The 57,671-nt window shown below is 46.8% G+C and carries 50 protein-coding genes and 1 tRNA gene (2 of these 51 running past the window's edge); 26 read left to right on the top strand and 25 right to left on the bottom strand.

Annotated elements, in window-relative coordinates:
* Window positions 1-150 carry the beginning of a YebC/PmpR family DNA-binding transcriptional regulator gene (locus CWI84_RS03020; RefSeq protein WP_126841094.1) on the bottom strand. 573 nt of this gene lie to the left of the window's left edge, so 150 of the gene's 723 nt are visible here — the first part of the coding sequence; its start codon is at window positions 148-150; the stop codon falls past the left edge of the window.
* Window positions 151-339: 189 nt separating this feature from the next.
* Here CWI84_RS03020 and CWI84_RS03015 point away from each other — a divergent pair, with 189 nt between their 5' ends.
* The gene (locus CWI84_RS03015) at window positions 340-972 is read left to right on the top strand and encodes a peroxiredoxin (RefSeq protein WP_126841093.1); all 633 of its coding nucleotides are present in this window, start codon (window positions 340-342) and stop codon (window positions 970-972) included.
* 71 nt (window positions 973-1,043) lie between these two features.
* On the opposite strand, the gene CWI84_RS03010 is transcribed toward CWI84_RS03015, so the two are convergent.
* The gene (locus tag CWI84_RS03010) at window positions 1,044-2,771 is read right to left on the bottom strand and encodes a DUF5666 domain-containing protein (RefSeq protein WP_126841092.1); all 1,728 of its coding nucleotides are present in this window, start codon (window positions 2,769-2,771) and stop codon (window positions 1,044-1,046) included.
* Between the two features lie 151 nt (window positions 2,772-2,922).
* On the bottom strand, window positions 2,923-4,560 hold the full coding sequence (locus CWI84_RS03005; protein WP_126841091.1) for a ShlB/FhaC/HecB family protein: 1,638 nt from the start codon (window positions 4,558-4,560) through the stop codon (window positions 2,923-2,925).
* Window positions 4,561-4,734: 174 nt separating this feature from the next.
* Between CWI84_RS03005 and recC the strand changes: the two genes are divergently transcribed.
* The 9 genes from recC (at window position 4,735) to CWI84_RS02960 (ending at window position 23,161) form a co-directional block, all read left to right on the top strand.
* A complete protein-coding gene (recC, locus tag CWI84_RS03000) occupies window positions 4,735-8,211 on the top strand; it encodes an exodeoxyribonuclease V subunit gamma (RefSeq protein ID WP_126841090.1) in 3,477 nt (1,158 codons plus the stop codon).
* Entirely contained in the window at window positions 8,208-11,882 is a 3,675-nt protein-coding gene (recB, locus tag CWI84_RS02995) for an exodeoxyribonuclease V subunit beta (protein ID WP_126841089.1), read from the top strand. Before recC ends, recB begins: the two co-directional genes overlap by 4 nt.
* Window positions 11,872-13,782, top strand: coding sequence for an exodeoxyribonuclease V subunit alpha (gene recD, locus CWI84_RS02990; RefSeq protein ID WP_126841088.1), 1,911 nt, complete (start codon window positions 11,872-11,874; stop codon window positions 13,780-13,782). Before recB ends, recD begins: the two co-directional genes overlap by 11 nt.
* A 323-nt stretch (window positions 13,783-14,105) precedes the next feature.
* Window positions 14,106-15,200 (top strand): threonine aldolase family protein, encoded by a 1,095-nt coding sequence (locus CWI84_RS02985; protein ID WP_126841087.1) that lies wholly within the window; start codon window positions 14,106-14,108, stop codon window positions 15,198-15,200.
* Between the two features lie 137 nt (window positions 15,201-15,337).
* Window positions 15,338-15,580 (top strand): helix-turn-helix domain-containing protein, encoded by a 243-nt coding sequence (locus CWI84_RS02980; RefSeq protein WP_157980988.1) that lies wholly within the window; start codon window positions 15,338-15,340, stop codon window positions 15,578-15,580.
* A complete protein-coding gene (locus CWI84_RS02975) occupies window positions 15,580-16,884 on the top strand; it encodes a type II toxin-antitoxin system HipA family toxin (RefSeq protein ID WP_126841085.1) in 1,305 nt (434 codons plus the stop codon). The genes CWI84_RS02980 and CWI84_RS02975 overlap by 1 nt, the downstream gene beginning before the upstream one ends.
* A 263-nt stretch (window positions 16,885-17,147) precedes the next feature.
* Entirely contained in the window at window positions 17,148-17,612 is a 465-nt protein-coding gene (locus tag CWI84_RS02970; RefSeq protein ID WP_126841084.1) for a hypothetical protein, read from the top strand.
* Between the two features lie 141 nt (window positions 17,613-17,753).
* On the top strand, window positions 17,754-20,021 hold the full coding sequence (locus CWI84_RS02965) for a hypothetical protein (protein WP_126841083.1): 2,268 nt from the start codon (window positions 17,754-17,756) through the stop codon (window positions 20,019-20,021).
* Entirely contained in the window at window positions 20,018-23,161 is a 3,144-nt protein-coding gene (locus CWI84_RS02960) for a site-specific integrase (protein WP_126841082.1), read from the top strand. Before CWI84_RS02965 ends, CWI84_RS02960 begins: the two co-directional genes overlap by 4 nt.
* Window positions 23,162-23,578: 417 nt before the next feature.
* Here CWI84_RS02960 and CWI84_RS11725 read toward each other — a convergent pair whose 3' ends face one another.
* The gene (locus CWI84_RS11725) at window positions 23,579-23,749 is read right to left on the bottom strand and encodes a hypothetical protein (protein ID WP_157980987.1); all 171 of its coding nucleotides are present in this window, start codon (window positions 23,747-23,749) and stop codon (window positions 23,579-23,581) included.
* Between the two features lie 215 nt (window positions 23,750-23,964).
* On the opposite strand from CWI84_RS11725, the gene CWI84_RS02955 reads away from it, so the two are divergent.
* Window positions 23,965-26,469 carry a Calx-beta domain-containing protein gene (locus CWI84_RS02955; RefSeq protein ID WP_126841081.1) on the top strand — a complete coding sequence of 835 codons (2,505 nt, stop codon included), beginning with the start codon at window positions 23,965-23,967 and terminating at the stop codon, window positions 26,467-26,469.
* Between the two features lie 236 nt (window positions 26,470-26,705).
* On the opposite strand, the gene CWI84_RS02950 is transcribed toward CWI84_RS02955, so the two are convergent.
* Window positions 26,706-27,098 carry a hypothetical protein gene (locus tag CWI84_RS02950; RefSeq protein ID WP_126841080.1) on the bottom strand — a complete coding sequence of 131 codons (393 nt, stop codon included), beginning with the start codon at window positions 27,096-27,098 and terminating at the stop codon, window positions 26,706-26,708.
* Window positions 27,099-27,205: 107 nt separating this feature from the next.
* Between CWI84_RS02950 and CWI84_RS02945 the strand changes: the two genes are divergently transcribed.
* Window positions 27,206-27,415 carry a hypothetical protein gene (locus CWI84_RS02945; RefSeq protein WP_126841079.1) on the top strand — a complete coding sequence of 70 codons (210 nt, stop codon included), beginning with the start codon at window positions 27,206-27,208 and terminating at the stop codon, window positions 27,413-27,415.
* Window positions 27,416-27,806: 391 nt separating this feature from the next.
* On the top strand, window positions 27,807-28,151 hold the full coding sequence (locus CWI84_RS02940) for a hypothetical protein (protein ID WP_126841078.1): 345 nt from the start codon (window positions 27,807-27,809) through the stop codon (window positions 28,149-28,151).
* Window positions 28,152-28,387: 236 nt separating this feature from the next.
* Here CWI84_RS02940 and CWI84_RS02935 read toward each other — a convergent pair whose 3' ends face one another.
* The 5 genes from CWI84_RS02935 to CWI84_RS02915 all read right to left on the bottom strand — a co-directional run bounded on the left by CWI84_RS02935 (window position 28,388) and on the right by CWI84_RS02915 (window position 30,962).
* The gene (locus tag CWI84_RS02935; RefSeq protein ID WP_126841077.1) at window positions 28,388-28,726 is read right to left on the bottom strand and encodes a LytR/AlgR family response regulator transcription factor; all 339 of its coding nucleotides are present in this window, start codon (window positions 28,724-28,726) and stop codon (window positions 28,388-28,390) included.
* A gap of 150 nt (window positions 28,727-28,876) precedes the next feature.
* Window positions 28,877-29,233 carry a helix-turn-helix domain-containing protein gene (locus CWI84_RS02930; RefSeq protein WP_126841076.1) on the bottom strand — a complete coding sequence of 119 codons (357 nt, stop codon included), beginning with the start codon at window positions 29,231-29,233 and terminating at the stop codon, window positions 28,877-28,879.
* A gap of 16 nt (window positions 29,234-29,249) precedes the next feature.
* Window positions 29,250-29,564 (bottom strand): hypothetical protein, encoded by a 315-nt coding sequence (locus CWI84_RS02925; RefSeq protein ID WP_126841075.1) that lies wholly within the window; start codon window positions 29,562-29,564, stop codon window positions 29,250-29,252.
* 11 nt (window positions 29,565-29,575) lie between these two features.
* A complete protein-coding gene (locus CWI84_RS02920) occupies window positions 29,576-30,736 on the bottom strand; it encodes an Arm DNA-binding domain-containing protein (protein ID WP_126841074.1) in 1,161 nt (386 codons plus the stop codon).
* Window positions 30,729-30,962 (bottom strand): hypothetical protein, encoded by a 234-nt coding sequence (locus CWI84_RS02915; RefSeq protein ID WP_126841073.1) that lies wholly within the window; start codon window positions 30,960-30,962, stop codon window positions 30,729-30,731. The genes CWI84_RS02920 and CWI84_RS02915 overlap by 8 nt, the downstream gene beginning before the upstream one ends.
* A 116-nt stretch (window positions 30,963-31,078) precedes the next feature.
* On the opposite strand from CWI84_RS02915, the gene CWI84_RS02910 reads away from it, so the two are divergent.
* Both CWI84_RS02910 and CWI84_RS02905 read left to right on the top strand, forming a co-directional pair.
* Window positions 31,079-31,282 (top strand): helix-turn-helix domain-containing protein, encoded by a 204-nt coding sequence (locus tag CWI84_RS02910; protein ID WP_126841072.1) that lies wholly within the window; start codon window positions 31,079-31,081, stop codon window positions 31,280-31,282.
* A gap of 36 nt (window positions 31,283-31,318) precedes the next feature.
* The gene (locus CWI84_RS02905; protein ID WP_126841071.1) at window positions 31,319-32,443 is read left to right on the top strand and encodes a cysteine desulfurase family protein; all 1,125 of its coding nucleotides are present in this window, start codon (window positions 31,319-31,321) and stop codon (window positions 32,441-32,443) included.
* A gap of 41 nt (window positions 32,444-32,484) precedes the next feature.
* On the opposite strand, the gene CWI84_RS02900 is transcribed toward CWI84_RS02905, so the two are convergent.
* From CWI84_RS02900 to CWI84_RS02890, 3 genes are read right to left on the bottom strand one after another with little or no spacing between them, the layout of a single operon-like run.
* Window positions 32,485-33,378 (bottom strand): phosphoadenosine phosphosulfate reductase family protein, encoded by an 894-nt coding sequence (locus CWI84_RS02900; protein WP_126841070.1) that lies wholly within the window; start codon window positions 33,376-33,378, stop codon window positions 32,485-32,487.
* A complete protein-coding gene (locus tag CWI84_RS02895; RefSeq protein ID WP_126841069.1) occupies window positions 33,371-36,757 on the bottom strand; it encodes a hypothetical protein in 3,387 nt (1,128 codons plus the stop codon). Before CWI84_RS02895 ends, CWI84_RS02900 begins: the two co-directional genes overlap by 8 nt.
* A complete protein-coding gene (locus CWI84_RS02890) occupies window positions 36,747-37,691 on the bottom strand; it encodes a DUF4007 family protein (protein ID WP_126841068.1) in 945 nt (314 codons plus the stop codon). The genes CWI84_RS02895 and CWI84_RS02890 overlap by 11 nt, the downstream gene beginning before the upstream one ends.
* Window positions 37,692-37,916: 225 nt before the next feature.
* On the opposite strand from CWI84_RS02890, the gene CWI84_RS02885 reads away from it, so the two are divergent.
* Genes CWI84_RS02885 through CWI84_RS02870 form a run of 4 tightly spaced genes read left to right on the top strand, consistent with a single transcriptional unit; the run spans window position 37,917 to window position 42,773 of the window.
* Window positions 37,917-40,064 (top strand): DEAD/DEAH box helicase family protein, encoded by a 2,148-nt coding sequence (locus CWI84_RS02885; protein WP_126841067.1) that lies wholly within the window; start codon window positions 37,917-37,919, stop codon window positions 40,062-40,064.
* Window positions 40,048-40,263, top strand: coding sequence for a hypothetical protein (locus tag CWI84_RS02880; RefSeq protein ID WP_126841066.1), 216 nt, complete (start codon window positions 40,048-40,050; stop codon window positions 40,261-40,263). Before CWI84_RS02885 ends, CWI84_RS02880 begins: the two co-directional genes overlap by 17 nt.
* Window positions 40,253-42,289, top strand: a complete 2,037-nt coding sequence (locus CWI84_RS02875) for an AAA family ATPase (RefSeq protein ID WP_157980986.1) — start codon at window positions 40,253-40,255, stop codon at window positions 42,287-42,289. Before CWI84_RS02880 ends, CWI84_RS02875 begins: the two co-directional genes overlap by 11 nt.
* Window positions 42,282-42,773: a hypothetical protein gene (locus tag CWI84_RS02870; protein ID WP_126841064.1), complete on the top strand. Its 492-nt coding sequence runs from the start codon at window positions 42,282-42,284 to the stop codon at window positions 42,771-42,773. Before CWI84_RS02875 ends, CWI84_RS02870 begins: the two co-directional genes overlap by 8 nt.
* A gap of 288 nt (window positions 42,774-43,061) precedes the next feature.
* On the opposite strand, the gene CWI84_RS02865 is transcribed toward CWI84_RS02870, so the two are convergent.
* Window positions 43,062-43,138, bottom strand: a tRNA-Arg gene (locus CWI84_RS02865).
* A 175-nt stretch (window positions 43,139-43,313) separates the two neighbouring features.
* Here CWI84_RS02865 and CWI84_RS02860 point away from each other — a divergent pair.
* Complete coding sequence (locus CWI84_RS02860) at window positions 43,314-43,928, top strand: hypothetical protein (RefSeq protein WP_126841063.1); 615 nt, start codon at window positions 43,314-43,316, stop codon at window positions 43,926-43,928.
* Window positions 43,929-43,993: 65 nt separating this feature from the next.
* Window positions 43,994-44,662 (top strand): alpha/beta hydrolase, encoded by a 669-nt coding sequence (locus tag CWI84_RS02855; protein ID WP_126841062.1) that lies wholly within the window; start codon window positions 43,994-43,996, stop codon window positions 44,660-44,662.
* A gap of 10 nt (window positions 44,663-44,672) precedes the next feature.
* On the opposite strand, the gene CWI84_RS02850 is transcribed toward CWI84_RS02855, so the two are convergent.
* Entirely contained in the window at window positions 44,673-46,253 is a 1,581-nt protein-coding gene (locus tag CWI84_RS02850; protein ID WP_126841061.1) for a serine hydrolase, read from the bottom strand.
* Window positions 46,254-46,330: 77 nt separating this feature from the next.
* On the opposite strand from CWI84_RS02850, the gene CWI84_RS02845 reads away from it, so the two are divergent.
* Window positions 46,331-47,242 carry an arginine deiminase-related protein gene (locus CWI84_RS02845; protein WP_126841060.1) on the top strand — a complete coding sequence of 304 codons (912 nt, stop codon included), beginning with the start codon at window positions 46,331-46,333 and terminating at the stop codon, window positions 47,240-47,242.
* Between the two features lie 2 nt (window positions 47,243-47,244).
* On the opposite strand, the gene CWI84_RS02840 is transcribed toward CWI84_RS02845, so the two are convergent.
* From CWI84_RS02840 to CWI84_RS02830, 3 genes are all read right to left on the bottom strand, one after another.
* Entirely contained in the window at window positions 47,245-48,333 is a 1,089-nt protein-coding gene (locus tag CWI84_RS02840; RefSeq protein WP_126841059.1) for an ATP-grasp domain-containing protein, read from the bottom strand.
* Complete coding sequence (gene purE, locus CWI84_RS02835) at window positions 48,330-48,821, bottom strand: 5-(carboxyamino)imidazole ribonucleotide mutase (protein WP_126841058.1); 492 nt, start codon at window positions 48,819-48,821, stop codon at window positions 48,330-48,332. The genes CWI84_RS02840 and purE overlap by 4 nt, the downstream gene beginning before the upstream one ends.
* Window positions 48,822-48,891: 70 nt before the next feature.
* Window positions 48,892-49,374, bottom strand: coding sequence for a GNAT family N-acetyltransferase (locus CWI84_RS02830; RefSeq protein WP_126841057.1), 483 nt, complete (start codon window positions 49,372-49,374; stop codon window positions 48,892-48,894).
* A 111-nt stretch (window positions 49,375-49,485) separates the two neighbouring features.
* Here CWI84_RS02830 and CWI84_RS02825 point away from each other — a divergent pair, with 111 nt between their 5' ends.
* Together CWI84_RS02825 and CWI84_RS02820 are read left to right on the top strand one after the other, a co-directional pair.
* The gene (locus CWI84_RS02825; protein ID WP_126841056.1) at window positions 49,486-50,031 is read left to right on the top strand and encodes a hydrolase; all 546 of its coding nucleotides are present in this window, start codon (window positions 49,486-49,488) and stop codon (window positions 50,029-50,031) included.
* Between the two features lie 173 nt (window positions 50,032-50,204).
* Window positions 50,205-50,411 (top strand): cold-shock protein, encoded by a 207-nt coding sequence (locus CWI84_RS02820; RefSeq protein ID WP_126841055.1) that lies wholly within the window; start codon window positions 50,205-50,207, stop codon window positions 50,409-50,411.
* 80 nt (window positions 50,412-50,491) lie between these two features.
* Here CWI84_RS02820 and CWI84_RS02815 read toward each other — a convergent pair whose 3' ends face one another.
* Window positions 50,492-50,803 carry an ArsR/SmtB family transcription factor gene (locus CWI84_RS02815; protein ID WP_126841054.1) on the bottom strand — a complete coding sequence of 104 codons (312 nt, stop codon included), beginning with the start codon at window positions 50,801-50,803 and terminating at the stop codon, window positions 50,492-50,494.
* Window positions 50,804-50,836: 33 nt separating this feature from the next.
* A complete protein-coding gene (locus CWI84_RS02810; RefSeq protein ID WP_126841053.1) occupies window positions 50,837-51,760 on the bottom strand; it encodes a cation diffusion facilitator family transporter in 924 nt (307 codons plus the stop codon).
* A gap of 179 nt (window positions 51,761-51,939) precedes the next feature.
* Here CWI84_RS02810 and CWI84_RS02805 point away from each other — a divergent pair, with 179 nt between their 5' ends.
* Complete coding sequence (locus CWI84_RS02805; protein WP_126841052.1) at window positions 51,940-53,514, top strand: methyl-accepting chemotaxis protein; 1,575 nt, start codon at window positions 51,940-51,942, stop codon at window positions 53,512-53,514.
* A 1-nt stretch (window position 53,515) separates the two neighbouring features.
* On the opposite strand, the gene cysE is transcribed toward CWI84_RS02805, so the two are convergent.
* The 5 genes from cysE to CWI84_RS02780 form a co-directional block, all read right to left on the bottom strand.
* Window positions 53,516-54,313, bottom strand: coding sequence for a serine O-acetyltransferase (gene cysE, locus CWI84_RS02800; RefSeq protein WP_126841051.1), 798 nt, complete (start codon window positions 54,311-54,313; stop codon window positions 53,516-53,518).
* Between the two features lie 9 nt (window positions 54,314-54,322).
* Window positions 54,323-54,781 carry a DUF2489 domain-containing protein gene (locus tag CWI84_RS02795; RefSeq protein ID WP_126841050.1) on the bottom strand — a complete coding sequence of 153 codons (459 nt, stop codon included), beginning with the start codon at window positions 54,779-54,781 and terminating at the stop codon, window positions 54,323-54,325.
* Between the two features lie 2 nt (window positions 54,782-54,783).
* A complete protein-coding gene (yihI, locus tag CWI84_RS02790) occupies window positions 54,784-55,224 on the bottom strand; it encodes a Der GTPase-activating protein YihI (protein WP_126841049.1) in 441 nt (146 codons plus the stop codon).
* A gap of 58 nt (window positions 55,225-55,282) precedes the next feature.
* Window positions 55,283-55,957, bottom strand: coding sequence for a class I SAM-dependent methyltransferase (locus tag CWI84_RS02785; RefSeq protein ID WP_126841048.1), 675 nt, complete (start codon window positions 55,955-55,957; stop codon window positions 55,283-55,285).
* 576 nt (window positions 55,958-56,533) lie between these two features.
* Complete coding sequence (locus tag CWI84_RS02780; RefSeq protein ID WP_126841047.1) at window positions 56,534-57,166, bottom strand: c-type cytochrome; 633 nt, start codon at window positions 57,164-57,166, stop codon at window positions 56,534-56,536.
* A 185-nt stretch (window positions 57,167-57,351) separates the two neighbouring features.
* On the opposite strand from CWI84_RS02780, the gene yihA reads away from it, so the two are divergent.
* Window positions 57,352-57,671: the 5' portion of a ribosome biogenesis GTP-binding protein YihA/YsxC gene (gene yihA, locus CWI84_RS02775; RefSeq protein ID WP_198674478.1), read on the top strand. Its footprint extends 298 nt past the window's final position; 320 of the gene's 618 nt are visible here — the first part of the coding sequence; it begins with the start codon at window positions 57,352-57,354; its stop codon lies off the right edge, out of view.

Below are 57,671 nucleotides of genomic sequence, written 5' to 3'. Positions count from 1 at the left end.
CAAGCTGCGTAACGCCAAGTTGGCATCAGGTTCTGCCCCACCTTGCTTGGCACAAACGTAAATTTCTCGGCCATAACGGCTATAGACACGGCTTTTTGCTGCCGCGGTTTTGGCAATGGATTCTTTTCGGTTTTGGTAAGCGCGACCCATAACAGACCTTTTGCTGCGGATAAAACTGCGCAAAATTCTACACAGAGGTTCGGGGCAAGTCTATTTTTCCTCTCAGTAACGTATTAACGATCAAGCTTTTGGCTATAAGTCATACGCAAATAATCTTGTTGGGTTGCTATTTAGCACTACATTAATCAATGTCGACAATCATTTTTTGGAGGTTAGATCATGAGTTTACGTATCGGAGACACTGCACCAAACTTCACCATTGCTACCACCGACGGGGAAATCGATTTCCACCAATGGAGCAAGGGATCTTGGGTATTCTTTTTCAGTCATCCGGCAGATTACACTCCGGTTTGCACAACAGAAATGGGGCGCACAGCGCAATTAGCGGATGAATTTGCGAAACGCGGCGTTAAGCCACTGGGCCTTTCCACCGACACTGTTGACGAACACAACGGCTGGATAAAAGACGTGAATCGAACCCAATCGACTGACGTTAAATTCCCTATTGTTGCCGATAAAGAACGCCACGTTGCGGAGCTCTACGGCATGATTCATCCGAATGAAAGCGCCACTGCGACCGTTCGAACGGTGTTTATTATTGATCCTGAGCATAAAATTCGTTTAACCATGACCTACCCAATGACAGTGGGCCGTAATTTCAACGAAATTTTACGCGTTATCGATGCCTTGCAAGCCACTGACCGTGATCCGATTGCTTGCCCAGCAGATTGGGAGCCGGGTAAAGAGGTTATCATTCGCCCAACGGTTAGCGATGAGGAAGCTAAGCAACATTTCCCACAAGGTTGGACCGCGCATACGAGCTATCTGCGCACCACTAAATTGAAAGACTGAAGACTAAGTTGGTAATAACAAACGGGCCGCATATGAATGCGGCCCGTTAATTTTCTCAGCGAATGCGCTGACTATTCAGTATCGTCACCACCCTCACTTTCGCTAGCGGTTTTGATTTCAGCCGAATGAACAATCACGTAGCCCGCGTCTTGCCATTCTCCCTCGACTTCAACGGTAACGCCGACTTCTAGGGCATCAACAAATGCTTGCAGATCTACACTCTGGTCGTCGATTTCAAGCTCAGCTTCAGTCACCAAGTGGAACTCATAGTCACCCACAACAAAGGCTTCGCCGTTTACTTCTGCGACTGAACCTTTAACCTCTACCTCGCCATGGTGTTGCTCACCATCATCATCACCTTCGGTTTTGACCTCAACTTTGCTCGCGACTAAGGTGTCGCCGTCGTAATCACCTTTTACCTCAACTCGAGGTTCCTCCATCGAGGCTAAAAGGGCTAACAAGCGCATAGGGTCATCCGTACCCTCGGCTTCAACTTCGGTGGATTCGTTAACGATGACTACAACACCTTGAACAGTAAAGCGGTCGTCACCAATGTCGGTGGCAACGCCCTCTAATTCACCGTCTTTATCTTCATCGTTCAAGCGTTTGATTTTCAAAGCAATATGGTTGCCTTCTGCGTCATTTTTGGCGATAACTTTCAACACATCATTGACCATGATGTCATCAAACGTGAAGGTCCGTAATTCGGCATCAGATTCGTCTTTAAAACGTGTGGTATCGGTGACTTGAAACTCGGTATCGTGAATTACGATGGTTTGTGTATCGGCGTCCACGGCGGTCACTGTGCCTTCCGTTTTTCCAGTGACGCGCTCGTGCAGGAACTCAACACTGTCGACTACCCAGGCGCTATCAACACGCTCGGCTTCAATCTTAATTCGAGCACCGTTGGCCAAGTCAGCCATCGCACCATCTTCGAATTCAACAGTATCGGCTAAAGTTACCGAATAACCAGCAATCACAAAGCTTCCCGCTTCGGCATCGTAGTTGCCTACAACGCCAGCGACCTCAAGTTCATCAACCTCTTCATCAACGGATTTTTCGGTTGATTTCACTTCGCTTGCTACTAGCGTGTTGGTTGTACTGTCAAAACTATCGCCCTCCACCCGAACGCCGCTACCATTGGCTAAATCGGCTTCGCTCATCTGTTCGAAGGTTGCTTGGCTGTAATCAACGGTTAAGTCATTAATGGTGAAGGTCTTCGCAGTGGTATCGAGGGCTGCAACATCACCATCAACTTTATACACCTGCTCATCGGTTTCTAAAGCGATGCGTGTGGCATAAAAACCACTGTCTGTTTCATAACCACTGACTTCGACCAAATCACCAATCGCCAGCGTGTCGATGGTCACATCGTCAAATTCGGTAACCTCGTCGTAGCTGACCTGTTGGCCCATAATTTCAAGCGTCTGCGCAGTCGTCGAGATAAGTGTTACAGCACCTTGCAGCGTCTCTTCGTAATCGATTTCGGAGGCTTCAGGGTCGTCACCTTCAGCGGTTTGCGCGCGCACAGAAACCACCATACCGATTGCCAAATCCGAATCGGTGGCATTACCCGCTTCATCCGTTTTGATTTCCGCATTTTCCGAACGGTAACGTTTGCCGTTTACATAAACACTGCCAAACCCTGTGATCACCCCTTGGGTCACCACGGAAGTTGAAGTTTGTTGCGTACCACCCGATCCATCGGCGCTTGAATTATTCCCTGAGTCACTGCCGCCACAGCTTGCCAAAACGGAAGCAATCGCGATTGCGGTAGTGGATTTTAATAGTGTTTTCATAACAGCCCCCCAACGACTGGTAATGGGTAGATTCACAACATTTGTAACAACTTATGTCAGTTGACGTCAAAACATTTACTTGCTGTTTACTTTTCCACCGTTCGTAATGGTGGCTTTTTTCTGGGTTTTGCCATTCGCAACCTCTATGTCGTTAGAAGGTTTGCTTAACCTGCAATCCCCACTGCCAACTGTCAACACTTGGCGCATTTGCGAGTGGCTTAGAAAAGTTCATGTGTACCACGTTGCGGTGACTCGAACGATTAGAGTATATACGCAAGCCAATGCCGACACTGGAGAGCACACCATCATACTCATTAAACTGCGATTCGAACCCTGACCATGCGCGACCAGCATCAACAAAGCCGACAAAGCCTACATCGAATAACTTGTAGACGTTGATGTTGGGGTAGAAACGCGCTTCTGCGGATGCAGAAATACGGTGTTTACCATGTTGGTATTGCAACGGATAACCGCGGACGCCGCTTTCCCCACCTAGTGCAACTGGATCGTCGGCAAACTGATTTGACCCCTCTGTTGCTGTCAAGCGGCCATAATAGCCAATCCCTTCACTGGCACGCTGGAAGTACTCAAGTTGTGCCGAGACCAGATTGCGATCGACTTCAGCAACATTAATATCGCTTTTAATATCCGCACTAAACAGCAGCAACGAGTGATTCCACTCGGTGCCTTTACTGGCGTGCCAACGTAGGTGATAGCCTAACCCAGATATCGACGCGGGTTGCTGCGTTTCGATACCCACCCGGAGGCGTTGTAACCAACCTAAATTGATATCTTCAATCTGGTTGATCAAATAGATATCTTCCATCTCTTGGTAGTTGAACTGGCGATACTCATATTCGAGCCAGGGATAGACAAAGTCACGATCGCGTGGCAGAAACACTGAATTTTCCAGCGGTTCACCGTTAGGTAAACTGAAATTTGCAGTATCTTCAGTAACACCCACGCGCCAGCGGTGCGAGGTATGGTTTTGCAGGCTGCCTAGGAAGCCGTAAGATACCTCGTAGTTATGACCATCGAACAAGTAGCGGTTGCGAGTATCGTCATTTTGAAACACCTCTTCCACCCGACGATCATCAACGTAATTGAGGAATAACGCGGTATCCGTCGACTCTTCGTAAAACGGTTTATCGAAGGTCAACTGAGTGCGTTGACCATCGTCATTGTCCTCAAGTTCGGTATAGATGGTGGCGTGCTCCATCCAAGTGACTGGTGCTCCGACGGCAAAATGATAACCCGTGCGTTGTTCATCGCGTTTATAACGCAAGTTGGTGGCAATCCCTAAGCCGAGGAAATTGTCCTCTTTCATACCGACAGAGAATTTATTTTTGCCACCTTTACGGCCGAAACTGATAGTTGGCATTAATGACCAGTTATCCCAGGTGTTCACCGACACCGCGACAGGCTCTCCGGTTTCCGCATTCTCGCAACCGTTAATTAAGCTTATTCGAGCATCGCGCAAGTAGGGTTCCGCGCGCACCAAGCGTTCTGCTTCGGCGAGGTCTTGCAGGGTAACTTGGTCGCCTTCCTTAAAGGTTAAGCGATGCGCAATAACATGTGGTCGGGTATTAATGTGGGCCCAGTTGGCGAAGCGATGAATGGCCAGTGTGTCCGGATCAGATTCATCAAAAATCGGATTCGGTATAATCTCGACCTTGCCCACCGTAAACTGTTTTTCAGTCGTTTGCTGGGGCTTACAGTCTGAAACGGTTGTGGCGTAACTACTGCTACTACAAACCAGCAACCCTAAAGCTATCCATTTTTGCGCCATGCATGCCTCTCAAGAGTAACGAACAATGCTGCTGGTGCAAACAGCATCGCTTTATACTGGTTAAGTGTCAGTGTTAAACCTTAACTAAAACTTAGCGAACCATGATTTTTTCAAATTGTAAATTGTTTGCTTTGGCTTTACCGTAACAACGGTAGTAGAAAGGAGTCGCCAACTATGTCATTAACCCCAGGGTTTATCGTTGCCCACAGTCACCGCCTAGAGGATCTTACCGAGGTGGCAGTGACCTTTACTCGGCGTTTTCCGTTGCAGCCTTTGCAGCAGGAAACGGTGTTGGTACAAAGCAACGGGATTGCCCAGTGGTTAAAAGTGAACTTGGCGCAGGCTAATGGCATAGCGGCGATGTTAGATATCACCTTGCCAGCACGATTTCAGTGGCAGGCGTACCGGGCGGTATTAGGTGATGATATTCCGAAAATTTCGCCGTTCGATAAAGATCGGTTGACTTGGCGGCTACTGAGAATTGTTCCCGAGTTGGTAGCAACAGACGATCGTTTTACGCCGTTACAACATTATTTGGCGACCGATAACGACGGCCGTAAAGCTCACCAATTAGCCGCAAAGCTGGCAGACTTATTCGATCAATACGCCGTTTACCGAGCCGACTGGCTGGCACAATGGCTGAATAACAACGACACCTTAAATAATGGCCAAGCCATTGACTCTGAACAATTGTGGCAACCGGCATTGTGGCGTGCAGTAAGCGCTGACGTTGGCTTAGATCAATACTGGAATAATCGGGCCGCATTGCATCAGGCGTTTTTAGAAAAAGCTAGAGGGTTAAGCGCCGCGCCCGCGGGCATTCCACCGCGAATTATTGTGTTTGGTATCTCATCGTTACCGCAACAAGTGTTGGAAGTGCTTGATGCGTTGAAAGGCTGCACCCAAATTTTGCTTTGTGTGCATAACCCATCGCAATACCACTGGGCCGATATCGTCGACGGTAAAGAGGCACTGAAAAAGCAAGTTAAAGCCGAAGCGCGAAGACCGCGCAAGCAAGACTATCCCGAGCAAATCGCCGAGCAAGACCTGCACCAGTTTGCCCAACCGCTATTGGCCTCTTGGGGGAAACAAGGACGCGACTATATTCGCTTGTTGGACAATTACGATGAGACGGTAACCAAACAAGAGGCGTTGAACCAATTACGTTTAGACATTTTTGATCCACACCCCACCGAACATTTGCTGGGACAATTGCAGGACGATATTTTGCAATTGCGCTCATTGGCCGAAACGCAAGCACAGTGGCCAGCGCCGACGTCTGCAGACTCATCTATACAGTTTCACCGTTGCCATAGCCCATTGCGGGAATTAGAAGTCTTGCACGACCATTTGCTCGACGCCTTCGCTGAGGATCCAACGCTTGCACCACGCGATATTATGGTGATGCTACCGGATGTAAATACCTATGCGCCTTATATTGATGCGGTATTTGGTAAATACCACACCGGTAATGACCCACGAGCCATCCCTTACACTATTGCTGACCAAGGTCAGCGCCACCAACAACCGTTAATGATTGGCTTAGAGCTGTTATTACAAGCGGAGCAGATACGGTTTAACCAGAGCGAGTTACTGACCCTGCTCAATGTACCTGCGATTCAACAGCGTTTTGATATACGCGCCGACCAGATACCAACGTTGGCGCGTTGGATCGAAGGTGCCGGCGCTCGCTGGGGCTTGTCCGCAAAGCAACGGCAAAGTTTCTTTATGCCCGTTACTGATGAAACCAATAGCTGGTGGTTTGCATTAAAGCGTATGCTCAGCGGTTACGCGATTGGTGAGAGTGAAAATGCAGAAGGTTGCTGGCAAGACATAGCCCCCTTCACCGACATAAGCGGCTTAGAAGCGGCAATGGTTGGGCAGCTTGCCGAGTTGATTAGCGCACTTGAAGCATGGTGGCAACAGGTACAAACGCCATGTTCCATGCAACAATGGCGGCAGCGCAGTGAATGGTTACTGGATACCTTCTTTAGTGCAGCCGACGAGCAAGATACGTTGTTGTTAAATCGTCTACTGGACGAATCTATTGCATTAGACAACATAGCCACTGAAGCTGGACACTCTCAGACCATTGCACTGGCTGTATTCCGTGACGCATGGCTTGAGCGGATAGACCAAGCCTCTTTACAACAACGCTTTTTGGCTGGACGTGTTAACTTTGCCACCCTCATGCCAATGCGCGCAATACCGTTTCGGCATGTGTGTGTTTTGGGTATGAACGAGAGCGAGTACCCTCGTGACACCCAACGGGTCGATTTTGACTTGATGCAAGACGACTATCGTCCCGGCGACCGCTCGCGCCGAGACGACGACCGCTATTTGTTCTTGGAGGCATTACTTTCAGCGCGGGATGTGTTTTACCTGAGTTGGGTTGGCTTTAGCAGCAAAGATAATAGTGAACGCACCGCTTCCGTACTGGTATCGCAACTGCTCGACCATCTGCAGCAGGGATGGCAGTTACCGCAGCAGGCGCTGATCACCGACCATAAATTGCAAGCTTACGACGCTGTTTATTTTACTGATAGCGATGCACGCTATTTTAGCTACGCTGAGGAATGGGCAAAAGCCTATGACGTCAAACAGCACGCAGAGCCTAATGACCTCGAAACAGAGCAAACGACGGAACCACGTAATGTTCGCCTGAGCGATATCAAGCGTTTTATTCGAGAGCCCTCACAGCTGTTTTTTCAATGGCAATTGGAAACGTATTTTCAGTACCAAAGCCAAGACATTCAAGACGCGGAAACTTTCACCCTGAGTAGTCTCAATCAATGGCAATTGACTTCAGAGCTGGTGAGCAGCGGCCGCCAAGCAATTGCTCAAGGTAGCGCAGACGTAGAGCAGCAGCTAAATCAGCAGGTGTTGTCGATGAAACGCCGCGGCTTGTTAGGTGTTGGGGTAATCGCCGAGCATTCAGCTCAACAACTATCACAACAAGCCGCAGACATTATTACTACCTATCAACATTGGCTGGCAGGTGGTGCTCAGGTTATTGACGCCGCTCATGAACTGCACTTTCGCTACCAACAACGCTCCCAGCAATGGCAAATAAGCGACGCCATCCGCGGACTACATCAACAACCGGGTGGACCGCGTATTTGGGTAGCTACCTCAGTCAGTAATATCGCCGCAAAAAACGGCAAAGGGGTAAATAGCGGAGGCTGGAAGCACCTTGGCGACTACTACTTGGGCTATTTGCTGCTGAACCGCGAGCAGGCGACAGAATTTCTGCTGATCTCGAAAGGCGGTTGCCAGATTCATTTGCCATCGCTGGACAGCACCCGTGCGGAACAATTATTAACAGCGCTGATGGATGCCCTACTCACCACCTTAATGCATGCGGTACCAATGCATGTCGAGTTAGCAATGGTCTGGCTAGATGCATTTGAGAAGGCTGAACAGCGCAACCAAGACAACCCGCAGCAGGTTGCCGACCAGCACGCACAACACTGCTACGAAATCGCGCACGATGCGCAAAAACCCGCGTTACTGGAAACCAGCGATTATTGTGGTCGCTTAGCAAAAGACTATTCGCAACTTCGCGAACACCCACATTTTATGACACTCATTAATAATGTTTATCGCCCCATGCGGGACGTTTTTGCACAAGCGACGAGGGACCAACAATGAGTCAGGCGCTCACCGATCCCAGTCGCTTTCCGTTACATGGCAGCCGTTTAATTGAGGCCAGTGCCGGTACAGGTAAAACCTATACCATTGCCGCGTTGTATGTACGCTTAGTACTCGCACATGGCGATGCCGAAACACGCTTCTTAGCGCCGCTGCTGACCAAGCAAATCTTGGTGATGACCTTTACTAAAGCGGCAACAGAAGAGCTCAGCGACCGTATTCGCCAGCGTTTAGCCGATGCGGCTCGGCATTTTCGCGATCCACAAATCCATGCCGATGATCCGTTCCTTAACCAGCTGCGCCAGCAATCGCTGGAGCAGCACCAGAGTTTGGCAGTACTGGCACGACGACTCGAACTTGCCGCTCAGTCGATGGACGAGGCGGCGATAAAAACCATCCATGGTTGGTGCCAGAGCATGTTAAACGAACATGCTTTTGCCAGCGGTAGTTTATTTAGCCAACATGTTGAAACTGACGATGAGACCTTGCGTCAGCAAGCCGCAGAGGATTATTTCCGACGCTTTATCTATTCTGCCGATGCAACGCTAGCGGGCTTGTTACTCGATACCTTTGCTTCACCCGCGAATATGCTGAGCCTGACCTACGGCGATTTATCGAGCTCCACGGATGAAGATGATGATGCCCCAAAACAGCTTGTCAGTGCGCAACAGCAAGCGCGGCAACAAGCTGCAGAAATAAAAGCACAGCTTGCGCCTATTTTCCGCGAAGTTATTACATTAGCTGAGCAAACCTCAGGCACCGCACAAAAAGTAAAACAGTTGCAGAAATTTGCCGATTGGTGCGCCTCGGAAGAGCTAATGCCGAATGTTACTCCAGCTAATTGGAATACCATTAGCCTCGAAAGCTTTACCGATTGGGCGACAAAAAAGTTGGGAGGTATGCAACCACAGTGGCAACCCCTCACGACTTTGCAGCAGCAATTGCAACAGATCCAGCAGCAACAACAACAAGCGCTGCTGGCGGTAAAGCGACATGCAGCGCAATGGGTACTGCAGCGCTTTAGCCAGTTACAACAGCAACGTGCGCAAATGAGCCACAACGATATGCTCACTCGGCTTCGAGACGCGCTGCGCGGCTCACAGGGTGAACGTTTGGCGCGAACCATTCGCCGCCAATTTCCCGTTGCATTAGTGGATGAGTTCCAAGATACCGATCCGATTCAATACGAAATTTTAGACCGTATTTATCGCGTTGCCGATCCTCACCCCAATACCGGCATCTTTCTGATAGGTGACCCGAAGCAGGCTATTTATAGCTTCCGCGATGCCGATATTTTTACCTATTTGAAGGCGCGCGAAGCTACACAAGGACGACATTACAACTTACTGGTTAACTATCGCTCCTCAGAAGATATGGTCGCGGCCGTTAACCACCTATTTGGCACAGCCGAAGATTATCCCAAAGGGGCGTTCTTATTTAAACGAGCTGACGACAACCGACTACCGTTTCAAGCGGTCTCGGCAAAAGGACGTGATACTCACCTACGCCATACCTTAGCCGGGACTAATCAAGCCTCAGCAGCATTGAATTGGGCGGTGGTAGATGAGCCTTTTACTAATAAGACGGAAATGTTTGAACAGCTCGCCAGCCACCATGCCAATATCATTGCAAAATTACTGAATGATCCACAGGCAGGCTTTTACGATGCCAATCAGGAACGCAAGCGCAACGTTAATAGTGAAGATATTGCCATACTGGTAAACAACTTTACCGAAGCAGATGCCATCCAGCTGGCACTTCGCCAGCGCGGGGTTCGCAGTGTTTATTTGTCTGACCGAAATTCGGTGTTCGCGCAACGTATTGCAAAAGAAGTGCTGCTTTTATTAAGCGCCTGCGAAGACCCGCGTAATCCCGGAAAAATCAGTAGCGCGGTGGCCTGCCGTTTGCTTGACCTTTCGACGTCAAAGCTAGCACAAATCCATAGCCAAGAGAGCGTATGGGAAGATTACGTTGAAGCTTTTATCGGCTATCAAGAGCGTTGGAATAAGCAAGGTTTACTCGCCATGTTCCAGCAGCTATTACACGATTTTTCAATACCTACAATGCTGCTTCGCCAAAGCGAAAGTGGTGAACGCCAGCTTGCTGACTTGCTGCATATTGCCGAACTATTGCAGCAACATAGCCAAGTTGTGGAAAGTCCGATTGAGGTGGTGAATTACCTTGCCGAACACATCAACGCCCACCAAGGAATAGATGGCAGCGCTCGCACCCAAGCCGATGAACAGCAGATGCGTCTGGAAAGTGACCAAGCGCTAGTCAAAATCATTACGATTCATAAGTCGAAAGGCTTGCAGTATCCGATAGTATTTTTGCCTTTCGCCTGTTACGGCAAAACGGAACGTTTTCGCCTCAACTTTCCTGCAAGTTACCATGACGATAACGACCAATTGCAGTGGGTATGGTCGAAAGATGATGAAAACACGGCTCGCGTGTTAGCCGAACAAAATGCCGAAGAACTGCGCAAGATCTATGTGGCTGTAACCCGGGCTCAACACGCAACTTTCGTTAACTTAGCGAGCACCAAGCAACAAGGGGATAATCCCCTATTCTATCTGCTGCATGGCGATGACAAGGCACAACTGCCGCTCACCCAGCTGGCAACAGAACGTTGGCAGCAGCTGCCGCACACAGAAGTACTACCGCTAATAAACGAACCTGCAGTAAGCGCAAAAATAGCCGTGGAAACATCGCGTGCATCGTTGTCAGCGCGTCATATGCCTCACAGCCAGCATCTGCGCCCGTGGTGGATTGCCAGTTATAGCGCTCTGGCGCAACATAGCGCGGCGGAGCTGGCCGCAGAACCACAAAGCGCAGAAGAGATGAATTTGTTGGAAGCTGACGAGACTCTGACTGCTGAAACACCGCAACGGTCAGCGCCGGTAGTCGCGCACCAGCTCCATGACTTCCCTCGCGGAGCAGAACCCGGAACGTTATTGCACAACCTGTTGGAAGAAGCGGCAAATCAGGGTTTTGCTAACGTAGCAGCGCATTCGGCGACTTGCCAGCAATTGGTTGCCGAGCAGTGTCAAAGAGGAGATTGGCAACCCTATGCCGACCCACTCAGCGAGTGGTTACAGCAATACCTACAACAGCCATTGCCGCTGGCAGCAAATGCTGCGGAGATATCGTTGGCAGAGTTGGTCCATTACCAAGCCGAACCCGAGTTTTGGTTCCCAGCACATCAACTACAAACCGCTGAGTTAGACCATTGGGTTAGACACTATATTCAACCTGGTGTAGCCCGACCGCAACTGCGGGACATTCACGTTAACGGCATGCTAAAAGGGTTTATCGATTTAGTGTTTGAACATAATGGCCGTTATTTTGTAGTGGACTACAAATCCAATTGGCTGGGTGAAAATGATGCCAGCTATCACTCACAAGCGCTGACCGAAGCGATGCTTCACAGCCGCTATGACTTGCAGTACGTGATTTACACCTTAGCGTTACATAAGTTGCTGCAAAGCCGGTTAGGTGCCGAGTACGATTACGACACCCACATCGGCGGTATTGCTTACTTATTCTTGCGTGGCCAACACAGTGACTCGGCTGGGTGCTACCGCGACCGACCACCACGTGAATTGATCGAAAGGCTGGCCGAGCTTTTTGCGGAAGATAGGCGCACAACTGGGGGTGAACATGCCGGTTAATCAGTTATTCGAATGCCTAAAGCAATGGCAACAACACGGTTGGATCCGCGCGCTTGACAAGGTTTTTGCTGAGTTCTTATACAATCAAGGGGAACAGTCGCCTTGGGTATTATTCAGCGCGTTTGTTTGTTCTCACCAAGTGGGTCGCGGTTACACCGAGGTTTCGGTAAAGGATTTACTCGAACAGCCTAACGCATTGCTCAACCTTCCGCCTGAGTATCAACCCCATGACGGATTATTAACGCCAGCAGACATTGTTGCACAACTCAATCCTGCCGAGCTTGAACGAGCACTTACGGCTAGCGTGAATGTTAGCCACAACGGTACATCCGCAGCGCCGCTGGTATTTTACCTCAATCGACACGACCAATCTGGTATCGCCTTATACCGATTCTGGCGCTATGAGGCGATTATCAGCGACAGTCTGCAGCAACGAATGGCCGTTGTCCCAAGTGTTGATGAATCTCTGCTAAAGCAAACACTGGAAACATTATTCGGCGCAGAGAAAGCGCTTAATTGGCAACGCCTTGCCTGTGCCAACAGCGTATTGCATAACTTTAGTGTGATCACCGGCGGGCCTGGCACGGGAAAAACTCATACCGTGGTGCGCTTGCTCGCAGCATTACAGCGCCAAGCGCTTGAGCATGCAGACCAGCCATTACGTGTCGCCTTAGCCGCGCCAACGGGGAAAGCCGCGGCTAGACTTAGAGAGTCTATTATTAAGGCTCGCGGCGAGCTTACCCAACAGGTGACTGATAGCGCTATCCAACGTGCACTTGAGCAGGTTCCTAGTGATAGTCAGACACTGCACCGACTTTTAGCAGTCAATCCGCAATCAAGACGACCGAATTATCACAGTGAAAATCCATTGCGATACGACGTCATCGTGGTCGATGAAGCCTCAATGGTAGACAGCGAAATGATGCAGGCACTGCTGCAAGCCACAGCCATTAGCGCGCGCGTTATTCTGCTTGGTGATAAAGACCAATTAGCCTCGGTTGAGGCTGGCGCAGTACTCGGCAACCTGTGCGAGCAGGCTGAAGACGGCCACTACCAACCAGAGCATGCCGCTCGACTCGCCGCTGTAGCTGATAGCACAGCTATTCCATTAGCCTACCAAGATAACCACGGTCCGCAGCGGCTGCAGCACGTGGCGATGCTGCGCAAGAGTTATCGGTCGGAAAAGGATATTTTGGCTTTAGCGAAGGCGGTCAATCAAGGAGACTTAGCCAATTGGCGTTCCCTTGTTGGCTCGGCTGAAAAGGCAACTGCCGATGCGCAAGTACAAACGTTAATCGTGAAAACCTTACAGGATCACGCATTTCAGCAATTCGTGAAGCAGGGTTTTAGTCCTTTTTGGACGGCACTAAATCAGATGGATGGCGCTACCGACACAGATGCCGCCGTAAAAGAAGTGTTAGAGCGCTTTAGCGATTTCCAACTGCTTACCGCCTTACGCAAAGGTGAATGGGGTGTGGCCGCGGTAAATCAGCGGATAACGGAAATCATTGGCGCCAGCCGGCAAAGCTGGTATCACGGACGGCCGATAATGGTCACCCAGAACGACTATGGACTGAAACTTAGTAACGGAGATATTGGCATAGCAATTCGCGACCACAAGAGCGGACGGCTAAGGGTGGCTTTCGCTAGCATCGATAAGCACATTAAATGGGTATTACCCAGTCGCTTAGTGCATGTAGAAACCGCTTACGCAATGACGGTACATAAGTCACAGGGGTCGGAGTTTGCGCACGCGGCATTAATATTACCGGACTATCCCAGCCCAGTGCTTAATAGGGAGCTAATATACACTGGCATCACTCGCGCCAAGCAGCGGGTCAGCTTAGTCGGTAGAAACCTGCGTATCGTCGAGCCATTGCTGCAAAGCCGCAACAGGTAAAAGCATTACTCAGTAAAAGCCGAATTTGGCGTTTTGAGGCCGATATTCTATCAAAGGTAGCAGCGTCGCGGCGAGCTTCAAGTGTCTGTTAGCTCGGTAACAACATGCTCGCAAACTCGGCTAGGTCACTGACGCTTGCATCTACCGGCAAACCCAACGGGTATTGGCTTTTCCCGGGCGTTCGCTAGTAGCGTTTCGTTCGCATCAAAATACAGTACTTTCGGTGTTCGCATACCATCCTCGTTTTCTCAACCGCTTTTTATTACCATAGCTGAAAGCATGGCTTGTGTAGAGCCTCTATTTATAAGCGCTAAGGGCGCCAAATGGACCAATTAAAAAACCAATACCAATATGCTGCGAGTAGCGCAGAGCATTCTATTCTGCGCCACCCAGCACGTTCGATGGCCGAGGTGCTGCGTCTTTGCGCAGAGCGCGCGGAAGCATTTGATGGCGCAGATGAGTATGGCAAAGGCGAACTGATTGAACAATTTGAAGCACGCATGGCTAAAATGCTTGGCAAACCCGCGGCACTGTTCCTACCCAGCGGCACGCTGGCGCAGCCGATGGCGTTGCGTATTCACGCCGACCAACGAGGACGTAGTGGCGTGGCTTTGCACCCTAGTTCACATCCGGTGCTGCACGAACAAGATGGCTATGAAAAATTATGGGGATTACAGGGCTATCAGGTCGGTGATCACTCACGGGTTATTGCAGCGGCCGATTTTGCCGAGATTTCTGCACCAGAAAAGCTTTCTTCCATCTTCATTGAGCTACCCATGCGCGAAATTGGTGGTCAGTTACCGAGCTGGGAAGATCTGCAACAGCAAGTTAATTGGGCTCGCCAACACGGTTTAGCCGTGCACCTAGATGGTGCGCGGTTGTGGCAATGCGAAAGCTATTATCAACGCAGCTTCGCTGAAATCTGCGAATTATTCGACAGCGTTTATGTGAGTTTGTACAAAGACTTAGCTGGCATTGCTGGTGCAGTATTGGCGGGAACCGAAGCGTTTATTGCCAAAGCGCGCATTTGGACACGCCGCGCGGGTGGCAACCTCATCTCAATGTACCCATACGTGCTTGCCGCAGAGCAAGGTCTCGCTGATAACTTAGCGGTGATGCCAAAGGTTGCCTCTTTCGCCCAACAGCTTGCGCCATTGCTGGCGAGCATACCTGGGGTAACAGTGAACCCGGAGCAACCGCAAGCCGGCATGTTTCACTTACACATCAAAGCCGATGAATCGGCGCTGATCAGCGCCGTCACAACGTACGCTGAAAAACACCGAATTCTGCTGTTACCGTTACCTCGGGCGAAACAAAACGGCCGCTGCATTTGCGAAATCCCGCTCGGCCGCAACGCCCTGCAGCACCCTGCCAGCTTCTGGCACGAGCATTTAGCAGCGTGCTTGGCGGGGCTGTAGGTGGGTAGCGGTCACCCTTGCTATGTATTTCAATGTAGAAATGCTTATTTATGATGTTTGCTTCATTTCTTAATATTTATGTACTAAACTTCATTTAAGTGCATTTATGAACCGAACTACATCTCTGGAATATGCCCATGATTATTCAACGACCAACCGACTTAGCGGCACTGATTAAATCACAACGCAAGAAGCACGGTTATACACAAAAAGAGCTCGCTAAGCTTACCGATCTATCCCAGAGAAGTGTCTCAGTCATTGAGAACTCCGGCGAAATGCACATATCGACGTTGCTGCGGATTTTTGCCGCACTGAATATTCAATTCGATGCCGCTACTGATCAATTAAAGCACCCAGATAGCACCGAGGCCATTTGGTAATGAGTCAGCGCAAAGTAGAAAGCACACTCTTTTGCCACATGAACGACCAGTTTGTTGGCACCTTAACATCGCGCTTGAATAACCTGAGCTTTCGTTATTCCGAGCACTGGTTAAATTCCGAGTTTGGCCGTGCCATTTCCGTGTCTTTACCACTAACGGATCAAGCGTATTCAGGCGATGCAGTCAATGCGTATTTCGATAACCTGTTACCTGATAGCACAGAGGTACGTAAACACATTGTCGATCGGTTGGGGGCAAAAAGTACCAAGCCTTTTGATTTACTTGCGGCAGTGGGTAAAGACTGTATTGGTGCCCTAACCTTCACCAATAGCCCTGAGTCAACGCCGGTTCCTAACACTGAAGTGGTGCCATTAAATGACGCGCAAATAGGCAAGCTCGTGGCGGATTCGCGAACAGGAAAAACGTTAGGCATGCAACCTAACGAGGGTTTCCGATTTTCGCTTGCTGGTGCACAAGAAAAAACCGCATTGACCTTTTGGAAGGGTCAGTGGGGTGTCCCTGTCGGCCGTACACCCACAACCCATATTCTAAAACCACGGATACTCACCCGGCCGGGTGAACCTGACTTATCGAGTAGCGTCGAAAATGAATGGTTTTGCATGCGCGTGATTCAATTACTCGGTTTACCCGTAGCGCATACAACCATTGATAGCTTTAACGGTGAAGATGTCTTGGTTGTCGAGCGTTTTGACCGAAAAATCGTTGGAGAAAAAATTTATCGGTTACCGCAAGAAGATTTCTGCCAGGCACTGGGTATAGCTGGCGGCTCGAAGTACGAAGAACATGGCGGACCTAGCGCGAAAGACATTATGCAGGTTCTCTCGACATCCATTGCAGCGGTGAGTGACCGAGACACTTTCATGTCGGCACAATTATTGTACTGGCTTTTTGCCGCAATCGACGGGCATGCCAAAAACTTCAGCTTAGCATTAACCCCTAACGGATATCGGCTAACACCGCTGTACGACGTGCTATCTGCGCACGGCTTTGCGCAAATCGGTAACCTACATCCAAAGAAAATAAAAATGGCGATGGCGGTCAATAGTAAGAATCGGCACTACCATTGGCATACGATTTTCCCTCGCCACTGGGCAACGCACGCGAAGAGCTTGGGTTACAACCCAGAACGGATGGACTCTGTCATTGCAGACATTACCGGAAAGCTTGGAAACTGCCTTGATATTGCATCAGAGGAGGCAGCGTCGATAAGCGCTCGGGCAGAGCAGACAGCTGAGGCCATTCGAGCCGGCACATTAAAAGCGCTTCAGCGGTTTAGCGTTTGACGCGTTGCGAGATAAGGCGGAATTACTGCAGGCTGAGGAAATGGCGCACCCTGCAGGAGTCGAACCTGCGACCTCTGCCTCCGGAGGGTAATACTAAAAGATCGTCTAAATCGTAAAACCGAGTAATAATAAGGGGTTATCTGGTATCTTAAAGGGTAAAACAACTTTGCTCATAACCATTTTAAGCCATTTCATATCAAAAGTTGTCACATAGTTCCGATCTAGATATTATCAATTTTGACATTTGCCCTTAATCAATCTTGATGAATAAAGACGAACAGATCACGTTAAAGCTCTCAGAAATTTCCGGTTATCATCCAAAGGTAGCGCAGCTTGTCGCTAAGCTTGCAGATAGAAGTTTCACCGCCTCCATTGCAGACTTAAGTGAGCAAGCGGCAGAGCATTTTCTACGTATTCATCCAATTTGTATTTCTCGATATCGTGGCAAATTTTTCGTCGTGGCGGGTTTTAGAGCGTTTCAGGTAGCCGAATTGCTGCTCAACCAAACAACGATACTCAGGTTCTCGCTCATCAATTCGAAAAGTGACATTCTCGATATTGCTCGAACAGACATTCTGTTTTCACCTTTAATATTTTCGTTATCAACTAAAGTTGCGCAGCAGACAGGGAGACTCATCGAAATTGTCGGAACTGACTTTACTAACGAGCATCACTCCGATTTAGCATCTGAACGCTCACGCACCCGTTTTCATACCCAAGGCCAGTGAGCTACGAGCATATGACCGATGTTGAGTTGCTTGCTTCAAGAGCAAACATTGATGAAAGTGAATTATTAAACTATTTGAGATTTATAAAGGCCCCCCCCAGACTTTAAAAACGGTCAGGCTGCTATACATGGCCTCAAACGGATGTTGAGTGTTCCCTGGATATCCGATCTAAAAGATTCAAACCTTGGTCATCTACTTGCAATCAATTCGCGTCTTGAACGCGTCCTCGCCACCTATCCGGATTTAGATAAATTAACCGTTTCGGAAAAGTCGAATGCGAAACAGCTAACACGTGGAATGTTAACTGACTTTCCTATATACACTGTGTTGTTCTTCCGCTCAAAAAGCCATCACAGGTTACTTGAGCAAATGAAACAATTAATTTGGTTGGAAAGCCCGTTGGCAACAGATAACGACATTTCCGATTACTGTCGCTTTATTCGCGTGCTATCTGAAAAGAATATTCCGCAGTTTATTGTTGAAAGATTCCCAAAGCACGAGCCGTCCGCAAGTGAAATCTATGAATTTTTGGACTACTTCTCAGAAAATGAAGCCCAGAGCGTTACCGATGATAGTGACTACAATAACAACCTAAAAGAAAACACCAAAGCTGCAATTAGGTATCTCAAAGTCCTAACCGGACGAACCGTGAATCGACGAACATACAGAGGCAAGAGTAAGTCTAGTAAGAAGCGTCAGTCGCTGGGCATACGAGGGTTTACCGAACTCGATGGTCACTCAGTTGTAAAATATTTAACCATTCCAGATGAGGATGAGTTATTTGACACAGGTTTTGTAAGGGCTCTTGAGAGTCTTGAACTAGACCAAGACGAACTTGACGATATCGGTGCTCAAGGAGTTGAGCCAGCTGAGTTTGAGAAACGTTACCGACTAGCCTGGTACATTGATATTTCTTCGCCGTTGTATGCTCAAAACTTTAGAGCCAAGGTGAAACAGAAGGGGCAAATAGCAAAGATAGAAAGACATAACCAGTACCTACCGTCGACTGTCCACCTAATGAATGAAGTTGAAGCGACTGCACTTTTCGAACGACTTGAAAATTATCCCGTTCAAAGCAAAAACGAAGCAGCGGTCGTGTTAACGCTTTACATAATGCTTCTGACGAGCTCATCATTTGAACGCGCGAAATCCTTCAGTTTGCTGTTTACTCAAGACCAAGGCGCTTCGAGGATAGCTGATAGCATCGGATATGACTTATCTTTAAATGTGTGGCTTGTGCCCCGCCTTCGATTGCCGTTTACAACAGCTGAAGCCAACTTACCCGATGCTTTGATTCCTCAAGAAACCATAGAGCTTCCCACCTATACGGATCGCGTAAAGGAACTTATAACTCAGTTTTTCAAGTCCCAAAAAGCACCGGCGAAGCCTCTACTGAAAATGCGCACGAAGATTTCACAAGTAACCAATTTCTTGAAGTCAATCAGTGAGCGCCTAACACCGGCCAAGGTATCGAATTACCTCATTTTGAATCTATCATCTTCTACCAGTATATCGGTGGCCGGCTACCTGTTTAATAGAGCACTCCCGGGTTCGATGGCACGTTACTACTACTCCTCGCATACAGAATATGAGTACCAGAGAATTTACGACGACCTTGTAAAGAATACGCTTCCGATATGCAATTTTCATCGAAGTAGCGGCCTCTACCTCGGTAATCCAGTATCAAATTTTAAATATAGCTTTGGTGCGCGGTACGTGCCCAGTGTAGATAGCATACGAAAAACCCTCGCTTTAATGAAAGCTAGCTTGCACGAAGAACGGCATAAGACAAAGAGCCTCTCTTTTATTGATTTTCACAACTGTTACACGGTCTACTGTATCTTTGCGCAGTCATTGCTAACAGGTATTAGGGCCGTTGTAGACCCGTTTATTGGAAGCCGGCAGGTTATAGAGCAAACGGGCCTTGCGATTTTTAGAGATAAGGACACAAAAGATCAGTTTCATACCCGAGTTTTACCGTTCCATTCTCTGGCATTAAAGCTTTCGCAAGAGTATGAGCGGCACAGTAAAATCATTTTGGAAAAAATGTTGCTAATTAATCCACTATTCTGCCGAAGTAAAATTTTTGAATCTGATACGACGTTTTTTATAGAGCCTGAAACTACTCAAGCACTTACCGCGCGCCCTCGGGAAATCAAACGATTTCTCAGTCCGTTTAGCGAATTACCAATTAACTCAAACCGAAAGTTTCTTCGCTCCTATTTGGAGAAACAGAGACTATCGCCTGAAACGGTCGATGCAACCCTCGGTCATGCTTCTTTGGGTGAGCCTATCGGCGACAGCATGTCGACGTTTAGCTTCCTCGATTTGAGGGAAGAGCTTTTCCCAGCGTTGGATAGTTTGATAGAAGAAGTAGAGTTAGTATTGTTAAAAGGAATTGCTGAGTGAGCTTTGAAGGGCTTTCAGAAGATTTAAAGGGGCTGCTTAGCGATGTGTTCAATATCGACGAGTCGAGTCATGACATTCCCTTTTTCGACAGAGAGAGTGTTGAAAGAATTTTTTGGGCGCTAACAAGCTTCGACGCAGATTCTGCAAAACAGCTTGCAGAAGAATTATCTGTCTTTGTATCTAGTCTGAGAAGGCCAGAAGACCAAATATTAGTAACCACTGAAATACGACGGCCTCCTGCAAGGTTGACTGAAACCGACGTCTCTCTCATCGCGCAGCTCGATAGATCGGAACGTGATTTCCACACTACTCTTGAACAGGAACAACGAAGCTTAAAAATAGACATGGGCTTGGTGCTATTCAGCGCTATACGCTACGGCGGGCTGCTTAATCAGCACAATATAATGCAATTCTTTCATAAGTTGAGACGAGATGAGCCACCTAATGTCATTGGCAAAACAGCTTGGTATACGTTCGAACACGATATTGGTGGAAAAGCTATCTGGTTGCCAGACCCTTTATCCCTGGGTCTCATCACGCGTTGGTGTAGTCAGAAAAAATCAGAAGCCATGAGAGAGCGATCGGCAAAGCGATATGGGTGGCACTATTATCTGAACCAAGTAACGAGTGTAGGAATTAAAAAAAGGACAACTTGGAGTCAAACGTTATTTTTAAAAGCCTGCAGTTTGCGTTTAGCTATGGATATTGCACCCGCTCTAGTCGACATTGCAAACGGTAAAACTCCAGTGTGTGCCTTTCATCAGGAGACTTGGCTAAGGTTGTTGACCCAAAAATCTCCATCATTATCTCCTGAATTTAAACAGCTAGCGACTGCCAGCGACGCTTCGAATATGAATCATCTCAGTCATGTGCGATCATCATTCGATACAGAACTCCTCAGACGAGCTAGGCGGATAAGTGAAAGGTTGAAAGGTAGGCCTGTTCAGCAACTTGTCGACGCGATAACTGAAGAGCATTGTGTGTTTTTCGCGAGGCTTTCTCCAAACTTAAACCTGTTATTTGAGTGGATGCTTTTTAGAGTATTAAACGCAGGCTCATGGTCAGGCCCACTTAAGATATCCTCTGCCCTGAGTCGCTTAGAGCTAATGCATCGAGCATTTAGCTCTCAAAAGCAACTTAACGATGTTTTTTTGCTTGACACTCAGGAACTCAATGAGTTTTACAAAACCGTCATCGAGTCTTATAAAACTGTCCGACAACTAACAATTGCAAGAGCTTTACGCGATTTTCATGATTTTCTCATTCGAGTATATGGCGTTGAACCCAATTACACGCCAGACAGATATATACTTAAGGACGGCAAAAAGAACGAAGCGTTGTCTGTTGATGCAGAAGTCCTGATGCCGTGGGAGTACATGCAATTAAAAAAATATTTAACGCATGCAAAGAAATCATCAAAGCACCAGGAAATTGCCAAGTTTATCTATGCTGCTCTCATATTGGGTTATCGAGCAGGATGTAGACGATCTGAAGTTCATTATCTTAGGGTGAAAGATTTCTGCATTTTGGACAAAAAACCTGAAGCCACAGAAATCATCGTAAAAGAGCACCAGCTGCGGTCTCTAAAATCCCCTGCTGCTTATCGTCGAATAAAAATCGGTGTTTTACTCACTCCACCAGAGCGTCGATTTCTGCTCAAATTAGTTATCGAACGAAAATTGCAAGATGGAAACGAAGCATATCTGTTCCGCAATATAGGCTGCGATAGTCCCTACATGTCCTCTAAGGTACTCTTTGAGCCTCTAGTGCAATTATTAAAGCAAGTCACTGGTAATCCAGCTATGCGTTTTCACCATTTACGTCATAGCGTTGCCACTTGGAACTTTTGGCGATGGATGGCACCGTCAAGCACTAGCCATTCAGCGATACCCGCGCTGACTAAGATGGTCAGCTTTAAGCAAGTTGCAGCTGAGCGTCGGGCGATTCTCGGTGTTCGTGAAGGACTAAAGCCAAGTCGAAAAACGCTCCACGCGTTATCGATGATGATTGGACATGCACATCCAAGAACCACATTACGCCACTATATTCATAGCTCTCATGTAATACTTCATGATCAATTATGCACGGTACAGCCTCGTCTTAAAAAGAAAGTATTAGCAGAGATATCCGGCCTCACGCCTCGTGGATTGCTAAAAGCTGTGACGAAAAAGAGAAGCGATGATGATGGGCCGATGATTGATGAATGGCGCGCGAGCGGTGTTCGCGATAAATGCTTAGCCACTATAACTAGACTCAGGGGTAAGAGCCCAGTAACAGCTGCTTGGCGAAGAAAAACCGCCCTAAATCTTACGTGGCATGATCGCGAACCTAGCGGAGAGCGGTCTGATTTATTTGACTATTACTTGGCAGCGAAAGACTTTTTCGACGGTTTTGAAAATATTGAATGGCTCGAAAACCGATATGCCATATTTGGTACAACATTGAATCACGTGGTCGATCAAGCAAATTTACTTTTCGAGCTACAAATGGAGGTTCGCAAGGGCAATAGTGCTGTTCAACGCCCACGACACTGGGAGCGGATTGCTGTCGACCGGCTGGATTATTCAACCGGCGAACTCTATAAAGAGCATGAGTACGTTAAGCAGCTTCCGAGTTTACCAAGACAAATACGTGAACGCATTACGGTCGAGAAAATGCTAATTGCAGCGCAGAGTTTAAATAAAACTCAAAAAGCTAAGCTGGCAAAAGCACTGGAATACTTCGTCAATAACTCTAATCGACGCGATAGCGGTATCGCTTTTAAAACAAGACGCTCTTTGGATGCATTCGTTTCTGCCATCCGCCTGCTCAACCTTACGACTGCAGGTCGAGATGGTCAGCCCCATGAGCGAATGAGGATTACTATCAGTTCGCCGGACCTAGATCCCGCAGCTGCTAGGCAGATTGCTTTGACAGACTATTGGAATAAGAGGATTGGCTTTAAACGCTACCAAGTAAAATATAGAGAACGCAGCCTTGGCAGTAACTATAAACATGGTCTTGCACATTTGGATCTCATGGCTGTAGAAGCAAAAACCTCAAACTCGAGACCGAGCAAGCGGCGAGTTGCTGATGCTGGATTTCGGGTTGGTCTTTATATTTTGTACGTCACGCGAGTGGTTTGGTTAAGACGCGTTTGAATATAGTCCAGGGACTATAGTTAGCATAGACAAGTCAATCGAGTTACCCATCCCTAGTCATCAATGTATGCATGATGAAGCTTCAAGGATGCGCCTAACGATTCGACATCGTGGGTATATTTGACCAAGCACGAACTTGTCGAAGCCCAGAAATTCGACAACGCGTTTCGCTCCATCTACTCTTGCGCGCCGCGAAAGTGCTTGTAACCGCTTAATGGCTATGCAAAAAAAAGCCGGAGCTCTTCGCTCCGGCCCATGTAATAACGCAGGTGATAAAACTACGCTATTCACTTAGCTTACATCAGACGACTTTGATTAAAGCATTTCTGTGTCCGGCAAACAAGGTATTCTAACTGGAACAACCAAACGGCAGCAGCCAATTCCTTAGAGATAAGACGTTATACGCTTATTACCTGGTTAATCAGTTTTTTCGATCAAAGGTCCACTCAGCCACTGTTTATCTTCCGTCGTTAAAGAGAAAGCGCCTTTGGGATTGACTCTCAGTAACTTGTCAAGGCAATAGATCTTAACTACCTCTTCCTCGTCACCACTAGTTTCTACCTCTGTCTTTTGCACTTGGGCCTTCATTGAGTAACTCCTGCACGTTTTTGATCAATAGTGCGCCCCTAAACAGCATTTGAGACGACCAGTATAGTACTAAAACAAGGTGATTGTTATCGGCAGTATAAAAGTGCCCCCCTCAAGTAAACTAGCGTTTTTAACACAAATGGCATTTATATCTCTTTCTCATCCATGTAAGGTAAGTTTCTATAATTAGGATGCTCTGAATAAAGGGAATTATTATGAAACGCTCACTGTTAGTTACGAGTCTTGCGCTGTGCTTCGCTGGCTCAATTCACGCACAGGACGGTACCGCCAAGCAACAGTTGGTACCAACCGACAACGTCGACTACTCTCACCAAACTATTAAAGCGGCGCATAATGCCAGCAAAGATGTGTCGTTCGTCATGACGCGAGAATCGACAGCAAGCAGCGTTGCCGACGCGGAAGCTAATGGCATCGCAACAATTGATGTGGCCGTGTATTACTCCCCGCTTTACCGCGACTACATGACGCGCTCACAAGTAGTGGCTCGTATTGAGGAATACTTTGAGCAGGTGAACGCGAACGCTCTTGAGTCGAAGGCTTACATTCGCTTCAACCCGGTATTTGTTCGTGAAATTAATGAAGATTTCTCACGCTTTTGCGGAAACGTAAATTTCAGTCCTAGCTGTACTGCCGATGAAGTAGAAAAATTCAATCTTAAAACCTATTACCCACTAGGTCGTAGCGGTTGGATTAACGCACTCATGAGCAATATCGATGCTTGGGAGAATCTTCCAGAAATCGCTGACTACGCAGAGGCGTCTGAGCAGTATGGCGCTGACTTGCACGTTTGGTTTCAGCCTGCTACCGACAAAGAGCTTCGTGAAGGCCCGTTAGGCGTGGGCTCATATCTTGGTCAGAGCGCACTAATGGCAGATACGCCATTAGCCAGTATGGATAGCTTTTCTGAAGAATTCCGTCCCGACCCACAAGAGTTAAAAGACGTGCAAATGGCAAACACGCTGATGCACGAACTTGGGCATAACCTTGGTCTATCGCATGAAATTGAAGACTACGACGACCCAACAAGCTTTGGCGGTGAGCCTGACCAATTCGCTTGGACGTGCGGTGTAGGTATGCGTCCAGGTAACGCGCAAACAGCGATGTGGGCATATACCGATTTACTGCGCCCTGCTTACCCGCTTTATTCAAACCCGGACATTATCCGTAACGAGCGCGTTTGCGGTGATAACGCTGTAGCCAACCAAGCACGAGTGCTAAATGAGTACGGCCCAACGGCAGCGGCAATGGCTGAACGTCCAGCGGTTGTGGGTACGGTCAGTTTTTCTCAAGCAGAATATACTGCCGCGGCCGGTCAAGATGCTATTTTGATTGAAGTGACTCGTACCGGCGATATTAATACTGATGCCGAGGTTGCTGTATTAACGAAGAACGGTGGCGCTATCGAGGGCGAGGATTATACCGTTGACACGCGGTTGGTGAAGTTCCAACCCGGACAATCAACCAATACCGCTCGCATTGAACTGTCAAATACTGACGGCAAAGCAAAAACCTTTGATGTAGTGTTGAAACATCCGCTAGCACTCGACATTACCGGCAATGACCGTGCTTTAGTGAAAATGGACGGTACAGGTAGCGCATTCAGCGGCACAGTTTCAGTCAGCACTGACCAATTATCATTTGGCGAGACTCAGACCCATACGGTAACACTGACGCGTGACAATAACCTTGATTCAGAATTGGTGGTAACAGTACAAACTCAAGGTGGTAACGCGGTACCGAATGTGAACTATCAACCCATTGATACAAACATTCACTTTTTACCTGGAGAGTCTGAGGCAAGTTTCGATGTCACTTCTGGCTCGGCCACCGAGGTGAAAACGTTTAACATTGCACTAAGCTCACCAATGAGTGCAACGTTCAGCGCAGATACCATTAGCGCGACCGTTAACCCCGGCAACCCTGGTTACATCGTCTTTGACAAAACAGTTGGTGAGATCTACTTCTCACGCGATGAGGACTTCACAGAAGTTTGTGAGGACCAAAAAAACGCGAACCCAGAAACACACTTTGTAAATGATGAATACTGTCACTACCTGCGCGTGTACGGAAAAGACTCGCAAACATTAACAATGAATCTACGTCGCAAAGGTGGTACCAGCGGCACCATTACCAACACCGTGGCCTTGGCCACATTAAAGGAAATTCTTGAGCAAAATCGATTCATTTCAATTGAGTGGGATTCTAAGCTTTCACAATATTACGAGGCGATAGGCGAAGACCGTCCGAGTGATGATACAACAGCCGATGTGGAGCAGTATTATATCGAGCCAGAATTTTATAACACTCAAAAACAAACCGTAACATTTGAAGATGGACAAGAAACGGCTACGGTCACTTTCATTGTCAAAGAAATCCCTAATGTGGATTATATCGACGCGCACGGCTACAACACGCTGGCCTACCTTGAAACGCCGGAAGGTAATGATGCGTTCTACTATACAGAGCCAGGCGGCATGTTAGCTACCGTAGAGGACTGGTCACCACAAACTGACAACGGCGGCTCTGGTGATGGTGGCTCGGATAATGGCGGGTCAACAGGCGGCGACACCGGCTCTACTGGCGGGTCAACCAGCGGAAGCGGTAATGACTCTAGCGCCAGTTCGAACACACAGGGCGCGGCGAGTGGATGGTTGTTCTTGCTCTTGACATTGCCGCTGGCGTATAGACGCAAGAAATAGACCCCCTCCATAACAAAAAAGCCGGCTCTCTGAAGCCGGCCTTTTTGCAGCTCGGTATCGGAAAGAGGGGCTATTAATCTAGTAATGCTTCGTAAGTAGTGGTCACGAAAGGTTGGGGGCTATTTTTAAAAGGGAAGCCGCATAGTGGCTTAAGCCGCAAATATCTGGAGAGCCTAACAACTCAAACGCTTAACCCCTAAATCACTTCCAAAGTCGGCGCGGCGATCAGGTTTCGGCTACCACGCAAGGCTCTTAGCACGAGCTCTTAATGAGAGCATTTTATCGTAATCGTCAGATGACAATACCTCTAAAGGTGTCTCACCATTAGAGAGCGGTCTTTTTAACCAATTTGACATCAGCTCATTGGATGAGGTGGCGGCTCTTAAATCCCCCTTTAAGCCAATGATTATAGATAATCGGAACTGGAGCTCCGTACTAGCTGAGCTTGCTATATCGGAAACATTGATTGCGGTGCTGCTCTGAGTAAGTCCGAGAATTTTGTGCTTTTCATCATCACTCAATGACCATTTATCTAAAATATTTAGAGCAACATTTAACGCCCCTTCAGTTTTCTTAGGCGTGAATTCAGTGTCATTCATATAGTCGCTAATGATATTAGTGTTGTTCATATCGGTCCCTTGTCGTCAATGTCGTACGTAGCCGTCATCCTTTAACTCAATGAGTGTCGTGCCTTTTAGGACTAGACTCTTTCTATTACCTAACGACGGAGATGACTATGCCTATGCTAACACTACTATCTAATGATAACGCGATACGCCATCTTGTATTAACACGTATCCCAGCGGTCGGTGAATATATTTTTCATGAGCATCAAACGCTTTTTGTTGAGCGTATCGTTCACATCACACAGAGCGCTGACTCTCACGCCTTAGTCTCGGTTTGCACCGTGGATGCGCGTCCGCAAACACTGAACAACCTCTCTTAACTCTTATTGTGTGTTGTGAGGTGTAGCGGCAAACTAAATTTTGAATCGCCACTAGTTCACTAGACTCTTACTAGCCTCATTCTGAGGCATCAGGGTGTCAATGATACTGGGGGCATTCCAGAAATGTCAGCGACAGATTTCATCATTAAGTTGTTTCTTCCTTATTCTTCGGTTCGCGCTTTCCGTAAGACCGCGAAGTTTTTCGTTACCACCGCTACAGTTCTTGCAATACGTGACACCCATCATCAATAGCCCTGACTTTTCAGCCCCATTCCTATGCAATAGCGCCAATATTCACTTCGTATAACGTGGCTATCGACAACTGTGCGAAGCCAAGCGTGATCGGTCTCGTAAAGTGTCATTACTTTCCATATTTAAATGAGGACGATATATGAAATATGATGATGAAAAAAATGCCCCTCGCAGCCGATTCTTGAACGATGGCTCGTTGAAGCGACTGATAATGGTCAATGTGCTGCTATTACTCTTATTTAGTATCCAAATTCCCGAAGAGTGTAACTTCTGTGCCATCCTAGTGCATGTCGCTATGCTGCTGCTAGCGATCTATGCCTCTATTATGAGTGCTAGAAGTATTAAAGCCCTAGATCAAGTAACGGGTGGTTGGAACAGAGGGGATGGACTGACGTCGGTTGTGATACTGATTTTGCTTTGGTCTGGGTTTACTGCGCTTATCGCGCTAGATCACAGCATCCCGGCTCTGTGGCGATTGGGATAACCTTCCAATGCCACTAACCTATGTAACGCATAACGCGTCACATAGGACTAGAGGATTATTTTTTGACTGGCTTGGCTTTACTCGCATCGAGTTTTTCTTCCAGTTGCTGGTGGCGGCGTTTCGCCTTTGCGGGCATGACGTAATAGTGGTCGCACACTCCAGTAAAATAACCACAAAGTTGATTAGTGAAAATCGAAGGAGCCGTTCAGGCTCCCGTTTTATGGTCTTTCAGTTTGTCAAATAAGGACTTCCGCTAAATAGCGTTCAAGCGATTGTCTATAGCGTCGGGGGGATATGCGCAATTCCTTGCCACATGAAAGTCGAGCAATACTATAACGCCCCAGTTCACTATTAAGCTCCAGCAGACAGTCGGTATTGATAATGTAGCTGTGTGCAACTCGAATAAAGTTCTCCGATAAACGAGCGCTGAGCGCTTTTACAGTGATTCGTGGCATAAATCTTTTTCCGTCTTTAGTATAAATTTGACAGTAATTTCCGGCTCCTTCGACATAGCTAATATCGTCAGTGGTAATGAAGCTGATTGTCCCAATATTGCGGACGGCTAGTTTATCCATTTTTAATCCTCGCTTTTAGTGGGTTGCTATTAGCGGTCATGTCATTATCCAACTCTTTTTCACTGCGTTTATAAGCGAAGCTCTGCGTGCAGCTAATATAATTCTTGTTCATCACGTTTCTCCAAGACAGGTCTATTTTCGACATACCTATCAATCACTTGGCTTGTGTTCACGTATCAGTAGTTCACGCTTGCGGCCAAGATCTTGTAATGCATTAGGCTGATAAAGCTCAATTGCTCCGAGTAAAAGTCGCTCAAGGTTAGCAAGTCGGTTCTCAATCGATAAAAGCGTCCCTGCCTTGCTAGATTTCTGATTGAGGTAGTTTCTCAGCGACTGGCTAACGATAAGACGACGCCCCTTAACCTTTCGAGACGTCAGTGTTTTTCTCACTATCAACCGAGCAACGGTTCGTTCAGTTACTCCCAGCATTACCGCTGCCTCGGCAACACTGAGCATATCCGACTGCTTTTCCTGACAGCGTCCGGACGCTGTCTCAGACTCGGTCATGTCACCGTCAATCGACTCAATCACGACAGAAAATATTCAAATTTTCTTGTTCGCAAATGCAACCAATGACATCCGCCAAAATACAGGTCAGCATTTCCTGTTGCGATGAATGAAATGGCAGTTTCATATCTGTGCACATCTGATAGACCCAGGTTTCTATAGCCTCAAGATTCGATTGCTCGTAACCAAAACCAATATAGGGAACCAGCTCTCGGCCGTTTTTAATGCGAAGTTCATTACAAAGATTTCGTGCAAGCAGGCCGACGAACTCGCGGCGCTCGTGCTGAATAACACGCAAATGATAAAGAATGTCTTGTGTTGATTGAGGCATAATAGCCCTCCTTATGCAGAGAAATGTTGAGCTAGAAGACGTTCGAAAGCAGAGCCGTCCTGACGGGTCAAGTTAGGGACATAACGCGAGTAGACCCGAAACAACATTTCGGTCGTTGAGTGCCCCATCTGCCGGGCAATCCACTCAGGGCTCTCCCCCGCTGCCAGCCACAGAGTGGCAGCGGTGTGACGCGTTTGATATGGACGGCGTTTACGCAGTCCGAGGTGCCGAAGCAGCGGATACCAGACACGTTTGGTGACGTTGTTATGCGACAACGGCGAGCCGTTGCGCGCACAAAATACGTACTGTTGGTCACCTGTTGCTTCGTACTGATGTTTCAACGCATCGAAGACCAACTCGCTCATATCGATGGCGCGGAACGACCCATCGTTTTTGGTACTTTGGATTTCGCCGTTAACGATGGTGCTGCGTACCATGATTTGCCGGCGATCGAAATCCACTGCATCCCACTGGAGACCATCGATTTCTGCTGTCCGCATGCCGGTAAAGAATCGAACGGTGTAGTAGTCCCGAAAGTCGGGACGGACCTTTTCAGTAATGAGGCGAACCTCATCAATGGTGAATGGCTCAACATCCGTGCGCGGCACCTTAAGCGATTTAATTCCCTGGTAAGGTGAGCTAAAATTGTAGCGGTTGGCTGCTTCATTCAAAATCATGCGCAAAGGCGTCATGATGTGGTTTATCCGCGACGGAGATAACGACTTTTTGCTTCGGGACGTAACTTTGGCGAGTGAGGCCCGAAACTCAAGTACTTCCGCTTTGGTGATGCGGCCAACTTCCCTTTCTCCAAAGGCCGGTACGAGATACTTATCCACCGTATTTCGTACCGTATCAGCGTGTGATGTTCGCCACTGAATACGCATTTCAGCAAACCACGTATTGGCAAAGTCGCTGAACAAGGGCGTATCAAGGTACTGACTACGCACCTGCATCTCCTTAAACTGCTGCGCCTTGGCGCTGCCGGGGAAGTGCTTACCATAATCAAAGGTGCCGAGAGTGATTTCCGCTTCAATCCGATCGAGTAACTTCTGTACTCGTTTCCGGTTTTCTCGCGTGTCCTCAAGAGAGGTTTGTTCACGACACCGTTTGCCACGATAACTAAAATCAATAACCAAACGGTTATTCTCCTTACGAGCGTATATTCTAGCCATGAGCGACACCTCCTCGCGCCATTGGGATCGATAATGAGTCATCAGAGCCGCTCATCATGTCGTTCTGAATAGTTTCCCAAATAAAAAGAAGCTTGCGCCCTCCGAAAGGACGAATGTAATGAATCCCCTCCAACAAGACCGAGTCTTTAAACTGCTCCCTAATTGTTCTAGGGTCATATTTGATGCGCTCAGATAATTCTTCAGTGGTAAGGTATGTTCTATTCATGCTATTCTCCTAGTATCTTGAGAGAGCAAAAATGATGCTCTAAAGACACACTATATGCCTATTTAAAACTTGTCAAGCATTTTTGAGTCTCTAGAGAATTAAAATGGGTCGCCAAAATGATAAAATGCAACTTTGCGGAACTTTTAGGGGCGCGGAAATTGAAGATAGCGGATGTAGTCAGAGATACGGGAATTAACCGCAGTACTCTGACCCGCCTATATCATGAAACAACGTCACGAATTGACTTCGATACGCTGGAGACGCTTTGTAGGTATCTGGAGTGTGATGTTGGTCAGTTGCTCGAGGTAACTGATGAGTAGCGTTTCGTTACTAAAGTTGGGGCGAGGAAAAACCTGATGATTTACTTTGATAGTTTGGCATCGTATCCAATGCTCCCAGAGGTAAGCGAAGAGCTTCGGTTAACGATGCAGGCTCATTTCGCAAATCCTTCCGCTTCTCACATGCTTGGAGAGCAGGGAAAGGAGTTGATTGAGGATACGCGGGAGGCGCTAGCGGAGTCGATAGGAGCCTTCGCGAGCGAAATTATTTTTACTAGCGGCGCAACTGAAACTAATAATCTAATAATTAAGGGGGTGGTTTTACCTTTACTTTTAAAGGGTAAGAAACCGCATTTAATAACCTCTGTACTAGAGCACAAGTGTGTATTATCGATAAGCAATTATCTTGAATCATTAGGCTGTGAAGTTACATACCTGAGACCTAACTTTAGGGGTGAAATTAAGCCAGAACAGGTAAAAAATGCTTTAAGAGAAAATACCGTCCTAGTGTCGCTAATGCATGTAAATAATGAGCTAGGCACAATCAACCCTATTAGCGAAATTGGGTACATTTGCACGACAGCAAGGGTCCCTTTACATACTGATGCAGCTCAAAGTTATATGAAAATTGAAACAGATGTCGACGACCTCAACGTAGACTTTATGTCCCTATCTGCTCACAAGATAGGTGGACCTAAAGGCGTGGGTGCTGCCTATATAAGAGACCTCAAGGGTTTAGATATTAGTCCTATCATACATGGAGCAGGTCAAGAGTTTGGTGTGAGAGGCGGTACTTTACCAACACCATTAATTGCTGCTTTTGGCACAGCTATTGGTGTATTCAGCAATTACTATTCGTTACAGCAAAATATGGAGCTAAAACAGCAACTGCTCATCGGGCTTCAAAAACTTGGAGTAAAATACAGAGTGAACGGTGGGGAAGAGGTTTTACCATCTTGTATTAGCCTTACGTTACCATGCAGTAATATAGAGGGGCTGCTCCGTGGAAGCCATCAATCGTTAGCGCTATCACAAGGTTCAGCATGTTCAGCAGGCTCAATCGAACCTTCACACGTTCTAACATCACTACATTTTAATAGGGACGAGGCATCTAAAACGCTAAGAATCAGCTTCAGCCATATAAATACGGCTGAAGATATACAAGCATTACTAAATGAAATAGCCAAGTATACGAAATGCTGAAAAGACCTAATAGTGCTCTTGTGTAATGCTTATTAGAACGACTATTTATAGCAAGTTATACAAGCGCCGCCGCCCTCGACATCGTCATAAATTTCATCAATATCGCTAGACTCATACACCCCTTCGATATCACCTAGAAGCGCGTTCCGCCTTTTCTTCTTCTTGAATCGTTCGACTTTCTTTTCATGATTCTCAATAATCTGAGCACGTCTCTCAGGGTCTTCGAGGGTCTCTAACGGTTCACCTTTTCCCATCCAGTAAAATCTTTCACCAGTGACGTTATTATCCTCTCCTTTCTCAAATTCTTTCGCTTGCTCAAACAGATCGGGGTGATTTTCTTTCAAACGGATCCACTCTATCTTTTTTTGATAGAAGCAAAACGAGCAACCTGAACGAGAGCGCCAACTGTAGTAATCGGGTAAGTCTAATCCATTTCGTTGGAGAATATTTTCAATATCCGACTTTACTATACCGTCCTCTCTAAACGGCATAACGGTAGTAATCGGTTTATCAATAGTTAAGAGCCCTGTTCTGCTTGGTTCATCAGCTCGAATACCAACATAATTTACAATGCGATACCCTTCTTTGATGAAGTTGTCAGCCCACTGCTCAAAAGGTTTTAATTTAAGCTGAACAGTACACCAACGATCTCGCTGAGACGGAAGAAAATTCTGATGCTTCTTAAGCAATGATTTAAAGTCTAGCTCCCCTCGTCCATCTATGTCATTTAGTGAACGAGCATTCAGCCTGTGAATAAATCCTAAACGCTCCTCGAGCTTGTCAATGAAATCATTAGTTTCGGGAAGTTCATACCCGGTGTCAGTAAAGAAATAGTCGATATCTAAGTCAGGGCGAGTTTCTTTCATGTAAAGAGCCAGAGCACTGCTATCTTTTCCCCCTGAGAGCCCAAGAACATGTTTTATTTTTTCACTCATTAGTTCCCTCCAAAGCTTCGACAGGATGCATAAGCTCACTAAGTAACTTAACTAAAACCTCTCTTTTTAGATCGTTAGAAAGTGGTGTAAGTTCCTTGCTCAAAGATTTCAGAAGCCCCTCTATTTCAGGAGCGTTTTCTGAAGTCTTAGATATGTGACCCTCAAGCTCAACCAAAGCACCAGTTTCATCAGTTGTAATTAGTCCAACAGGTTTCGCTGAGGTTTTCGACGTCAGTTTTGTGAAGGTCTCCTCTCGCCTAAACTGACGACACAAGTTATAAATTTCATGCAACCCGTTATTGATATGTTTATCAGTCCAGCTCCGCTCAGCCGCTCCAAGTGCTGTTGATACAACCCATTCGAATGAGTTTTTGTTGTTTATATATCCAGCCAAGCGACTTGCGAATTCCTTTATCGACGGCCTATGGGCGGCCTTTGCTACACGCTCACTTCTTTTAGCGAGTTCCTGGTCAAAGTTTCCACTCAGCTCTTGCCTGACAATCTGTTTAAATGCATCAACCAGAAGTGTGTGCTGTGATGTTAATTCGTCTATTGCTGACTTTAAGCGTACAGACAATTCATCAATAGATTCTTCAGATCCCTGGCCCTTCTTGGGAATGTTGAAAATTTCAGGAATATCTTCAAGCACAAGCTTGTATGGGTCATTTGCTCTCAGCACACTATTTCGGAGGGCCTTAGCCTCTTTAGATAGTTCGACGCTCTTTTCTTCACCGTCAAAAAGATGGCCTGAGGTTTTCTTCACCCAAGGCGGCAAAGTATGGATTAGCTTCACAATATGCTTTGCTAGCTCTAGAAGGTTCGAGTCTTCCTTTGACTGCAACTCCGCAGCTGTTGCAATGCTGCGAACCACGGTGGTTTGGATCGAATCAATCTCAAAATACCTTACTGCAACCTCGTGAGAATGCTTATGTAACTTCTCAACAATAACTTCATCGAGCTGAGGTATGAATATAAAGCTTTGAGTTGAATCCTTGTCGTAAAAAGCTACCTTTCCCTCTAGAGATTTTAGTAGAGCTAAGGCATAAATACGGCAAAGGCCAGCTGTCAAACCGAAAGGCGGACGCATCCACATTTCATAAAGCTCTGACAAAGTAACCATTTTGTCTGCCGATTTGATAAAGTTAAAGCCACTTTCCCATAGTCTATAAGCATCTTCGAATTCTGCTTTTAATTCAGGACTCCAGTCAGATACGAACGCATACCCACACGGAGTCTTCTGGTGCCAACCTTTGCTTTTCAATACGGATAGATAAACACCTTTTTCCGGCGGGAAAGTGTTCTCATCAAAACCAAGATCAGATTCATGCTCGCTATTCAGCATTGCGAGCATCAACTTGTTCGTAGCTGAATTGGCGTTACCGGATGGCTTTGAACGATTTACCAGTTCGTTAATAACTGTAGGAGAGCGGTTGTACATTGAGTCAGCAGCTAGAGAGGCCAACTGTGACAACGGAGCAATGCCTTTCGACTCTCCCTTATAAAACCATTTCGCACTGGAAAACAACGCTTCAAGCTCGTTGGAAAGGCGATGACGAGCATCTGATAAGCGATTGTTTAATTCCTTTTTTGCTACGTGGTCGTGCGCTAACCTATCTTCTCGTTTAAATACGTTATTAATAGCAATTGACTCAATCGCTGATGCTTTTAGCTTACTTGTACTCTTCGGAGAGCCTAATAGTAAATAAGGGTATTCCTTAGATAACTTTTTCAATTCATTGTGGTTTAGTGACTCGCCGATTAGAACAAAGGTACTAAACGGCTCTCCTGCCTTCGGTTGCTCTTTCGAATCAACCTGTGAGATCGCTTCTGCGTACTCCACAAAGGTAGTCTCTGTCCACCTCATGGCACCAGTTCTGTGGTAGTGTGAGGATGCTAGTATGTGAGTTGCAGAGTAGCATTCATTCGCCCAATTTACCCCGTCCTTAATCGACTCAACTTCGCTAGCAATAAGCTCATTTACATCAACGTCACTTCCTTGGAAAACAAATAGAGCATTATGTTTTTTTCTAAAAATAAGAACCGACGATTTTTCTAGTTCATCTATTACGCCTTCAACCTCTGGCCTTTCAAAGCCGTAACCTTCGTAATATTTAACTAACAGCTCGCGAGTTGCATATAAGTGGAAAGATTGACCAAAAACTGTTAGTAAAGCAACCAGAGAAGTGAGTTTACGGTACAGCTCTCCATCTTTAGCTCCAGCTCTATAAATTGCATCGTTTGCTTCGAGCCAAGCCTTTCCATCTGGTGAGCTATTAATGAGATGTCCTAAATTAGTCTCTAAATAGTCCCACAGAAGATCCGGCCCATAGAGGTGTAATGAGTCCGGCGACCATTCATTTTCCAGAAACCAACGGAAGCCATACCTTTCACTTGAAGCTAAAAAACCAAAAATACTCCGCTCATTTTGTGAAAATCGCCGCCTAGAAATTGGCCCCAATAGTAGGCTGACTAGTGGGTCGATGGGTAAAGCGTTGAGCAACGGAGTAGTTGCAGATATTGCGGGCGGTAACTCAGTCGAAATCGAGTCAACTAACCCTGTGTATTTATTCAGTAGCTGTTTTTCTACCTCAGGCTCGACCCTTATAGAGTCTGCTATCAGAATAAGAGACTCATCCACTGTTGGGTTATAGCTCAAATCGCGATAGCGACCTTGAACTTTTGCCCATTCTTGCTGAGTAAGTGCAGCTTTGCCTTTTGCATATTGATTAAATGCTTGGTGTAGAAAACCAATGATGATAACTGGCTTTTCGGACTTTTGTGCCAAGTCAGCGAGTTCTTGAAAGAAGTACAAATCTCCATCATGACTCGACTGATAATCCAATGCCTTTCCGAGTTCATCGAGTAGAATGACCACTCCATCTAAGTTCTTCAAGGCTTCTTGAATCGAATTACTAATCGCCTTTAAACAATCGGTATCAGACATAGGAGCGTTGATACGACTAATCTCACAGTCCAACTGACTGCAAACTGATTCTGCTATAGAGTGTGCAGGGTTATTTAAACCGCACACATGTTTTATAACGCCCCAGCCATTTTTGTAAGGAAACGCTCTTTCAATAGTTTCATTTAATGAGTCTGCATTTTTAAATTTATCTAGAGTAGATTGTCTGTGGTTGCTATTACGCCCTACCGCACCCGATATCAGAGCCGCAAGAGTTGACTTACCCGAACCGTAAGGCCCCGTAACAGTGAATGCTCTTTGTGAACTTCCTTGAATCTCGCGCGCTACAGTAGATATTGTTGATTTCAACGTCCCATGAATGATAACTGCGTTTAAAAACTCATCGAAATTATCAGCAACCGCATCGATTCGAACCGAACTCTTGTACTTATCATTAATATAGACACTAGTAGACATAGCCGTCACCGTAATAATCATCTAAAAATTGGGCAGGGTACTTCTTCAGAAACGGGGCGACCATAATTTGTCTCAGCCCAAGAGAATCGGTCCAAGATACTTTTCCGTTTGAAATGGAAGCTAGATCATCTAGCTTATTCGATAACCCTTGCTCAGATAGGCGAAAAATTCTACCAGGGGAACACGGTTTAGAGAGCAAGGAGTCAAAATCAATGGTGTTAACACCTGACTCAGCCGTCTCATTACCAACAAAACGACAAAGAGCATAGGCGAAAATCTCTGTAGGCAAAGATGGTCGCTCTGTGAACTCGCTAACGCAAAACCCGCCAGAAACCTCCGTAATGAGCCCCAGTTCAGAAAGTGGTGATGCAAAATGGTCTTCATCAACGGCTTTTGATTGCCGTGTTTTTTTACTATAGGTATGCAAAAAGCAATCTACGTCTTTCTTCACAGTAGATTTCTTTCCTGCTTCCATATTTGTCAAACTAATAGTGCTCGACATAATTTCGTCGACCAACTTAGGTTTTTCAAAGCTTTGAAAATTACAATAGTTGAAAAAGTAGCGATATGAAGTTAATAGATCCGTAGAAGCATTCAAGCGGTAGTGAAGCAACCAAATAGAACCGGTCTTTTCGAGATAAGGATCAGCATTACCATAACTAGCATCTTCCTTAAAAAGAAAGCTACCTAAATCCGTCACTGCTAACTGACTTCGTGAATTAACCAAAGAGGACGAAATGACATCAGTCATCTCAGCCCAATAGCGAATTGCGTTCACCATATTTTTACCGACGCCTAATGAAACAATGGCATCGCGCACAAAATCATCCGATGACTTTGCATTTTTACTATTATTTATCAGTAGGTTAACAGCTTTATATAGCCACCCATACCGTAGGGGAAACGTATCGTGACCTGAAAATTTCGGTTTCATACCAATATCCTTTTTGGAGAACCTCTCCAAAATATCATAAGAGATACATTGAGTCAGCCGTAACCGGAAAAGGGGTTGTACCTTTTATCGTTTACTGTTTACTGTTTACTGTTTACTGTTTACTGTAATATATCATTTGTGATAATTGATAGTTAGCCATTCTAAGTTTAGTCAATTTGATCTACAGTGAATGGGCTTTATCTCTGGGATGAGTAGGATGTTTATATGGAAAGTTCTTCACTAAAAGAGCTTCAACTGAAAAGAGTTTATAGAACCGATGACGATGATCTCTACCGAGACTTTTACACTAAATGCCTCTCAGTTTCATTGAGGTACGATCGAGCGGTAGGTTTTTTTTCGTCAAAACTAATCTCTAAAAGTGTTGCGGGTATTGCAAACCTAGTGAGGTCAGGCGGGTACATGCGCCTTATAATCGGGCACCCTTTAACTGATGAAGAGTTCGTAGCAGTTACCCACGGTAATAAAATCCAGCAAATTTTGACCGATTACGAAGATAAGCTGCTAGAAATAATTACCTCAGAGAGTGCGGACGCCAACCGGCTTAAAATCCTGTCATGGCTGGTGGCAAGCAACCGCTTGGAAATAAAATTTGCCCTCCGTCGTTCGGGCATGTACCACGAAAAAATTGGAGTCTTTCAAGATAAAGAGGGTGATATAGTTGTTTTTCAAGGTTCCGCAAATGAAACGGTAAATGGTTTTGAAAGCAATTTAAATGCTGAAGCGCTTAGCGTTTATCCAAGTTGGGACGATCAAACTTTTCAAAATTATGGGAATGAATACCTAAAAGGGTTTGAGCGCCTTTGGAATAACGAAGGCACTAATACTGTGACTGTCGGAGTAAACTCATCTACTTATGAAAAAATAGCTAAGAAAGCAAAAGAGATCTTAGCAAATCCCGACTTAAGTTTGTTTGACCTTCTGGATGAGTCGACCGAAGGGCAATACGATTTAAGTAATACTGGTCCTCATATCCCTAAAACACTTGCAGGTTCTCCTTTCAAACTACACGCACATCAAACTGACGCTTTAAACTCCTGGAAAGCAGCTGAATACAATGGCTTGATGAAACTAGCAACCGGCAGCGGAAAAACTATTACCTCAATATATGCAGCCGTGAAAATATATGAAGCAATCAAGCGAAAGAACGGTTCTTTATTTCTTCTTATAGCGGTCCCATATAAAGAGCTTGCTTATCAATGGATAGATAACCTCAGGCTGTTTGGTATAGCCCCCGTCAAATGCTTCGAGTCGAAAGCATCTTGGTATCATAGGCTAACAAATGAAGTCGCAGGCGTTTTGACGGGTGCAACCTCCTTCGCCGCTGCTGTAGTGGTTAATAAAACACTAGCTACTCCGACTTTTCAAGATGTGATTAAAAAGCTAGAAAAGTATCACTTGATGTTTATTGGGGACGAGTGCCATAACCATGGCGCCAAATCCATAAATGAAGCTCTACCTGCAGCATCTTTCAAAATAGGTCTTTCTGCTACTCCCTTCCGCAGCGATGAGGACGAAGTAGACTCTCCATTTCCGAATGAGTCAAAACAAAGAATTATTAATTACTACGGCGATATAGTGTCTGAGTACACTTTGCGCGATGCCATAAACGATAGTGTTTTAACACCTTATGACTATCACATTATTCCAGTATATTTAACGATTGAAGAACAAGACGAGTATGACTCGTTGTCCAACCAATTAATGAGTATCTTGCAAAAATCCCCTATATCTAGGGCTGATAAAGAACGTATCACTCAAATTTGCGGCAAAAGAAGCAGGTTGTTGGGTTCAGCTAGCAATAAAATCTCAGAACTCGAAAAAGTTATCAAATCAATACCTCGAGATTATCGCAGTCATACACTCGTCTATGCTGGAGAAGGAAAGAGTACTAACTCTCAAAACGAAGAGGTAAAAGTCATTAACGAGTTGACTACAGTTTTAAATGAATCTGGCTGGCGCGTTGCTAAGTTTACGGGCGATGTTGGTACTAAAGAGAGAAGGCGACTAATGGAAGCCTTTAAAGAGGAAACGTTCGATGCACTGGTAGCAATGAAGGTCTTAGATGAAGGTATCGACGTCCCTATCTGTTCTCGAGCGATTATCACCGCAAGTACCCGAAATCCTAGACAGTATGTTCAGCGCCGCGGACGGATTTTGAGGAGAGCTCCTGGAAAACATTCAGCTACAATTTATGACTTCGTTATATTACCGATCAATGAAGGTAAAGCGTCCCGCACCTTAAAAGAGGCTGAATTAGAAAGAGTAAGAGACTTCACTGAGCTCGCCTTAAACAAAGCTGAGATTGAAAACAAACTAACAAATTATGGATTAGTTTATGACTACGATAGATGAATTTAAAAAAAGCCTTTTAGAGGCGGCACAAAACTCTTCAGATGAAGAACATCCCTTAGAAGATTTGGCAAGACGGCTCATAAATGTAGAGCGTAAATGTATTTACGGAGATGAACCCTCACATACTCGTTTGAAAAAATTCAGGGAACTAATTGCGGAGGAGGTCGCGAACCTCAAGGATGACGAAAATGAAGCTTAAAAAACTTGAACTAAAAAATTTCAGACAATTCTATGGTGAGCAAACGGTTGAGTTTTCGACAAGCAAAACAAAAAACGTGACGTTAATTCATGCGGAAAACGGTGTAGGAAAAACGGCATTCCTTAACGCCATTTTGTGGTGCCTTTTCGAGACGTTTACTGAAAATTTCAAAGATCAGCATAAACTATTAAACGATAGTGCGAAAGACGAAGGGCTCACTACCTACTTCGTGGCGATAGATTTCATTGACGAAGATGAAAGGCACTACTATGCAAAAAGAATCTATTCGGGCTCCACTAGTAAGTTTATGGTTTATGAGATAAAAAATGGGCAACATACCTCCGAGATATCGAATCCGAATTCTTTTATTAACTCGATTATCCCCAAAGATATGGCACGCTACTTCTTCTTTCAAGGAGAAGGTCTAAATAGTACGTCGGGCAAACAAGGTAATTCAATTGTTCGCGAAGCAATCAGAAAGATATTAGGATTCACGGTGGCCGAAGAGGCGCTAAAAGATCTTAAGAAAATTAAACAAGAATTTCGTAATAAAGCAAACTCTGCAGATAAAACTGGCGATATACGTAGGCTTCAAACACAAATACAAGCTATCGAAGAAGAAGTTTCCTCAAGCAACTCATCTTTAGAGAAAAGCCAACAAGCCGTTGAGGAGTTCGAAGAAAAAGTTAAGAAAATCGATTCAATACTGATGAGCTCTAATAGCGAAACAGTAAAATCTTTACACCGTGAGAGAACGACACTCGAAAATAATTTAGTAACTGAGAAGCAAAGGTTGAAAGATGAACTTACCGATCGAAGGAAACTAATTGCTAAACATTCAACGGTAAGTTTCAGTCAAAGGTTAAGCAAAGAAGCCTTAGATTTCATCAAGGAAGAGGAATATAAAGGCTCAATCCCTGCCCCATTCAACCAACAGTTAGTTAAGGACATAATTGATCAAGCTAAGTGTATATGTGGCCGAGAAGTCCATCCAAATAGTTCAGAATTCAACACAATTCAAAATTTGCTTAAACAGGCCTCAAATCCGGAGCTCGAACAAAGGGTTATGAGAGCTAGAGCTCAATTGATCAATCTCTCAGGTTCGGTGAATGAATCCGCCAGAGAATTTAAACTAAATATTGAAAGAGTTGGCAGTTCGGAAAGAAGAGTTGAAGAGATCAAAGATAAATTACAGGAAGTCTCTACTAAAATTTCTGGTACAAAGGATATTACGGCTATAAAACGGTTCGAAGAGGACAGGCTTAGATTAAAAAGCTATTTAGATCAGTCACACTCTGATATAGGAAAATATAAACAGCTACTCGAAAGCGCTAAGAAGAGGCTTTATGCTACGAAGGAAGAGTTGAAACGGCTAGATACGGCCTCAGGCGACTTAGCATACTACCGAAAAACGATAGACTATATAGAGAATATTGAGAATTATATTTCCCAAAAGTTATATGACTCCGAAAAAAGCGTGGAGCAGAATATAATACTGTTAGTTAATAATTACCTCAAAAAATTTGTCACGAAAGATTATAAAGCAAAATTAAATCAATCTACATACGATATTCGATTGGTTGACCGCGTTGGAAATACTGTTCCAGAAAGTGATGGTGAGAACCTTCTTTTAGGCTTAACTTTCATTTCTGCATTAATTGAACTATCTAAACAAAGAAAAAATGCTTCGGGCCAAATTTTTACTCCGGGAGCTATTGCTCCCTTTGTCATAGATGCGCCGTTTGGAGTGCTCGACAATAAATACAAAGGAAATATTTCTAAAGCGATCCCTGAAGCAGTCGACCAAGTCATTTTTTTACTTTCATCGAGTCATTGGGAAGGCTCTGTCGAAGATAATATAAGAGATAAAGTAGGAAGGGAATTTAATATGGTCGCTGAGGTAAGTTCTCCAGCAGAGTCGAAACAAGATATTAAGTTAAAAATACGAGGTGAAGAATTTGATCGGGTTAGGTATAGCTGTGCTGTTGATCGTACAATTATAGAGGAGGTGACTGTAAATGATTAATATCGATGACAATGAATGGAGAAATATTCCAATCAGGCGAGAACGAAAATTTGAGTCATTGGTTGAAAAATTTTGCACAGATAAATATAACTCAAGAATTTTTAGGTTTAATAAGGACTTAATGCTTTTTGCAGCAATGGTTGGCTTTTCAGAGGGTAAATCAAAGCCCGTTTCTGCTAATGGTATCCAGATAGTTCTCGGCACTTACGCCTCAGATCAGAAAGATGGTTATATTTACCTTCTAGCCTTATTAGATAAAAAAGATATTACTTCACTAAAAAACGAAAACCTTTCTGAAGCAGTAAAAAGCTTCGAAGGCTACTGCAACGCCGGTTTAGAAATCATTCAGAACTGGATTGACGAAAACCCCGGTGACCCAGAAGGTGTTGATACAATTATGAATAAGGTTTTTGAAAGAATTCAGCTAAACGAAATAGATAATCAAAAGTCTGGGGATTACTCGGGCTTGGATCCTGAATTCTAGGAAATTTTGATAGGCTAGAGTTACTAAGCCATTCAGGCTTTACTTTAAATCAAAAAGCGCGTTATAGGCTCGGCAGCTTTTACTGAGGGTCAAATATGCAAGTCTATACCGCTAGCTAACCGCGACGTTTAAAATCAGTATTTTTTTGTGTTTATACGATTTTGTAGCTAAAGGTCAAATTTGGAGACTAGGCTTTCACTAGCAAATCTTTTTGTCACAGATTTGTCACAAGAACGTCACAGAATCTTCGATGTTAGTGTTTACTATCACTTAGAAGTCTTGCAGTAATGGCGCACCCTATAGGAGTCGAACCTATGACCTCTGCCTCCGGAGGGCAGCGCTCTATCCAGCTGAGCTAAGGGTGCGTATTGCGTTGAAGCGTGGGCATTATAGGGATACTGCGCTGCGCTGTCCATAGTGGGGGTGATGTCGGGCGTTTTTTTATGCATTTTCCCTTAAGCGGTTTCCGTCTTTTTGCCGCCGGCCCATTGGCTGGTGCCATTATGCTTGCTCGGTCTTTTTCGCAACGGAGCATTCACTATGCGCTACTGGCTTATTACTTTACTGGTCGCATTCACCAGCCATCAGCTTCTGGCTGCAGAACAATACCATCTGAATAACCAACAGCTTGATCAAATCCTGCAAGCGACACGGGCAATCAGGGATCATATGATCACTCATCCGCATGCTATGCCCGAAGCGGATGGCAATGAGGACGACAGTGACGACAGTGACGACATTTATACGGCGGAAAACTTCAGTCCTGACGAGCTTCGCCAGCGTATGGAAGACTCAGCGGATGAAGGCCTTGATGAATTAGTCGCCATTCTAGCAGACCGTAAAGACCACAAAAGCATCGTAGAAATTGCTCGTGCTATCTGTATTGAATCATTCGGCAATTCCATGGGATGGCATTTTCTCACTACCAAGGTAGCGCTCAGCGCGTTTTCTAACCACGAAGACTTTTGTACCGCTGCGGGCACTTTTATGGTGACTGTGGGTACACTGAAATTGGAACAATCTGATCAGCCCAATTTTTTTGGCGACGCCATCGTTTCCGACGCACGGAAAAATATCAGTGCCGATACCTTTGCTGCCGTGCAAAACCGTTTCACAGAAATCGACCAGCTCCTGCAATCATTTCCCGGCGATTAAGCCGCGTTGCATACCACCCGCAAAGCCGCCACAATATGGCGGTATTTTTTTCGTTGAGAGCTTGTATGACCAACACACTTCGTTTGCAAACCCAAGTGAAAGAACCGAAAAACCCCGCCGACGCGGTCATTATTTGGTTACATGGGCTGGGCGCGTCGTCCAGTGATTTCGCCGATATGCCGCAGCACCTAGCGTTAGGCGAAAAAGCCAATATTCGTTATATCTTGCCCGATGCACCACGCTTACCGGTAACGGTCAATGGCGGGATGGTGATGCCCGCTTGGTACGATATTAAAGCGATGTCGGTAGAACGTGAAATCGATACGCCGCAATTGGAACAGTCCGCAGCAGCGGTCCAGCAACTGGTCGATGAGCAAATAGCACAGGGCATCGATAGTCGGCGCATTATCATTGCGGGGTTTTCGCAAGGTGGAGCGGTGGGCTACCAAGCGGCGCTAAGCTACCCCAAACCACTGGCTGGTTTGCTCGCACATTCAACCTATTTTGCCACGCAGAATACGGTTAAAGCACACCCTGCCAACGCGCAGTTGCCGATTCTGATTCAACACGGAACCCAGGACCCAGTGGTACCGGAAATGTTGGGCCAGCAGGCGCGCGATGCGTTAACCGCACGGGGTTATGAGGTGACGTATCAAACCTACCCCATGCCGCACTCACTCTGCTTGGAGCAAGTGCAAGACATGGAGCAATGGTTACTCAAGCGCTTTGCTTAAGCGCAGTGCCTTAGTGCGCAGCAGTTATATCCTGCTGCAACTTCTGTAACTGCAGGTCTTGGAAATCAAAACTGAAATCCGTGAACGGTGCTGCCGCCTCTACGGTAGCACCCTGCACTTGGCTGTCTTTATCGACACTGAAGTGTAAGAACGCGTCGGCTTCTAGTAGCGGCTCATCCCAGCGAATAATAAAGGTATCACCGTTGTAGTGCTCAAGCGTGCCCTTCAACATGGGTGTATGGGTAAAGCTCACGCGCAATTTACCATCTTGCAGGGTTAACGATACATCACCATACCAAGCGTCATGGTAGGTTCCCGCATAGTTCTCTAGCGCTAATGCGGAGCGCGGGTTCGCTGGCTTTTCGATAGCAAACTCAGTCTTGTTCTGCATCGATTCGTGATATTTCTCGGCCTGCTCTTTCACCCAATCACGGTCGGGTAAATTTAATAGCTGCTCTAAGGCCTCTTGGGTAATGGCGGTTAAGCCACCGAAGGCTTGTTGATTGCTCAACACTACAATGCCGAAGTTTTTCTCAGGAATAAGGGTGGTTAATGACAACATGCCAAGAATACCACCACTGTGATACACCTGCTTCACCCCGTGGTAATCTTTTAAGAACCAACCCATGCCATAACCGGCAAAGTAGGTGCCGTCGTTGGCGCGTTCATCCGATACTGGCAGCGGTGTGGTCAATTGCCACATTTGGTGCTGTGAATCTTCACTGAAAATGCGTTTACCGGTCGGGCTCACGCCACCATTCAATTGTGTGATCAACCAGTTACTCAAATCATCAACACTCGCCGCAATGGCGCCAGCGCCACCAAAGTCCTCAAGGAAATCCAACGGAAAGCGGTGTAGCTCGCCATCCATCTCTATGGTGCCGACCGCTACGTTGTTATTACTCTTTGGAATGTGCGAGAAACCGACCGTGGTTTTGTCCATGTTCAATGGCTCAAGGAAGGTTTTAGTGATGTAGTCGCGATACGGCATGCCGGTTACGCGGTGAATGATTTCGCCAGCGGTCAAAAACATCAGGTTGTTGTAGGCAAATCGCTCGCGCAAACCATGGTCAATTGGCACGTGCGCCAGCCCGGCAATGATCTCATCAACTGACTTATCGGTGTTTGGCCAAATCATTAAATCGCCCGCACCAAGGCCAAGCCCAGAGCGATGGCTCAAAATGTCACGAATAGTGAGCGATTGGGTAATCGCTGGGTCCGCAAGCCGGAACTCTGGAATGTAGTCGATGACTTTATCGTCCCAGTCCAACCGTCCCTGCTCTACCAAGGTTGCCATTGCCGCGGCGGTAAAGGCTTTGGTGTTTGACGCAATACCAAACAAGGTCTCAGCATTGACCGGTTGTTGGGTTTTAATATCGCGCACCCCAAAACCCTCAGCCAAGATCACTTTACCGTCTTTTACGGCAACGACGGCAAGGCCCGGAATATTAAACGCCTGTAGCGTTTGCTTCGCGGTGTCGCGAATATGCTCTGCAGTTTGTGCTTGTGCAGTCGGTGAATAAAGGTTGCTAACGGTGGCTAGGGTTAAGCCAGCCATCGCCATACAAGCGGACTTCAACAGCGGTTTCATAGAAAATTCCTTCTGCTTATCTGTGCTAGTTTGATAGCATATTGGCCTGCAAATTACGATGACCTTGCGACTATTCCATGCCTTATCACGCTGAATTGGCCTCATCGGTATTGATGGTGCCGCCTAAAGAATTCGATTTTAACGCTGAAACGGGCGTTGATAACGTGTTTCAAGCACGGCTCGACCGCGATGTGCAAAAAGCGGCAATGGCAGAATTTCATGCCATGCAAGAACAACTGGATAACGCCGGCATTGGTGTCGTCAGCATGGACTATACCGTTGACGATATTGCGACGCCCGATGCAGTATTCCCTAACAACTGGTTTTCCACCCACCCCGACGGAACCGTGGTGCTGTATCCGATGGCCACCAGTAATCGCCGTGCCGAAGTTCGTCAGGCGTTGCTCGCTGAAACACTAAACCAGCAGGGTTTTCAGGTACGTCGTTGGCTTGACTTGCGCCAGCACACGAATGCGGTTCTGGAAGGCACTGGTGCGTTGGTTTTTGCTCATCATCAGCCGTTGGCGGTGGTCGCTGAATCGGCACGAGCGCAGCCGCAGGCGCTAGACGCTTGGGAAACGTTAGGGTTAGGTATGCCAACGTTGCGTTTACAGTCGAGTTGGCAACAACAGCCGGTTTACCACACCAACGTTTTGCTTAGCACTGGTCCAGCGTTTGTGGTGGCATGTGAAGCTGTACTAACGGACGCTAGCCGCCAGTCTTTGCGTGAAACGTTTGAAGGGTTGGACTTTTGCGCAATATCTGCCGAGCAGATGGTGAACTATTGCGGCAACGCGTTATTGCTGAAGAACCGTCACCAGCAACCGCTGTTGGTGCTCTCGTCAACCGCTCTACATGCCTTAAACCACCAACAAAAGCGGCTGCTAGAGCGGCACGCCGAGCTACTGCCGGTGGAGATTCCAACCATCGAGACGGTGGGTGGTGGCAGTGCGCGGTGTATGTTAGCGGAGCTATTCCTGCCCCGCTAGTACTATTCCGCCAACTGCTGTAACTGCGGCGCCCACTCTTGCGCTAATTGCACACCGCGTTCGGCGTTATCAATGATCATATTGATATGGCCAACTTTTCTGCCTGGGCGTGGATCTTTACCGTACCAATGGCAATCAGCGGCAGCGGCTTTCCATAGCAATTCAGGATAACCGGCCACGCCAATAGCATTCAGCATCAACGTTGGCGCACAGAGTAATTCTGGCAGTGGCATGCCAGTGATTGCGCGAATATGCAGCGCGAATTGGTCATAGTTGGCACCACTCATGGTCCAGTGCCCAGAATTATGCACTCGAGGCGCTACCTCGTTCACTAAAAGCTGTTGCTGCTCACCTTCGCCAACCACGAAAAACTCAATCGCTAAAACGCCTACGTAATCTAGCGCTTCACAGAGCTTAGCGTGATGCTGCTGGGCTAGCTGCTCAAGCTTATTACTCCACGATGTGGTGCCCGCCAAGCTATACGACAAGATGCCGTTTTGGTGAACATTAAGCGTTAACGGGTAGGCGCATTGCTGATTGTCGTGTGAGCGCGCGGCAACCACCGATACCTCATCGGTAAAAGCAATCATATCTTCAACAATACCGGGGCGCACACCCGCTTCAGCGGCAACAGTATCAATCTCTTGGCCCGGCTTCCAACGCCATTGGCCTTTGCCATCGTAGCCGCCCTTAGCCGACTTAATCACTACGGCTCGGTCGCAATGCTGTAGAATTTCAGCCAATTGCTCAGCGTTTTCGTAGGCGCGCCACGGTGAAGTAGGAATACCCAGGTCATCACAAAGTTGCTTCTGGCTGCGGCGGTCAGTAATACGAGCAAACTGTTCAGGCTTCAGTAAAATTTTATCGGCACTGGTAGTAATAATTTCTTCCGCAAGGTGTTCATGCTCCCAGGTCGCAACATCAGCCCATGCGGTTGCCTCAGCCAAACTCATGGCTAACGCCTGTTGGCTGCCTAACGCCTTAACCTTGTGTTCACGATCACTGTATAGCAAACATTGGTGGCCGTGCTGAATCACGGCCTTACCCAACATCTGGCCCAGTTGGCCATTACCTAAAATCAGGATATTCACTCAGGTAACTCCAGGTCAGCGTTAGCCATAACTTTTTCGCGTTGCGCTTGGCGGAATTGCTGCACCCGTTCGCGGACTTCTGGCTGCGTGGTACCGATCATCTGCGCAGCCAGTAATCCGGCGTTTGCCGCACCTGCTGCACCAATTGCTAGCGTCCCCACCGCAACACCTTTTGGCATTTGCACAATAGAAAGCAGGCTATCTAAGCCTTTCAACTGCTTGCTCGGCACCGGTACACCAAGTACCGGAATGGTGGTAAACGCCGCCAGCATACCCGGTAAATGGGCAGCGCCACCCGCGCCCGCAATCACCGCCGGCACGCCGTCTTTCTCGGCTTGCTCCATGGTGGTTTGCAGCAGGTCTGGCGTGCGATGTGCCGACACAACTTTGGCCTGCCATGGTACTTGCAGGTCTTCGAGCATTTGCGCAGCCGCTTGCATGACTGGCCAATCTGATTGTGAGCCCATGAGGATCAGGACAGGGGTCATAAGTGCTACCTTTTGTCGCCGCTTTGGGAAAAGGGGGGAATTTTAGCCACCCCGTGGCCTAACTGCAAATTTATTGAGCAACCAGCGAGGAAAGTTCGCGCTTCATTAGCGCCACTTCTACCCCCAACGATTGCCGATAATCGATGCGTTCCCAGCCCAACTTTTGGTAAAACGCTTCGGCTTGGTCGGTTGATAAGTACAGCGTGCGGATACCATGTTGGGCAGCACGTTGTTCGCAGGCACGTACAATTTTGCTCCCTACTCCGCGGCCACGGCCTTCGGGAGTCACCACTATGGCTGCCAGCCAAGGTTCGAGATTGGCATCGGTAAACAGCTCAGAATCCTTTACCGCACCACAGCCAAGCAAACGTTCCTGTTCATCTAGGGCGATCAAAAAAAACGGTACGGTATCGGTACAGCGGCTTTCAATCATTGCGTGGACATCAGCGTCAGACATACCTAATTGACGGTAAATATCGGCCCATTGTTGCACCAACAGGTCAGCGACCGCAGGCTGGTATTGCTTGGCGTGGTTTAACGAAATCACCCGCATCGTTCTATCCTCCGCTTGTCGCTACCGACTTTTGTCGAATGGTTATTGCATCTTAGCAAAGCATGACGCATCTTATTTATCTGACATTCGACGGAGTTATCGAGGTAGCAAATGTTACTGAATTCGAACAATACGCTAGTGCTGATTGTCGACGCACAAGAGCGCATCCTGCCAGCAATACATCAACGCGATGGCGTGGTCTCAAGAATGCGGTGGCTCGGTGAAATTTGCGACGAACTGTCTATTCCTATTCTCATTACTGAGCAATACCCAAAAGGCTTAGGCTATACCATTGAATCGCTAACCGAGGTGCTTAGCCACGCTCGAGTGGTGGAAAAAACGCACTTTAGCGCCCTCCGGGAACCGGTATTTCGTGAGGTTTTAGCCGAATATAAGGCAAAACAAATTGTTATTATGGGAATGGAAACCCATGTTTGTGTTATGCAAACCGCGCTCGATTTACTCGCCGAAGGCTACCAAGTGTACGTTCCCATTGACGCGGTGGGTTCACGCCGCCCAGCCGATAAAGAGGCAGCGTTAAAGCGTATGGAGCGCCATGGCGCGGAACTTATTACTACCGAAATGGCACCGTTCGAATGGTTAGAAAAATCCGGAACGGACACTTTTCGCCACATCAGCCGTAATTGGCTTAAATAAGCTTTTATTGACAGGTCAAAGATTAGGCGTATACTCGCTCGTGCTGAGAAAGTTCGGCTATTGATTTGAGATTTGTACGAAGTCCCATTGCTGTACCTCGTTTTGTAAGTCCAAGTAATACCCTAGTTTCTGAGCAATATTTGTTTTTTACATGCACTACGAGGAAATTCAGCATGTCGACTATTACTGGTAAAGTAAAATTCTTCAACGAAGCAAAAGGTTTCGGTTTCATCGAACAAGATAACGGCGCAGACGTTTTTGTTCACTTCAGCGCTATCCAGTCTGAAGGTTTCAAAACCTTAGCTGAAGGCCAGCAAGTACAATTCACTATCGCTCAAGGTCCTAAAGGTCCTCAAGCAGAAAACGTTGTTCCTATGTAATAACGTGCTTTCGAGCAGAATTCTGAAACGCCGCTTCTAGCGGCGTTTTTTATGTCCGCATTTTATCCCCGCATAAGAAATCAATGGTCGTGATGTTCCTCATCAATGTGTGTCGCCATATCAATCAGCATGTCGCTCACATGGCGGTCATCAATGTCATAAAATACTTGTTTCGCTTTGCGCTGCCCTTTTACCAGCCTAGCGCCGCGCAACAAACGCAAATGATGGCTAACCAGCGTTTGCGAGAGCTCAAGCTCGTCAACAATTTCACCCACCGATTTCGGCCGTTGTAAGCAACAGAATAAAATCCGCAAGCGGTTTGGCTCGCCCAACAGACGAAAGGTCTCTGCCAATACGGTGAGGTTATGTGCGGGAATATCGCTTTCACTCATTACAGCCTCCTCGCACTTGAGAGCGGTTAACGGTTACGACAAGCTGCATGAATCCCCCTCTTCGCTCCAATCCACCGCGACCGTTGCATGTTCAATCGCAAAGGTTTCACTCAACTCGCGTTCAACGGCGCGCACCACGGTTTTCGGGTCTTCACCCGCTTTCGGCTTAACATGCATTGTCGCTAATACTTTGCCTGAGGTAATCGACCACACGTGAATATGGTGCACCGAGTCGATAGTAGGAATCTGCTCATACAAGTGGTCAGCAATGCGGCTTGGCGTCACACCTTCTGGGGCGCCTTCTAACAGAATGTGCGCGGACTTTTTCAGTAATTTCCAAGCACTTCGTAAAATAAGTAATGCCACTACCACCGAAAGAATCGGGTCGATCGGTGTCCAGTTGGTAAAGTAAATCACCGCTGCAGCAACAATAGCACCAATGGATCCGAGCAAGTCTCCCATCACATGCAACGCTGCCCCTTTGATATTCACGTGTTCGCTGTCGCCTCGGATAAGGATCCAGAACACCACAATATTGGTGAGCAGACCAGCAACCGCGACGCCAAGCATTGGTCCAGCAAGCACCGGCGCAGGTGATTGAAAGCGTTGCCAAGCTTCATGCAGAATCCAAATCACGATCACAAACAACGTGATCGCATTAATGAATCCAGCGATAACTTCGAACCGCATATAACCAAAGGTTCGTTTTGAATCGGCGTCTCGCTTACCAATCCGAAACGCAAAATAGGCTAAAGCCAACGCTGCGGAGTCGGTCAGCATGTGCCCAGCATCGGCTAACAGCGCTAATGATCCAGACCACAAACCGCCGACCACTTCCGCCAGCATAAAAGCAAACGTTAACCAAAACGCGAGCAACACTTTGCGTTGGTTATCGCTATTGACCTCAGGAGCATGCGAGTGCTCATGGTCGTGGTCATGATGATGCGAATGTCCCATACTGAATCTCTTAACTAGAAAACATGAACATATTTATATGTGTTCATGTGTTTTTAGTCAAGTATCTCTGTAAAGCCGATTAAACTTTGTTTCATTGGTGCCGATATACCGTATCTCATAGAACGAAATGCCAGTGACTGCTAAACTTCCGTTTATCGTAATGGCTATAAGGACATTTCATGCGCAATAATGGCCCTGTCACCCACAAAGAGAATAGGTTCCCCGCACACTATCGGCTAATATCGTCGACTGATCTACGTGGCGTCATTACCCACTGTAACGAAGATTTCGTTAAAGTCAGTGGTTATACGCGTAATGAACTCATTAATTCCCCGCACAACATTTTGCGCCATCCCGATATGCCAGGGCCGGTGTTCGAACAAATGTGGAAGACTATAAAGCGCGGTCGACCATGGATGGGATTGATGAAAAACCGCTGCAAAAATGGGGACCACTATTGGGTCAGTGCCTACGTTACGCCGGTCATGGAAAATGGCAAACCCGTGGGGTTTGAATCAGTGCGGGTTGCCGCAGACGATGCAGAGAAAAAGCGCGCGCAAGCCATTTATGACCGCCTTAATCAAGGCAAACATGCGTTACCGGTCACCGAGCGGGCAATGCTGACCTTTAAAGATCTGTCGCCCATTTTAGTGCCAGGAATTATTGGTTCGGCAATTATTGGCGCGGTCAGTGGTTGGGTTCCTGCAGCCATCGGTTTAGCGACTACTGCAGTGGCTACGGTCAGTTATGGTATGTATATCGGTCAGCTGTTGCAGAAATTGTTGGACTTGCGCCCAGAAGCCTTTAGTTCTGAACTGGTTGGGATGACGTACTCAGCACGCCAAGGCCGAGAAGCCCAGATTGCGTTAATGCTAATAAGCGAAGGCGCACGAAATCGAACCGCGTTAGCGCGGATCCAAGATGCAGTAGGGCAACTGGTGGATATTGCGGATGACACGCGTACCCAAGCGAAGTCGAGCTCAGACAAAGTGCTGCAGCAAAATCAGGAAACCGAGCAAACCGCCACCGCGATGAACGAAATGGCGACGTCTATTCAAGAAGTTGCTGATACCGTTGAACGCAACGCACAGTATGCTGAATCAGCGGCGGAAAATGTGCGTGAGAGTGTTAGCTTAGCGCGCCAAGCCAGCGATGTAATTCGCGGTTTGCATCAAGCCGTCGACGAGATTGCCAATACGGTTAAGGCGCTAGATGAGTCGACCGGTGCCATTGGCGAAGCAGCCGACCTTATTTCATCCATTGCCGACCAAACCAACTTACTGGCATTGAATGCCGCGATTGAAGCGGCTCGCGCAGGTGAGCACGGTCGGGGCTTCGCGGTAGTAGCCGATGAGGTTCGCTCATTAGCTGGCCGCACACGAGACTCAACAGAGAGTATTCATAGCGTTATCGAAAACTTACGCCAACGTGCTAAAGAAGCTGTGGAGGTGTCACAGCGTGGCGAATCAGCGGCTGCTGAAGGTGTTGAGAAAGTTCAGCAAGCAGATACCGCTTTAGGGCAGATCGCCAATGCAATTGACGAAATTTCGGATATGTCGACGCAGATGGCATCCGCTGTGGAAGAGCAAAGCGGTGTAGCTGAGCATATTAACCAGCAGATTACGGAAATTTCTAACTTAGCTCACGATACGTTAGATAACGCCGCTTCTACCGACCGTTCGAGTGCGGAGCTACAAGACACAGTGAAAACTCTGCACTCACTTATTGCGCGGTTCGACTTACGTCGCGACTAAACTACTCTTGTTTAGGTTCTGAAGCGCGGGCTTTTTCTGCTCGCGCTTTTTCTTCCAAGAATTCCACATCATCCATGTCGACTTCTGGTAACTCACCACAGACATCGCCACCCAAGTTATTTACTGCTTTGCATAAATCCTGGACTTTGTTATCTAGTACACTCACATGGTCCAACATACGGCCTATTGCGGTTGCTACTGGATCGGGATTATCGGCCGAAATCGCATAAGCGTCAAAGCCATATTGTTTGGCCATAGCCTCGCGCCGAGCCGCCTCTTCTTTATCTCCAGAACGTGCTACGCGGGCAGGAATGCCTACCACAGTAGAGCTTTCTGGAACATCACGGACCACCACAGCGTTACTACCAATTCGCGCATTCTTACCGACTGTTAACGGCCCCAATACCTTGGCACCTGCACCGATAACGACGTGATCACAAAGCGTTGGGTGACGCTTCCCTTTATTCCACGAGGTTCCACCCAGAGTGACTCCATGGTAGATGGTGACGTCATCACCAATCTCTGCCGTTTCTCCAATCACCACGCCCATGCCGTGATCAATAAAAAAGCGTCGCCCGATTTGAGCGCCTGGGTGGATCTCAATGCCCGTAAACCAACGCGAAATGTTAGAAATAAAACGCGCTAACCAAAATAGCTTCCATAACCAAAAACGATGGCTGACTCGATGCCACCAAACCGCGTGAAGTCCCGGATAATTGGTCAAGACTTCGAAGAAGTTGCGAGCGGCGGGGTCACGTTCAAAGACGCTATTGATATCTTCCCTAATTCGCTTAAACATGCTGGTTCCTTATAGCGGATAATCGCTAAGCAATTTGCGTATGTCGGCCAAGATGATGTCCTTCATCTCAACTTCATAGCCTTCTCGCTCATTATCCAATTTGCGGATTTCCTTTTTCGGGAATTGCTTGCGCGCTTCATGGGTTGGCATATGCTTAATCCGCTCGTACATGTCGTGCATTGCTGGGAAGTCCTCAGCAAAATCACGCTGCTGAGAATCCGGCCGATGGTCAAGTAAAACCACGATCCGTAAACACCCTTCAGACAGCGGACACTGCTCTTGCTCCATTGCTTTGGCAATGGTCACGATACTCTCATTAATGCGTTCAATGCGCTGCGAAATGGCCTCATCGCGGCGCTGGTTTTGGCGCTTCAAACGCGCCAGCAAGCTGCCAGCATAAAAGGCTAACCAAGCAATAATCGCTACCCCAATGATTGCCGCAACCCACAATCCGACTTGCATAGACATTACTACTCCTCGTCGTCCCAGTCGTCGTCCAGCTCGATTCCCAACTGCGCTGCTAACTGCTCATAACGCGTTGATTGTTCATCAACATAACGTTGTTCCTCGGCTGTGAGGATCTCTCCTCGCTCATCTTTTTCCATCAGTTGCTGTAAACGTGGATCGTTTTCCAGTTGTTGCAACTGCTGTTGAGGCGACAACGCTTCAGTGTCTTTAGCTGCCGTTGACATTGGCTCTAGCGGAATTGGCTTTTTACTTCCAAGGCGCGCGTCAGGCTTATTTGCCGCGACGTTTTCCGCACGCTTGACCGACGGCTTCGGCGTCTGCCTTGCACCAGAGGGTTTACCTTTGCCTTTTTTCTTTCCATCAAGTTTCAGGTCGCGGGGTGATTTAGGCGCTTTGCTGGGCGCCAGAGGACCGGTTTTACGGGTTTTCTTTTTGCGAGTCATTGGCTGACCCCTTAATCGTGAGTTCTTCGCCTATTGTAACTGATCAGACAAAGCTTCGTCACTTACCACTGTCATGCAACGGCCGTTTCATTATCACAACGTCCTTATCGGCCAGTTCCATCGACCAGCCCAAACTCTCAGCCAAATAGGCGAATGTATTGTCATGGTAAAAGCAAACGTGTGTAGGGTCATTTTTATAGTGCCAGCGACTGAAGGCTTCCGCGTCCAGTACGCGCTTAGTCATTACCACTAATAGGCCGCCCGGCTGCAAACGCTGGGTTAACTGCTGCCAGTCTCGTTGCGGCGTATGAAAGTGTTCTACCACTTCGGTACAGGTTACAACATCATATTGGCGTTGCAATGCGGGACGGTTTGGCGCGAACAATGGGTCATAGTTATCCACCGTTAAACCGAGTTCTGCTAACAATATCGCTAAGGTTGGTGCTGGGCCACAACCGTAATCGAGTGCGCTGTTATGCACCGCAGTAAGATGCTTAGCCAGCGGCGTGACTGCGCGTTGCAAAAACCGGCGATAGCCCTCATCGCTTGGATCATTTTCGTGCAGCTCGTAAATTTCGCGCTCTTGGGCACGGGAAAGCAGGTATTCTGGTTCGACAAAAACCAGTTCGCAGTTTAAGCAATGCCAATAGCGGCGTCTTTTATCTTGGTGATAAAAGTGAGTATGTTGCGACGCACACAAGGGGCAAACGAGCGGCAGAGTTTGAGAACACATAGATGGGGCTGGCATCAGTAAAATCGCTAAAAGACAAAATAAAAAGGCGATGTAAAAACATCGCCTAATTTATCTCATGGTGCTGCGCACTTCCGAGAAAGGTTGTCGCTTCTTCCGTATTTTTCGATCATCTTCCTTGATCGCGTTTTTTATTGTTTTTATTTAAATAAGAAGGAGCCAGTGTCTCAGCACATGCTGTGATTTAACTCCCTGGACATTGACAGACTTCCTGCTGCCAGTTAGCTCGACGTGTTGTTATTTTTCTGTGTCGATTTTCGATGCCTAAAGACATTCTTTTTATTTTTTTCGAAGCCAACGGTCACTGAATTAATCCAATTCTGACTGTCCGCTATTTCATCAAACCGATGATGGGCGTTGGCTCCAGCGGTATTAAGACTACTGTAACCAAATATTAATTCAACAAATATATTGATCTAAAAAGGCCGTTTCTTATTCCTAAATGTTTAATTATGGTAAAGATATATCCGTTTTAGATCACAACCATAACAAATGCATAAAAAAGGCAGCGTAGTCGCCGCCTCTTTATGCGTCGTTATCTGAACCTTCTAGCGCGGCTTAGTGTAAGCCGTTTAAGTAGTTAGTCAGTAATTTGATGTCTTCGTCAGTAAGATTTGACGCAACGCCACGCATCATACCGTTCGGGTCATTGTTACGCTTGCCGCTACGGAACATTTCTAACTGTGACTTCAAGTAAGCCACATGCTGACCAGAAATGTCAGGAAACGCTGCTAAGCCCATACCGTTGCCGCGAGGACCATGACAACCTGCGCACGACGGCATACCTTCTTCTGGTTTACCACGCCGGTATAAATCCGCTGCTTTCTCGATCATGTCTTTTGGCGTTGCACCAGGCTTCATCTCTTTAGAGGCAAAGTACGCTGCCAAATCAAGAATATCTTGGTCCGATAAATTTGCCGCTTGTCCCATCATGATAGGGTTATTACGACCTTTTTCACCGCCTGTTTGCGATGCCAAACGGAATTCCCGAAGTTGTTTTGCAAGATACTTCGGATGCTGTCCTGCTAACTTTGGATACATATCTGATGCAGAGTTACCATCTGCACCATGGCAAGCAGCGCAGACTTGCGCTTTCTTTTGCCCAGCATCAACGTCGCCCTGTTGAGCTTGTGCTGCTGCTGTAAAACAAATACCACCAAACAATCCTAAAATAATTGCGAGTTTTTTCATGATTAAGTCTCTTATCAAACGTCGTACCGGTCGGCACTGAGTCACGAATCGCATTAGCCTTCGCTATTTTACACAAAACTTGTAAGGATTAAACGACTAATCCGTGATCAATGCGTGGAATCGAATTGGCTGGGGCGCGCAGATCGGTCATAATAGTGGCCAATTCGCTAGAGAGAGGAAACGTAGTGGCGACTGTTGAGCTGGCTTTTCAGAACACGCATTTTATCACTAGCGCCCCCAATATTGGGAAACTCCCCCCTGATGAGGGAATCGAGATTGCTTTCGCAGGCCGCTCTAATGCCGGAAAGTCGAGCGCGCTGAATACCCTAACCCGACAAAAGAACTTGGCGCGAACGTCAAAGACGCCCGGCCGTACTCAGCTAATTAACGTGTTTGAAGTTGCCCCAGATAAGCGTTTGATCGATTTGCCCGGTTACGGCTTTGCCAAAGTACCGATGGCGGTCAAGGAAAAGTGGCAACAATCGCTTAGCGAATACTTACAGCA

The sequence above is a fragment of the Idiomarina tyrosinivorans genome (assembly GCF_003987475.1).
Lineage (GTDB): Bacteria > Pseudomonadota > Gammaproteobacteria > Enterobacterales > Alteromonadaceae > Idiomarina > Idiomarina tyrosinivorans.
Note: the sequence above shows the minus strand (reverse complement) of the source record. Positions and strands in the feature narration are given on the sequence as shown.

What these genes read in the sequence shown, in the direction of transcription:
- CWI84_RS02850 (WP_126841061.1), bottom strand. Translation starts at nt 46,253, where the DNA reads ATGAAACCGCTGTTGAAGTCCGCTTGTATGGCGATGGCTGGCTTAACC.
- CWI84_RS02935 (WP_126841077.1), bottom strand. Translation starts at nt 28,726, where the DNA reads ATGGATAAACTAGCCGTCCGCAATATTGGGACAATCAGCTTCATTACC.
- CWI84_RS02815 (WP_126841054.1), bottom strand. Translation starts at nt 50,803, where the DNA reads ATGAGTGAAAGCGATATTCCCGCACATAACCTCACCGTATTGGCAGAG.
- CWI84_RS02915 (WP_126841073.1), bottom strand. Translation starts at nt 30,962, where the DNA reads ATGAATAGAACATACCTTACCACTGAAGAATTATCTGAGCGCATCAAA.
- CWI84_RS02860 (WP_126841063.1), top strand. Translation starts at nt 43,314, where the DNA reads ATGCGCTACTGGCTTATTACTTTACTGGTCGCATTCACCAGCCATCAG.
- CWI84_RS02920 (WP_126841074.1), bottom strand. Translation starts at nt 30,736, where the DNA reads ATGGCTAGAATATACGCTCGTAAGGAGAATAACCGTTTGGTTATTGAT.
- CWI84_RS02980 (WP_157980988.1), top strand. Translation starts at nt 15,338, where the DNA reads ATGATTATTCAACGACCAACCGACTTAGCGGCACTGATTAAATCACAA.
- CWI84_RS02970 (WP_126841084.1), top strand. Translation starts at nt 17,148, where the DNA reads ATGAATAAAGACGAACAGATCACGTTAAAGCTCTCAGAAATTTCCGGT.
- CWI84_RS02940 (WP_126841078.1), top strand. Translation starts at nt 27,807, where the DNA reads ATGAAATATGATGATGAAAAAAATGCCCCTCGCAGCCGATTCTTGAAC.
- CWI84_RS02925 (WP_126841075.1), bottom strand. Translation starts at nt 29,564, where the DNA reads ATGCCTCAATCAACACAAGACATTCTTTATCATTTGCGTGTTATTCAG.
- purE (WP_126841058.1), bottom strand. Translation starts at nt 48,821, where the DNA reads ATGACCCCTGTCCTGATCCTCATGGGCTCACAATCAGATTGGCCAGTC.
- CWI84_RS02855 (WP_126841062.1), top strand. Translation starts at nt 43,994, where the DNA reads ATGACCAACACACTTCGTTTGCAAACCCAAGTGAAAGAACCGAAAAAC.
- CWI84_RS02965 (WP_126841083.1), top strand. Translation starts at nt 17,754, where the DNA reads ATGTTGAGTGTTCCCTGGATATCCGATCTAAAAGATTCAAACCTTGGT.
- CWI84_RS02905 (WP_126841071.1), top strand. Translation starts at nt 31,319, where the DNA reads ATGATTTACTTTGATAGTTTGGCATCGTATCCAATGCTCCCAGAGGTA.
- CWI84_RS02785 (WP_126841048.1), bottom strand. Translation starts at nt 55,957, where the DNA reads ATGTGTTCTCAAACTCTGCCGCTCGTTTGCCCCTTGTGTGCGTCGCAA.
- recB (WP_126841089.1), top strand. Translation starts at nt 8,208, where the DNA reads ATGAGTCAGGCGCTCACCGATCCCAGTCGCTTTCCGTTACATGGCAGC.
- cysE (WP_126841051.1), bottom strand. Translation starts at nt 54,313, where the DNA reads ATGTTTAAGCGAATTAGGGAAGATATCAATAGCGTCTTTGAACGTGAC.
- CWI84_RS03015 (WP_126841093.1), top strand. Translation starts at nt 340, where the DNA reads ATGAGTTTACGTATCGGAGACACTGCACCAAACTTCACCATTGCTACC.
- CWI84_RS02880 (WP_126841066.1), top strand. Translation starts at nt 40,048, where the DNA reads ATGACTACGATAGATGAATTTAAAAAAAGCCTTTTAGAGGCGGCACAA.
- CWI84_RS11725 (WP_157980987.1), bottom strand. Translation starts at nt 23,749, where the DNA reads ATGAAGGCCCAAGTGCAAAAGACAGAGGTAGAAACTAGTGGTGACGAG.
- yihI (WP_126841049.1), bottom strand. Translation starts at nt 55,224, where the DNA reads ATGACTCGCAAAAAGAAAACCCGTAAAACCGGTCCTCTGGCGCCCAGC.
- CWI84_RS02825 (WP_126841056.1), top strand. Translation starts at nt 49,486, where the DNA reads ATGTTACTGAATTCGAACAATACGCTAGTGCTGATTGTCGACGCACAA.
- CWI84_RS02820 (WP_126841055.1), top strand. Translation starts at nt 50,205, where the DNA reads ATGTCGACTATTACTGGTAAAGTAAAATTCTTCAACGAAGCAAAAGGT.
- CWI84_RS02780 (WP_126841047.1), bottom strand. Translation starts at nt 57,166, where the DNA reads ATGAAAAAACTCGCAATTATTTTAGGATTGTTTGGTGGTATTTGTTTT.
- CWI84_RS02845 (WP_126841060.1), top strand. Translation starts at nt 46,331, where the DNA reads ATGCCTTATCACGCTGAATTGGCCTCATCGGTATTGATGGTGCCGCCT.
- CWI84_RS02795 (WP_126841050.1), bottom strand. Translation starts at nt 54,781, where the DNA reads ATGTCTATGCAAGTCGGATTGTGGGTTGCGGCAATCATTGGGGTAGCG.
- CWI84_RS03005 (WP_126841091.1), bottom strand. Translation starts at nt 4,560, where the DNA reads ATGGCGCAAAAATGGATAGCTTTAGGGTTGCTGGTTTGTAGTAGCAGT.
- CWI84_RS03010 (WP_126841092.1), bottom strand. Translation starts at nt 2,771, where the DNA reads ATGAAAACACTATTAAAATCCACTACCGCAATCGCGATTGCTTCCGTT.
- CWI84_RS02975 (WP_126841085.1), top strand. Translation starts at nt 15,580, where the DNA reads ATGAGTCAGCGCAAAGTAGAAAGCACACTCTTTTGCCACATGAACGAC.
- CWI84_RS02810 (WP_126841053.1), bottom strand. Translation starts at nt 51,760, where the DNA reads ATGGGACATTCGCATCATCATGACCACGACCATGAGCACTCGCATGCT.
- CWI84_RS02985 (WP_126841087.1), top strand. Translation starts at nt 14,106, where the DNA reads ATGGACCAATTAAAAAACCAATACCAATATGCTGCGAGTAGCGCAGAG.
- recC (WP_126841090.1), top strand. Translation starts at nt 4,735, where the DNA reads ATGTCATTAACCCCAGGGTTTATCGTTGCCCACAGTCACCGCCTAGAG.
- CWI84_RS02870 (WP_126841064.1), top strand. Translation starts at nt 42,282, where the DNA reads ATGATTAATATCGATGACAATGAATGGAGAAATATTCCAATCAGGCGA.
- CWI84_RS02805 (WP_126841052.1), top strand. Translation starts at nt 51,940, where the DNA reads ATGCGCAATAATGGCCCTGTCACCCACAAAGAGAATAGGTTCCCCGCA.
- CWI84_RS02910 (WP_126841072.1), top strand. Translation starts at nt 31,079, where the DNA reads ATGATAAAATGCAACTTTGCGGAACTTTTAGGGGCGCGGAAATTGAAG.
- CWI84_RS02930 (WP_126841076.1), bottom strand. Translation starts at nt 29,233, where the DNA reads ATGACCGAGTCTGAGACAGCGTCCGGACGCTGTCAGGAAAAGCAGTCG.
- CWI84_RS02890 (WP_126841068.1), bottom strand. Translation starts at nt 37,691, where the DNA reads ATGAAACCGAAATTTTCAGGTCACGATACGTTTCCCCTACGGTATGGG.
- CWI84_RS02945 (WP_126841079.1), top strand. Translation starts at nt 27,206, where the DNA reads ATGCCTATGCTAACACTACTATCTAATGATAACGCGATACGCCATCTT.
- CWI84_RS02955 (WP_126841081.1), top strand. Translation starts at nt 23,965, where the DNA reads ATGAAACGCTCACTGTTAGTTACGAGTCTTGCGCTGTGCTTCGCTGGC.
- CWI84_RS02875 (WP_157980986.1), top strand. Translation starts at nt 40,253, where the DNA reads ATGAAGCTTAAAAAACTTGAACTAAAAAATTTCAGACAATTCTATGGT.
- CWI84_RS02900 (WP_126841070.1), bottom strand. Translation starts at nt 33,378, where the DNA reads ATGAGTGAAAAAATAAAACATGTTCTTGGGCTCTCAGGGGGAAAAGAT.
- CWI84_RS02950 (WP_126841080.1), bottom strand. Translation starts at nt 27,098, where the DNA reads ATGAACAACACTAATATCATTAGCGACTATATGAATGACACTGAATTC.
- recD (WP_126841088.1), top strand. Translation starts at nt 11,872, where the DNA reads ATGCCGGTTAATCAGTTATTCGAATGCCTAAAGCAATGGCAACAACAC.
- CWI84_RS02830 (WP_126841057.1), bottom strand. Translation starts at nt 49,374, where the DNA reads ATGCGGGTGATTTCGTTAAACCACGCCAAGCAATACCAGCCTGCGGTC.
- CWI84_RS02885 (WP_126841067.1), top strand. Translation starts at nt 37,917, where the DNA reads ATGGAAAGTTCTTCACTAAAAGAGCTTCAACTGAAAAGAGTTTATAGA.
- CWI84_RS02895 (WP_126841069.1), bottom strand. Translation starts at nt 36,757, where the DNA reads ATGTCTACTAGTGTCTATATTAATGATAAGTACAAGAGTTCGGTTCGA.